Origin of the sequence: Alteromonas sp. P256, assembly GCF_036864455.1 — a bacterium.
In the GTDB taxonomy this organism is placed as follows: domain Bacteria; phylum Pseudomonadota; class Gammaproteobacteria; order Enterobacterales; family Alteromonadaceae; genus Alteromonas.
This window is the reverse complement of sequence record NZ_JAZETM010000001.1, coordinates 1-57,671: the sequence shown is the minus strand read 5'-3', so window position 1 is coordinate 57,671 and position 57,671 is coordinate 1. Positions and strand designations below refer to the sequence as shown.

Sequence of the window (57,671 nt, the reverse complement as noted above, 5' to 3'; positions counted from 1 at the left end):
AGTTGATCTATCGGCATAGGGCTCGCTACGCACAGACACAAATTTTTACCACAGTAGCGCTCATAGTGCATCGCCTTTAGGCGCTGCTTAAGTTCGCTCGCGGTATGTTTTGAAAACGTATCGCTATTGCCCACTGAAAACTTTGAGAATGGGTGTTTTGGATTGCAGGTTTCTTTGTGAATTTGATAGAGGCGTCTTAAATCATCCTTTTTTTTGAACTCAAACTCAGCATGAATGTTTTTTACTTCATTGCTGATGGATAACTCTTCAAATAATGGCTGGCGCAGTATGTCGGCAAAACCGGGAAGCGTTTGGGCAAGAGACCCTGCACGACAACTGTAATGGTAGTTCGCGTATTCAGTGCCTGTCCACGCATTGAGGGTGCCGCCGTGCTGCTCAATAAAGTCGTTAATGGCATTAGGTTTTGGAAAGTGTCGGCTGCCCATAAACAACATGTGTTCAAGCAAGTGCGCAAGTCCCTGACAATCATGTGGGTCGTAAAAATGTCCAGAGCGCACCGCAATTGATACGTGTGCCTCTTCAGCATCGGGAGTATGACATGCCATAACGCGCAGTCCATTTGGTAGCGTTATGTGATGAGCATTCTCAAACTTGATTGTGTTTTTCATGTCATCTCAGTGCGTTGTTTAACTCCCAACTTCTGGAGAAAGGATTTAAATATACATAGCAATACGAATAGATGATTAAAATAACCATTATTCAACGGTTAGCGCTAGTCGTATTATCATGTCTCTGATATCTTTAAGGTATCTTCACTAATACTATGCGCAATGTTATGTCAGGTCAAAGTAGCAACGATGACATTTATATCTTTATTATGCGTCATGGAGAGGCCGAATCACCTCGGTTAGATGATAAAAGTCGCCAACTCACGGAAGTAGGGCAACAACAGTCAAAGTCTGCAGCGCTTTGGTTAGCGCAGCACTACTGCATCGATGGTACTGTCGATGTTGCGTTAGTGAGCCCTTACCGGCGCGCTAGGCAAACTTATGAAAAAGTGTCTTCGACTATCAGTAGCGACAAGCTAGAAATTAGTGAGGATATCACCCCAGAAGGCTCACCAAAGCTGGTTAGCGACTATATCAGCGCTAGAATACACGCTTCGGTTAATGCTAAACGTCCCATCAAAAAGCTCTTGATTGTAAGTCACATGCCCCTTGTGAGTTATTTAGTGGATGAGGTTTGCAGCTCATACACTACTAGTCTCTTTGCCACAGCGTCTATCGCGGTGGTCAAATACTCACTGAGCAGCATGAAAGGCAGTCTGGTAACTCACTATCAAGGCTTTTAATTCGCACTAATTCCTTTTGCCCACATAGCCTTAGATCAATGCGCTATATTTTCTTTGACGATTAGTTAAGTTAATTGCGCTACCGCCGATAACTTTCTTGAGAGTGTCAGTGTGTATATTATCGAAGGGTTGGGAAATGGATAGTAAGTCTATTCCTGAGCTCCTCAAGCGTTCACTTCAGTCGCATATGGCTGAGGCTGATTTGCGTGAAGATGAGGAGACGCAGGATATTATTGCAAAGTTGTCTGTGTTGTCAGACAAAGTTGCAGCAGCGAAAACAAAAGCTCTTGAAAAAAGAGCTCAGCGATTAGTGCATGAAAAAAGCAGCCGATGAAAAGCTTTCCCGACCAGAATCAACTGAGGCGGGTGATTAAGCAGAGTTGTTGTTTTTATCAGCGCTATAAAATTCCGGCATCACTCGCACGGTTTTAATCATGTTTTCTGTAATGTCTACAATTTCCAATGGATAACCTGCAAGTCTGACGCTCACTTTGTTTTCCGGTATTTCTTCTAAGTATTCTAACAACAACCCGTTCAAGGTTTTAGGGCCTTCAATAGGCAGGTTCCAATTCATCTCTTTGTTCAATTCGCGAACGTTGGCACTGCCATCCACCAACACCGACCCATCCTGCTGTACATGAGCTTCCTTACTGTGATCGGGCACCATGCTAGTCGTGAAGTCGCCAATAATTTCTTCAAGAATGTCCTCAAGTGTAACTAAACCCATAATATCGCCGTATTCATCAACGACTAAGGCAATGCGCTCTTTTTCCGCTTGGAACTTATACATTAGGGTGTGCAGGGGCGTTGACTCTGGAGTGAAATAAATCTCACGTACAGCGCGCAGCAAACTTGATTTGGTGAATTGGTCTTTAGACAGTAATCGAAGGGCATCTCGCACGTGCACAAAGCCCACCGCATCATCCACACTATCGCGATATAGCAGTACGCGGGTATGCTGCGCATGCGTGAGTGCTTTTTGAATTTTTTTCCAATCATCATTGATGTCAATCGCAAATATTTCAGCTCTTGGCACCATAATATCTTCGGCGGTCACGCTTTCAAGATCGAGTATGCTCACCAACATATCTTGGTGTTTTTTCGGTATCATTGTACCTGCTTCAAATACCACTGTACGCAGTTCCTCTCGGCTTAGTGAGTCATCATTACCATTCGCTGGACTTATTCGAAGTACGGCTAGAATGCCATTTGTTATGCCATTGATGGCTGCAACAAAAGGGTACAAAACGGTAAGTAATGGCAAAAGAATTAACGAACTTGGGAAAGCTATTTTTTCAGGGTAGAGCGCCGCAAGGGTTTTTGGTGTGACTTCTGCAAATATGAGCAATATTAGGGTTAAACCAAACGTAGCCGCCAAAATACCCCAGTAGTCTCCAAACAGGCGAATGCATAAAACCGTGGCTAAAGAAGACGCCGCAATATTCACTAGGTTATTGCCGATAAGAATTAGGCCAATGAGCCTGTCTGGCCTGTCGAGTAGTTTTTGTACTCGCATTGCCGCTCGGTTGCCTTCGCTTTGAAGGTGCTTGAGACGATAGCGATTTATCGACATCATCCCAGTTTCAGAGCTAGAAAAATATGCAGATAATAATATGAGTACGCCGAGCGCAATAAACAGCGTACTCGTTGATATGTCGTCCAAAAAGGTGGCTTCCTATCTAATACTGGTCTTCAAATGTAATAAGTTGAAGGCTGGGTTTCAAGCTAAAAAAGGGCAATAAAGTATTATTGGCTTCAATCCGCTCGTAAAAATACCGCGCAATGGTATTCCCGATATTAGCTTACAGCAAGAACTCTCGCACTAGCTTGCTACCGAAGTACGCAAGAGTAAGCAATATCACGCCGGTAATTGTCATTAGAATGACTTGTCTTCCGCGCCATCCACGTAGCTTTTGTCCAATCACAAGTACCAAGAAAACAGCAAGGGCTGCGGCGGATAAAACGGTTTTGTGAGCATAAGTCTTGCTAAACATGTCCTCTAAAAAAACAAATCCGCTTAGCAGAGAGACGGTAAGAAGTGATGTCCCTGCGAGTAACAGCTTGAATAAAATATTTTCCACTAACATGAGGGGCGGTAGAGAAGAGTGCAATAATGCTGCACCCTTTTGTTTGAGTCGATAGGTGATGTACGACATTTGAAGCGCGTATAAAAACGCAATGACGAGGGTGCAGTAGGCGAATAAGGATAAACTTATGTGCACGACTAACCCCGGTTGTAGTTCAATATGCATGATGTAAGAAACAGGAACAAAAGCAGCAGACAGCACAGCAAGCGCAGCAAACCCAAATACTACGGGTAGCAAAATGAGGTTGGGAATGGAGCGAGCAAAAAGCAGCATTGAAACGGTGATGATCCAAGATACCAAAGACAGCACATTGGTTACGCTCATATTCTGACCGGGTGCAATGATGATTGCGCTGATAAGAAAAGCGATGTGAGCGATAGCACCTAAGCTGGCCAAAGAAAGTGCAAGGCGTTTATTAGGGCCTTCGTGGTGTACAAATTTGCCAATTAAAACGGCTGCGGCCAAGGTATAGAGTAGCGCAGCGGAAATGGCGAAAAGCGTATTCATTATACTTCCTGTGATACGTGGGTGAATCGTCACCGAATAAGTCGCTATTGATACTGCAACTTTAGGCTAAATTCAACCACCTCCTTGATTTTGTTTGCTTCAATACCACTTATTAGATAACAAAATAGCGGCGAGTGGCTAGGGCATGTTGACCTTTGATGTCAATTTTTGCAAAGGTCAGACGCTCAAATAATACAGCAAAAACAAGGCGTAAATTTTAACGCATTTGCGGGTACGTTCACTGTGCCTTTTACGGTACAATACGTACATTGCGTCTGAAATCAAAAGAAGTTTCATACTATGTTTGAGAATTTATCTGAACGCCTAGGCCAGACATTACGGAATGTAAGTGGTAAGGGGCGTCTTACAGAAGACAATATTAAAGAGACATTGCGCGAAGTGCGCATGGCGCTATTAGAAGCAGATGTGGCCCTGCCGGTAGTGAAATCTTTTGTTGCTCAAGTAAAAGAAAGAGCCGTCGGTACCGAGGTAAGTAAAAGCCTCAAGCCCGGTCAGGTGTTTATTAAGATTGTACAATCTGAACTTGAAGCTGTTATGGGGGAAGCGAATGAAAAACTGAACCTAGCCACCCAGCCTCCCGCCGTTATTTTAATGGCTGGTTTGCAAGGTGCTGGTAAAACCACCTCAGTGGGTAAATTAGCTAAGTACCTCACCGAGCGCGAAAAGAAAAAAGTGATGGTGGTGAGTGCCGACGTCTATCGCCCAGCGGCGATAAAGCAGCTCGAGATGCTAGCCAACGAAGTGAATGTAGGTTTCCACGACTCAAGCATTCTTCAAAAGCCAATTGATATTGTGGAAAGCGCAATTGATGAAGCCAAAAAAGGCTTTTACGATGTGCTTCTAGTAGATACTGCCGGTCGACTGCACGTTGACAACGACATGATGAGCGAAATACAAGAACTGCATAGCTCTGTAAAGCCCATCGAAACTCTGTTTGTTGTCGATGCAATGACCGGTCAGGATGCTGCTAACACGGCCAAAGCATTCAATGACGCCTTGCCGCTTACTGGCGTTATCTTAACTAAGGCCGATGGTGATGCCCGAGGCGGTGCTGCGCTGTCTGTTCGCCATATTACCGGCAAGCCAATCAAATTTATTGGTATGGGTGAAAAGGTGGATGCCCTTGAGCCGTTCCACCCTGAGCGTATAGCGTCTCGTATTTTAGGCATGGGTGACGTGCTTAGCTTAATCGAGGAAGTAGAACGCAAGGTTGATAAGAGTAAAGCTGAAAAGCTAGCGAAAAAAGTTCAGAAAGGGAAGGGCTTCGACCTGGCTGATTTTAAAGATCAGCTTGAACAGATGAAGAACATGGGCGGCATGATGGGAATGCTTGATAAGCTTCCTGGCATGGGTGGCATGTCAGAGAAGATTAAAGAGCAGGCTAATGATAAGCAGTTCAATCAAATGGAAGCCATCATTAACTCAATGACACCCGGGGAGCGCGCTCGTCCTGACATCATCAAAGGCTCTAGAAAGCGCAGAATAGCCCAGGGCTCGGGTACGCAAATTCAAGACGTAAATCGCCTGTTGAAGCAGTTCACGCAAATGCAAAAGATGATGAAAAAAATGTCAGGCGGTGGTATGAAAAAGATGATGCGTCAAATGAAAGGCATGACACCGCCAGGTGGTGGTTTTGGTGGTCCGGGAGGGCCAGGCGGTTTCGGCGGTGGTCCAGGCGGATTTCCACCAAGATAACGGCTAACGCGTTTGATGAAATACAAAACCTCAATAATGGCCAATTATTGAGGTTTTTTACTATAAAACTGAAACAGGAATTCTATGGCAGGCTTAAAACGAATTATTCTTATCGACACGCATCTTCCGGGTGTCGTTGAACTCAAGCTTGATGGACACACAAATATTTGTGGTACCAATGCGTCAGGTAAAACAACACTTCAACGACTTATTCCCGTTTTTTACGGTGAGTATCCAAGTCGCGTTGTCCCGGCGACTCGAGACAGCTTTGAGCGCTGGTACCTGCCTCGCCTTTCTAGTTTTATTATTTACGAATACGCCCGTGCAGACGGCGATTTATGCCAAGCAGTGTTAAGTTCAAATGGCACCGGAGTGAACTATCGTCTCGTCGGTAAGCCCTTTGAAATAAGTGATTACCTCATTGAACAAAAAAGTGGCAAGCACGCGAGTGTCAGCAGCGCTGAATTAGCACGAACGATGAAGCGTAACAACATTATGGTAACAAGTTTACTTAACACCAAAGACTTCCGCGCAATTATCCAAAACGACCATGGCGTGCTAAATCAAAGTAATACGGCACGAGAAGTACTCGGCTACGCCAAACTGTTTAGTTTGTGCGAGTCATCTAAGCATATGCGTCATATCGAAAAACTCGCCAAAGCGGTGCATTCTAAAGAAGGAAAAATGGAAACGATCAAAGCAATGATCGCAGCCATATTAGAAGAAGATGGCGTCACACCGCCCACATCCGGATTGAGCCGCAACCGCGTAGACGATTGGATCAAAGAATGCCACCTTATTAAGCAGTTCGATAAAATAAGGCCAGAATTTTCGAGGCTAGAACAAGCGGACATGGCCTTAAGCAACACCGAACTTCAGCTGGCAACGCTTAAGCATACCTTTGAGCTGGATAAAACGTATCTATCTGCTCGCGTAGAAACCACGAAAAACGAACTCGATGAAAATAACTTTCAACGCAAGCAAACCGACAGTGAATGGGGCGATAATCGCGACCACCTCAACCAAGTCATATCTTCTGCACGTGCTGACGTGGAAAAATATACGATTGAGCTTGAAAATGTCGAAGGTGAATTTGATAAGTGGCAAGAAGAGGACATCGAGCAACTTAAAAAAGACGTGGGCAATCTACCTCAGTGGTATAGCAAGAAAGAGTTGAGTGTAAGCCGCTATGCGCTGCTTACCGAAAAGCATCAGGACATAGAGTCGGCCTACAACAAGCGGTTAGCCGAACTCGGTGAAAACCTCTCCGCTACTCTAGATGAACTTTCTGTTGCCAGGCAAGAAGCCGCAGAGCACAAGTCTTTACAACAGCATAATGAGCGTGAGGCGCTGGCGAAAATTAGCAACGACTACAGCGAGCAGTTAAATACGCTAAAAAGTGACTTTTCAAGCAATGTTAACGAACTTAAAGTATATGAAGCAGAGTTAAAAGCGTCCCTGAGTAATGCTGGGTATAACGAGTTTGAACAATCTCAGCTGGATATTTTAGATGCAGCAATTAAAGAAGCGTCGATTAATGAAGATACTGCACGAGCAGAGCTTCGCCAATCCCAGCAAACACACTTGAAAGCCTGCGAATATCGTAAAACCTGCTCTCAAGCACTAGATAAAGCCCGAGCTTCGTTTCAGCAGGAAGAAAAGTCGGTTAATAAAATTAATGGCTTGCTGTATCCCGGCGAAGGGTCTTTGCTCGAATTTTTAAGAGCGAATGTGGACGACTGGGAAGTATCCTTAGGTAAAGTGATTCGCCCAGAATTGTTGGACCGCACTGATTTAGCGCCCCACATGGAACAACAAGCCGATACATTCATGGGAGTGAAGTTAGCGTTAAATGAGCTAGATACGCCGGATTATGCTTCTACAGAACAAGCATTAAAACAGCAGCTTAAAGATGCTGAAATTCGCCAAGCAGCTGCATTGGCAGCACAAAACGAATGTGAGCAGCGATTGGCCAAGGCCAATGAAGATGTGCGCAACACAGAGTTATCACTTACACAAAAAGACAATGTGGTTAAAAGTGCCGAAGCTAGCCGAAAGCGTGCTCAACAAGACAGAGATTCGGTGCTTAGTGAGTACCAGCAAACCTTGTCAGAGAGAAAGCAGAAGGCGAAAGCAAAGCTTGAGGCTAATCAACAAAGCCAAAAACAAGTAAAAGCGCAATTTGAACAAAGCCGAGACGAAATTAACGATCAGCAAAGAGAAGCTGAGACGGAACATAAGTTTCATTGGCAGCAGCTTATTTCAGATACAGACGCTCGATTATCTCAACTAGACAGCGACATGCGTAAAGCGAGAGAGAGCGCAGCTCAAGATCGCAAAGATATGCAGCACTGGTTAGAGAGTGAACTTAACAATCGCGGGGTTGATGTTGACGAAATTGGCCAGCTTAAAAAGCTGATTAATCAGTTAAAAGATGATATTGCGCGCACGGAAACTCACCGTCACAAAGTCGCAGACTACGAGCGCTGGTATACCAATGTATTCACTAAACAAAAAGTGGTCTGGCAAGAGGGACTGTCTAAGGCACGTAAAGTACTAGGAGAGTCTGAACGCAGTCTTGCGAGCAAGCAAAGTGCGTATAAAACGAAAAGAGAGCAGTTAAAAGAGCAGCACACGCAGCTAGAAAGCACACTTAAAACTACCACCGAGCATTTAGAGCAAGTTAAAAACTTGAGCAAGTCGTTGGCTAAGCTCACGCTGCAAGCTAGTGGCGATACCGCCGAGATAAAGCATGACGAAGTGAGTATTGGCCAACGCATATCAGAAGTGCAAAGTCAGCTGCAAGAGCGTGACAATTTACTCAGTGATATTCGCGCTTATGTGGAGCGGTTTGATCAGATTATCGCGGCGCAGGCCGGTACGGGGTTATCAGATACGTGGGAGCGGGCAAGAGAAGAGTGCGCCACGATTAACGCCCATGGCGTCAAAAGTTTTGACCATCGACGTATGGTGTCTCATTTATCGCAGCTGCTCAATGTTATCGTGCCTCAAAAGCTTCAAGGACTCAGAGAGCAGGGCAGAATATTTGGTGCCGATTTATCTCAGTACTACTTTGTATTGGCAGATATCGATAAGCGCATCGTATCTCAAAGCCGTCGAATTACCCAAGAGGTGGACGGTGAGCTGTTCCTCGATGGCGTGTCAGACTCCGCCGTTAAAATCCGTTCTCGTATCAGTGAGCTTGAGTTTTGGCCTGAGCTTGAGCAATTCAGAAAGCATTATGAATTCTGGATGGAAGAAGGGGCAAATGAACTGCCTGAAGAAGAGTATGGCCAAAGCATGCGCAGAGTCCTTGATATTTTAGGACGAGCAGCACTTACTGGCGGCATCAGCAAATTACTCGATATTGAGCTGCATCTGCGGGAAGGAAATAGCGACCTGGTTATTCGAACCGACCGCCAGCTTAATGAGTCGTCCAGTCACGGAATGGCTTACCTTATTTTATGTAAGTTCTTATTGGCATTTACTCGTTTATTGCGTCAAGACGCGGGTGCAACTGTTCATTGGCCTATTGATGAGCTCGGTACGCTGCACCAAAGCAACGTGAAAAAGATATTTGATGCGTGTCAGAACAACAATATCAGCGTAGTGGGCGCATTCCCTAATCCAGAGTCAGAAGTACTCACGTTGTTTGAGAACCGATACCTTATCGACAAAGTGACACGTCAGTTACAAGTGGTTCAACCAAAAGCGAGCAGCATAGCAGCGCGTATAAAAGCCAAAAAGCACAGTGATGCAGTAACACAGGAGCCGTCGTTATGATGACAGAACAAGGTCGCGTGTTAAGCGCATTGTTGCAAGGGGCTTTTATTTGCCAAGTTACTGATGAGGAAGCATGGCGCTTTCTTAAAAGTCGTGACAACGCGGCAAAGCTAGAGCCGCATTTAACGCTGCTCAATCGCACCCTCTCAACCACAGCAGAAGGCGAAGTGTTTTTTGCCAGCTATTCCACTATTGGTGAGCAAGAGCGCAAAGTGCTTACGCAGCAGTTCCAAGATACGGCGTCTAACCTAGTGCCTCTCATCGAGTGGCTGTTACTAGTTCAGCAGGCCAATGAATCTGATATGCCCATTACTATGGGCAGCGCTATTCGACTAAATGAATTGCAAGGTAGCATTGAAGATACGCCCGCCTACGGCGAGCAATTAGAGAAGATATCGCGTTACCGAATGTTTGGCTCTACCAGCGTTAACGTGGACGGTCAGCTAAAGCAGGTGTTTAAACGCCTTACCGAGCTAGGCTATTTAATTAAGCCAAACCCAGATAAGCAAATTTATTTGGGAACCGGCAAGATTGAACACCTTTATGAAACTTTACGCTTTATTGATGAAACCGAAGCATTGAGCCTGTCTGAGCAAGCGGAGGCTGCGGTATCTCAAGGTAACCTGATATGAGCCAGGTATTACTTCAAGCCGGAACTAAGCTGCTCAATGCATTAGGTCGCCACAGCGACCTAATCATGAAAGCGTATATCAACGGCTCTGTAAAAGAGCATGATCACAGCAGCAAAGTGCTTAAGCAACTTGTTCAACTCGGCGTGCTCTGGCGCCCAGAAGCGCAAAGTGAACTGCGTTTAAAAAGTGCTGTACGCACTCTTTTAGAGGGCAGTTTACAAGACGAGAGAAACCGTACAATAAATGCCAACGTTGGGGCATCACTGGCGAGTCTAAAAACGCTGACTGAACATTATAAAGAAGCACTGCATTACAATAAGTTTAACGAAGCCGCTGCGCACATGAGCGATCTGACAGAACATGTTTATCAGCTATCGGAAACGCTGAGTAATAGTGTGAGGGTGATGTTTAGTCGAATTAATAATGAGTTTGGCTACGTATCTTCTGTAGACGCAAAAATTCGAGAAAATGAGTTAGCACAGCAACAAGTTACCGACTTACTTGCGCAACTTGAATGCTTTCGATTTGATGAGTTGAGTGAGATTGCGGGTTCCAATCGTGAGCTCAGGCATCTGCTGGTGGTATCGCTACAGCAGCGCTTTTCGAAAGCCGCCCAAGAGCTTTCGGTAGTACAGGCACGACTTCTTGATTTACTGGGCCGATTTAGAGAATTTCAAGGCCGAACCCGGCTTCTTAACGGCTTTTTATTGCATATGGAGCAACAGCCCGATTTCGCGCCAGGCAATTACGCAAATCTTACCAATGTACCTGTGTTATTTAATAACAGCGCAGCCACTATTTCTCATGCGTCTGCAGACGTAAATAACGTGGAGCATGAGAGTGATTACCAAAATATGGTAGCAACGCTTACCCATATCCACAAAAAGCGCGGAACGCAAGATGACGGTAAGCCTGCGGACATTGATGTTACCGAACAAGCTACGCTATCTCTTGAAAAAGAGCCTTTGCAAAAAGCCGTTGAAGCTTATTTTTGTGATGTTATTGATTCCGGGCAAGCAAAGACAGCCTTAGATTATTATGAAGAAATGGACTTAGAGTTCGACCCTGAAGTATGGCTTTACCAAGTGATTGGTGGTTATCAGGCGTTGGATGATGAAGAGAAGCAGTTTTTTGCTTTAGAGCCTCACGGCATGAACGATAAGATTTACACCGGTAACTTCTATATCAGCGATATTACATTGGGTTTACGCTAGGCCCTGGTCTGTTAAAGACATTCGTTTGTCAGTAACGGCTTAGTACTAGTGCTTAAAGATCCGCTCTTGATAATATGGATAAGTGCCCATACCTTTTACATTGCGTTAACATCAACATCACATAGTGAACTATATATTTTAGGTGAGCGTAATGATGCTGTCATTGTGATGTTGTAGCCTTGCGCAACGTAATATCAGAGCCCACGTTAACAAGGTAATCTGACCTTAGAAGTTTCTAAATTATTTCTACAGGACGCGGGAACGTTGTGTTGCTATCACGCACGGTATTAAGAGGAAGATGTTATGCAATTATCAGAACAACAAAGTTTTAATCAAGCCCTTATCCAATTATCAGTTTTACTCTACCAAGTAGATGGTGTAGTAACACTTTCAGAGCAAGATTATTTGAACGACATCGTCGATACGCTCTCTTGGGAAAGCCCAATTAGCCCAGAAGCCTTCTTAAATGACACCATTTACCAAACACGCAAAGCCATAGATACGGGAGACGCAGTATCTTACTTACGCAGCTTGAAAAAACCACTTTCCTTTGATGCTGACAAAACTCTTGAAGTTGCAATGGCCATAACGGGAGTAGATGGAGAGAGAAGTGAAGCTGAAACCGAGCTTCTCTCGCTGCTTACGCATAAAGTGCTCGCCAAAGCGCTTGTTGCCAATTGCGAAGCAATGCAATAATTGCGAAGCGTTTTGGCTATAACAAAGCGCCTACATTAGCAAGGCGTTGACTTAGAATCGCGCTGTAAAAAAGGTAAAGAAGGTGATTTTTGCAGTCTTTAGCACTCAGTACTATGGGCTAACATATTGGTTAATGAGGTAGCCGATATTTGTTCAAGTAATATCAATAGACACAAAAAGGCCGTTCTTCAAGAACGGCCTTTCAATTACCTCAGCTTACCTCCAATTACACGTTTTTGGCATTTACGTATGAGGCTGAGCTTCCTCTAATTCTCTTTCAAGCTGGTCACTGGCATCGGCTCTCGGCTTGGTAAATCGAGCCAGGGCAAGGTACAGCACTGGGGTAAGGTATAGTGTGAACACAACCGCAATACCTAGGCCGCCAAATACTACCCAACCAATAGCATTTCTTGCTTCCGCACCAGCGCCAGTGGACAAAATTAACGGTAGTCCGCCCAGAATTGTAGACACCAATGTCATCATAATAGGTCTTAGGCGCACCGTGCCAGCTTCTACAATAGCATCATAGACAGAATATCCTTTATCACGGAGCTGATCGGCAAACTCAATAAGCAAGATGGCGTTTTTCGCCAGCAGGCCAATGAGCATGACTAAGCCAATCTGTGAATACACGTTAATTGAAGTACTAGTTAGGAACAGTGCATATACCGCTGCTGCAATACCAAAGGGGACGGTAAGCATAACCACTACTGCACTGTTAACACTCTCAAATTGCGCAGCCAATACCAGCAATACAATTATAAAAGCCAGAACGTAGGTAAGTGCAACTTGCTTAGAGGTTTCCTCAAAGGTTTGTGCTTCACCTAAAAAGATAAGGCCAATACCATCTGGCAATGTATCTTGAGAAATAGCACGTATTTCTTCAACCACATCACTAAGCGCCTTATCTTCAGGCAGCTCAACTTCAAGCTCAATGGCTCTACGTTGTGCCTGACGCTCCAATTCCGCTGCCACACCTTCTTCGCTAATGTAGGCCACACTCGATAGTGGAACTAGGTTGCCATCAGTACTTTTCACGTAGAGGTTAGTCAGATCTGAAGGAGCCATCGTATTTCTATTGCTGGTTTGAAGCATAATGGGGATAGACTGATCGCCTACGTTCAAATCGGCAATGTCATCGCCATTTACTGCGGCGCGTAGTGCACTAGAAATATCATTTAACGGCACGCCAAGCTCTTCAGCACGTCGTCTGTCGATATTCACACGTAGTTGTGGCTGAGTAGGGTCATAACTCACCCTTGGGCGGCCTAAATAGGGAAGTTTAGTTTCTATTTCAGTAGCAAAAGCCTGCGCTGCCTGAAAAATATTTTCATACGTATCACCGGTTAACGCCATTTCCAAACCGCCGCCTTGTCCGCGAAGATTTAGACTATTTCCGCCAAATGCGTTTCCAGGTGCGCCAGGAATAGCCTGTAGGCCTGGGCGAATTTCATTGACAACATCTTGCAATGACATATCGCGCTCGTCCCAATGCTTGAGAGGCGCGGTAATAAAGACGATATTCGGGTCCCATTGCCCAACCACGGTGTACATAGAATCGATTGTGCCTTTTTCCACATAAGGAAGCAGCATTTCTTCCATCTTCTCGGCTTGTCTATCCATAAAGTTAAGACCGGCACCGTCAGGCCCACGCGCAAAAATGCGGATCGTTCCACGATCTTCACTAGGCAGTAGTTCATTATCGATGTTACCTGACAATATATAGGCGCCGCCGCCAGCTGCTAGACTTAACACACCAACAACCCATCCATATTTCAGCGCTTTTAAGAGCGATGATTGATATAGCGAAAGACACGCGTTACCGAATCGGCCAAAGGTGGCGTTAAAAAAGCTTTTGCCGTTTTCATTAGGCTTTTTGACTGAAAGACGCGCAGTAAGCGCAGGGACCAGTGAAAGGGCAACGAACGACGAAATGATCACAGCGCCAGCTAATACACCGCCAAATTCTCTAAAGAGTTTACCTGCCGTAGATGGCAAAAATGCAATGGGGATAAATACAGATGCAAGTACTGCGGTTGTTGCCACTACCGCGAAAAACACTTCTCGCGTACCAATTACCGCAGCTGCCCTTGCGCCAAGGCCCATGCTGCGACGGCGCTGAATGTTCTCTGACACGACAATAGCGTCATCAACAATCATTCCGGTGGCAAGCACAAGCGCTAACAAGGTCAAAATATTAATGGAAAAGCCCATTGCCCAGATAATTGCAAGCGCACCTGCTAAAGACACTGGAATGGATAGGGCAGGAACCAGCGTTGCGCGCCACGAGCCAATAAAGACGAGTAACGTTACAATCACTAGCGCCACAGTGAGGCTAAGTGAAATAACCACTTCTTTAACCGAGTCTCGGATAAATTCAGCGTCGTCTGCGGTGACAACAATATCCATATCAGTGAAACGTTTGTCTAACTCACTCACCATTTCAAGCACTTCATCAGAGATTTCAATGGTGTTAGAGCTTGCTTGACGGATAATACCCAGGCCAATAACCGGCATGCCGTCTAATCGCACCATACTGGTTGAATCTGCTGGGCCAAAATATACGCTTGCTACATCGTTAACTCGTATGTCGCCCGATATAACGATATCGCCCACATCTTGGGCTGATACTGACGTAGCGTCAGCTCGAACAATAAGCGCTTGTTCTGATGACTGAATACTGCCGGCGGGTACGTCAAACGGAGCTAAAACAAGGGCGTCGGACACGTCTCTCATCGACAGTCCAAAGCTGGTTAATCGAAGTGGGTCGACTGACACCCTGAGCACGCGCTCCCTTTCACCGCGCATATTGACATCTGCAACCCCTGGTATACTTAAAAATAAGGGGGCGACATCAGTATTTACTCGTTCGGTAAGTGTTTCCATATCAAGAGTTTTACTTGATATTGCTAAGCTCACCACAGCTTGAGCGTCGTTGTCAGCGCGAATAATGGCAACTTGTTCAACATCTTCAGGAAGCTGTCGCTGTACGCGGCTTACGGACTCACGGGTCTCGTTCGCGGCGTCCTCTAGGTTAACACCGGGACGGAATTCAACACGAATACGGGCCGAGTTTTCTTCGCTTTGCGCTGAAATATTTTTTACACCACTTACCCGTGCTACCGCACCTTCAAGGCGGCTGGTTACTTCTGCGTCCACCGTCTCGGGAGATGCACCGGGGAATGTTGCTGTAACTGTTACGCGCGGCGTATCTACATCGGGAAGTTCACGAACCTCAAGACCGCTTAACGCTGCAAACCCAGCAATAGCAATAAGCAAGTTTAAAACAACAATAAGTACTGGACGTCTTATCGCTAGCGACGGAAGGTCGTTTGCTTGTGAAGAAAGTTGTTTATCACTCACCGGCTGGTCCCCCAGCTATTTCGGTAGTGATAGATTGGCCAGTTCTCAGGCGCTGTACACCCTCAGCAATGAGTGTGTCACCATTAGTAATATCGCCTGACACTAAAATGATGCCACGAAGTCGTTGGTGAACACTTACGTCTAATTTTTGTGCTTTGCCGTCTACCGCGAGCCAAATGTAAGCACCGGTGGCACCCCACAGAAGGGCTGATTCTGGTAAAGCGGCAAATCGCTCGCCTTCTATTGAAAGGTTAACTCGAAAACTCATGCCTGGTCTGAATTGGTCAGATGAATTGTCCAAAAGAGCACGTGCTCGTAGTGTTCTGTCAGTTTCATTGATACGCGAATCTACCTGCGCAATCTCTGCTTCCACGCTTTTTTCTTTATCACTCCACGGCTCCAAGGTAACCTGTGGGCCATCTAGCAATACTGCTAGTGCGGCTTCAGGGGCTTTAAAGTTAACAAACAGCTTGCTACGATTGTCCAGTGTGGTGATCACTGTTTGCTCATTAATACGGTCGCCCACTTCCACGTCGGTAAAGCCAACAACGCCGTCAAAGGGCGCAACAATACGACGGTCTTCTAAATCTGTTTTTGCATCTTCTAACGCGACTTCTGCTAAATCACGTTGTGTCTTGGCAAGGTCAAGTTCATTTACTGGGATTGCCCCTTTTTTGTAACTCGATGCGAGACGTTCGACGGTACGCTGGGCGTCAGCTAGGGTAAGTTCAGCGCGCTTTAGTGCCGTTTTTTGTCTGCGGTCGTCAAGGCGAACTAGTACTTTACCTTCCTCGACATTTTGACCGGGCACAAAGTTAATCTCAGTAACCTCGTCGGCTACAGCGGAGTAAAGAACAATAGACTGCACTGCTTCAGCGCTACCCACTGCCTCAACCTTGCGAGTCTCGTTCATGAACTCGATAGGTTTTGTCACAACCAACTTGGCCTGTCGGTCACCCATATATTGACCGTGTGCGAACGGCAAAAACAAAAATAAAGAAAAAAGACCAATCCATGTCTTCATTGTGCGAACCACTGACTTGTTCATTTTGTAACCCATTAGTTATAAGTTTTTTGTCTATTAATTAGACTTTTGGTTTAGGTGTGTTGACACTTTCAATTTGTACCGTATAGCACCATAGGCGGTTCAGCTAAGCAATTGCAGTTCAGCGTATTCCCTATACAGGGTATCGCTTTTCATCAATGAGGCATGATCCCCCGTGGCCACTATGCTTCCTTTATCCATTACAACAATGCGGTCGGCGTGTTGAACCGTCGCTAGTCGATGAGCAATCACAATGCTGGTTTTCCCTTCCATTAAGCGGTTAATCGCCTGTTGAACCATTCGCTCACTCATGGCATCGAGGGCACTGGTTGCCTCATCAAGCAGTAAAATAGGTCGGTCGGCTAAAATAGCCCTAGCGATGGCAATACGTTGCTTTTGCCCTCCCGATAATTTAATTCCGCGTTCACCAAGCTGGGTGTCATATCGGTTATCAAGGGCATCAATAAATTCATGGGCGAAAGCGAGCTTTGCCGCTTTAACCACATCCTCATCTGTGGCCTCTGGTTTTCCATAGCGGATGTTGTCCATCACAGAGCGCGCAAATACCACGGGCTCTTGGGTTACTACCGCTATTTGATCACGTAATTGTGCTAATGGCAGGTTATTGATATTGGTTTCGTTAAATACAACGCTGCCCGATGAAGGCTCATAAAAACGCATAAGAAGCTGAAATAATGTCGTTTTGCCTGCGCCGCTAGGGCCAACCAGCGCCAGTTTTTCTCCAGCGCGGATATTGAGGTTAAGGTTAGTAAACAGCGCTTTACTACTTGGGTAGCTAAAACTGACATTATTGATGCTTATAGCAGGGGATGCGTTTTCCGCTAATGTGATTACCGTTTTTTCATTGTCTTTATTACTTGAAGAGGGCTGAATATCTGATTCAACTTGGATAAGTTGGTAAAGACGCTCGCTGGCGCCCACGCCCCGCTGCACTTCTCCTATAACTTCGCTTATTGTGGCGACGCTGCCACCAGCCATTACCGCATAGAATAAAAAGGCGGACAGTTCACCGACGGACATTTGTCCTTCTAGCACCTGGCGTGCGCCAACCCATGCGATAAAAATAATCGCCGTCATGCTTAAACACATTATGCAGCCAATAAGCAGCGAGCGATAATGTATTCGGTGTTCAGCGGCACCCATTGCGGCCTCTACTCTTGAGGCAAAATGAGAGCGTTCTTTATTTTCTGCCGTATAAGCCTGCACTGTCATGATTTCATGAAGACTCTCATCTATGTGTGAGCCTAAATCTGCCACTTTGTCTTGACTAATTTTGGCAAACTTCCTGACTTGCGGAGCAAGTACTTTAATTGGCACTAATACCGCAGGTACAGCCACAATAACGCACAGCGTTAACAAGGGGCTCGATATACCCATCAGAATCAGAGCGCCAATGAATGTAATCACAGAACGCAGAGTCATTGACAGGCTCATACCAACAACAGTCTGGATAACCGTGGTATCACTGGTAAATCGTGAGATAACCTCACCGGTTCTCAATTCGGCAAAAAACGACGGGGGCAATGACAGCAAATGAGAATAAACCTGGTTTCTTATATCTGCGCTTACTCTCTCACCTAGCCACGTCATTAAATAGAAACGAGCATAGGTAGCAATACAGGCTACCAAGGTTATACCGAGTACAATAACGGTTGCTTGATTCAGCGTGTCAGAGGCGTTGTCCACAAACCCGTTGTCGATAGCATATTTGATCCCTTGGCCAAGCATTAGCCAAGCAATAGCGGCCGTGAGCAAGGCGACAATTGCACCTGCTACTCTTTTTTTGTAATGGCTTAAGTGAGAGCCAATCCAATGTAAAACCTGTTTAGTGGACACTTCATCAAGTGGAGTCGTCAAAATAGCCTCTTTTAATACTTCGGGGGTTGTTCACGTTGCTCTGCAATCACAACATGCGGCGCAGTAGCACTAAGTATACGTGTTAATGGCCTCAGTTGATTTGTACATGCGACTACATTTGCAGTAAATCAGTTGGATGGGAGCCGGCCCCTTGTAGATAAGACACTTTTCGATAAGCCATTTTTCGATAAGCAAATCTTTCGTTGCGCCGCTTTTAGATTCATCGGACTTGTTCGCTGCTATCAGCGTTGTCTCAGGTTTGCTTACATGTTGAATGTAACTCGCGCTAAAACAACCTTGGGTGTGCAAGGTGTTTAGTTTATGCTACAAAAACAACAAATAAGGTTGCAGACACTTCTGTGTTAAACCTTTCACTTATGGAGCACCCTGGTGAATTTTATTGAGCCACTATTTCAAAAAGTCCAGCGAATGTGGGTGGGGTTTGTAGAGCTACTTCCGCTACTTGCTATTGCACTCGTGGTTCTCATCATCACATGGCTGATGGCTCGAATTCTCACTGCTGTTCTAAAGCGGTCTTTAAAAAACTCGAAAATCCGCCGTTCATTGTGCGAATTATTCGCCAGTCTTATAAAGGTAACGGTATGGACGGTGGGCTTTCTCATTGCCATTACTATTATATTTCCTAGTCTCACCCCAGCGAAGTTACTTACCGTATTAGGGTTGGGCTCTGTAGCAGTAGGCCTTGCGTTTAAAGATATTTTTGAGAATTTTTTTGCGGGAATATTGATTATGCTGCGCAAACCCATGCGTATCGGAGATTTCGTTGAATGCGAGAGCATAAATGGGCGAGTAGAAAAAATAACGGTTCGAGAAACCTATCTTCGCAAAACGGATGATCAGCTCATCATTGTTCCCAACAGCTTTCTTTTTAAAAACCCGGTCTATGTGCTCACTGACCTGTCACTTCGTCGCTTTGACCTTGTTGTTGGCGTTGCCTATGGAGAAGATATCGACACTGCCCGTGAAGTTATTCGTAGCGCATTAGAAGGGATCGATGACATAAATCAACAGCGAGGTGTTGAAGTTTACGCCCGTGAATTCAATTCATCGTCTCTTGATTTCACCGTTCGCTGGTGGGCAAATTCACGACCCATCGATATGCACAAAAGTAGGGATATCGTTGTAACAGCAATTAAGAAAGCCTTAGACGAAGCCGGTATTGAAATTCCATTCCCTTATCGCACGCTTACGTTTAAAGAGCCGCTGCCGCTTAGCAACCACAATGATAATGAACCTGTATGATGGCAGCAGATGCTATTACTCACCCTATTTAATCGTTTATAAAAGAGGTGAGTTGACTGTTTCACCTAACCGTAAGGATGCCAAAAGATGACACCAAAAATGAATAGAAAAATAAAAAAGGTGGCTAGCCTAACAATCGCTACAAGTTTTTTGTGCGCAATTAGCTATACCAGTATTGCCGATACCGCAACTGAGAAAAAAATCACGCAGTACATTGACCAATCTCTTGAGCATTCAAAGACAACGTTAGAAAAGACGGTGAACATTAATAGCGGCACGATGAATTTTGACGGTGTTAAAAAAGTTGGCGCTATTTATCGGTCTGAATTTGACGCAATGGGCTTTGATACCCAGTGGGTTGATGGCGCCGAGTTTAATCGAGCAGGGCACTTGGTAGCCAGCTATGGTAATACAGGACCAAAAATACTGATGATTGGTCATTTAGACACGGTATTTGCAAAAGATGATGCATTTCAGACGTACCGCCCTGTAGACGAGACTCATATTGCTGGCCCTGGTATTACAGATATGAAGGGTGGGGATGTGATAATTATTGCCGCCCTGCAGGCGCTCAAAGCACTCGAACTGCTCGATAAAGTGAGCGTAAAAGTAGTGATGACTGGCGATGAAGAAAGTAGTGGGCGTCCACTTTCATTATCGAAAAAAGCGCTCATTGATGCAGCTGTTTGGGCAGACATCGCATTGGGTTTTGAAGATGCTGATGGCGATATCAAAACCGCAGTAGTTGCTCGCCGAGGTTCAATAGGGTGGCAGTTGGATGTAGCGGGAAAACCTGCTCACTCTTCTCAAATTTTTACCGACAGCATAGGTTATGGGGCTATTTTTGAAACTGCGCGTATCTTAAACACATTTCGAGAAGAATTAGCCGGTGTTGGCAACATCACATTTAACCCAGGGTTAATTGCGGGAGGAACTGAAGTTGAGGTTCAGGCCGAAAATTCTATTGTACAAGGCTTTGGAAAAACAAATGTGGTAGCTAAAGAAGTAACTGTAAAAGGTGGAATTCGCACACTGACCCACGCTGAACTCACTAAAGCAAAGCGTGTGATGCAAGACATGGTGTCTAACAATTTAGCGCATACGTCGGCAACGCTTACCTTCGCTGAAGGCTACCCACCAATGGCGCCAACCGAGCAAAATTACGCCCTTTTAAAAATGTATAGCGACGTGAGTGAGTCATTAGGCTACGGACCGATTGCGCCAGTAAATCCTCGCAATGCTGGAGCGGCTGATATTTCATTTGCCGCAGACCATGTCGACATGGCTATAGATGGCCTAGGATTGATGGGAGATGGCGGCCACACGAAAGATGAAGTTGCTGACATGTCTACATTTGCTCAAAATATTCACAAGGCAGCTGTGCTTATATATCGATTAAGCGAACACTTCACCCCAAAACAAGGCACCCCAAAACAAGGCACCCCAAAATAGGTCGTGCAACTTTTTCAAAAGTGAGTGTAGACCTTTAGTGCACCACATTACTTAACGTGTAAGTTTGACCCAAAATTCAAGCGGGCCGCAAGACCGGCATTACAGGCCCGCTAAATCCCATTTATCCCGCATTATTACTTGCATTCGAACACCACATCCGTATAATTCGCCAGCCTTCTATCAGGCGCTTACTTTTTGCGCGTGGTAAGAGGGTTTAAGTTAACGGTAACGCTACAACGAGTTCGAGGCATTTTATGGTTACTATTCGTTTACAGCGTGGTGGCGCGAAAAAGCGTCCATTTTATCAACTAGTGGTTGCTGATAGCAGCCGTGCAAGAAACGGTCGTTTCATTGAAAACATCGGTTTCTTCAACCCAACTGCACAGGGTCAAGCGGAACGTCTTCGCATCGATCTTGAACGTGTAGATTACTGGGTTGGCGTAGGCGCGGGCTTATCAGATCGCGTATCTAGCTTGGTAAAAGAAGCGAAAAAATCTGCAGCGTAAGCTGTTTTAACTGGTGAGTATAGATGAGTCTAGCGTCTGACAAAGTGATTGTTGGCAAAATTGGAGCGCCTTACGGCGTTAAAGGTTGGGTCAAAATCAACAGCTATACAGAAAAGCCAGAGGGCATTTTCGAGTACACGCCTTGGTTTCTTGGTGAAGAAAAAGAATGTTCGATTGATCAATGGCGAACGCACGGCAAAAGCCTAGTTGCAAAGATTGAGGGTGTAGAGAACCGAGATGATGCTGAACGCGTCAAAAACTTGGATATCTACATTAACGCTTCGCAACTTCCCGACTTGGGCGACGATGGCATTTACTGGCGAGAGCTCACCGGCATGAAAGTAGTAACTACGCAAGGTTACGACTTAGGTGTGGTGAAAGAGGTATTTAACACAGGTGCTAACGACGTTATTCACGTTAAAGCTAATGTAGGCGATGCCTTTGGTCAAAAAGAAAGACTTGTGCCTTTTGTATTCGACGAAGTCGTACACGAGGTAGATAAGGAAGCGAAGGTCATTAAAGTTGACTGGGACCCGGGGTTCTAAGTGACACCGGAAAAGTGGTTCGGAGTTATCAGCCTTTTTCCAGATATGTTTTCCCCATTTACCCAACAGGGTGTAATAGGTAGAGCAGTCAAATCTGGTAAAATATCGGTTGATACCTTCAACCCCCGTGACTTTACTCATGATCGCCATCGTACAGTAGACGATCGCCCCTACGGAGGCGGACCCGGCATGCTTATGATGGTAAAACCGCTAACTGACGCAATACACGCTGCCAAGAATATTGGTGGTGAAAACAGTAAGGTGATCTACTTATCACCCCAAGGAAAACCCCTTGATCAGGCTGGCGTTAAACGCTTGGCCAGTATCGAACGCACGATTTTAATTTGCGGTCGATACGAAGGAATCGACGAACGCGTAATCGAAAGCCACGTAGATGAAGAAGTCTCCATTGGTGATTATGTGTTAAGCGGTGGAGAACTTCCGGCGATGGTCTTAATGGACGCAGTTGCCCGATTGGTTCCTGGCGTGCTGGGGCATAAAGCCTCAGCAGTAGAAGATTCCTTCACAGACGGTCTTTTGGATTGCCCGCACTATACGCGGCCAGAAGTACTCGAAGGTCAAAAGGTGCCCGAGGTGTTATTAAGTGGTGATCACGAAAAAATTAGGCAGTGGCGACTGATGCAGTCTTTAGGTAGAACTATGCAACGTCGCCCTGATTTGTTAAATCACCTAGCTCTGACTGAGGAGCAGATGCGTTTGCTTGAATTATTCCAAGCGCAGCTGCGGCAAGATGACAGTTAACTAGGACGAGAGGATATGATGAGCAAAGTCAGTCAAGATATCATCAAAAAAATTGAGCAAGCACAGCTTAAAACTGATGTACCTGAATTTGGTCCAGGTGACACAGTAATTGTTAAAGTTCGCGTTACCGAAGGTGACAAAGAGCGTCTTCAGGCTTATGAAGGTGTTGTTATCGCTAAGCGTAACCGTGGTCTGCACTCGTCTTTTACCGTACGTAAGATTTCTAGCGGCGAAGGCGTTGAGCGTGTGTTCCAAACACACAGCCCGCAAATCGCTTCTGTTGAAGTTAAACGTCGCGGTGCGGTTCGTCGTGCTAAGCTTTATTATCTACGTGAGCGTTCAGGTAAATCTGCACGTATCAAAGAGAAGCTTAACTAAGATTATTAATTCTTGCGTTATTGTTAACTTCGAAAAAACCCGCCTTGTGCGGGTTTTTTTGTGGCTATTAAAAATTAAGATGTGAGTTTTAGGTTTGACAAGCAGGTAGTCGGGTTATAGCTTCAATACATGGTTAGTTAATTTTTGAAGCACTGAACCATTGTTTAATTTATCAATAGATAGTCTATATCACTGTTTCGCGAAACTTTGCGTGGTCACTCGGTTAGGTAAAAGAAGGCATAAAGCGTGTTTAGCCATGTTGTTGCTGTTCGCAAATACTTCCCTTTTTGGCGAAACCAACGACATATCCCCAAGCGTTGTCACTGTCTATACCTATCACCTAAAACCTCCTTATATCATCGACGAAAAGATGAAGTCAGGTTTGTATTTTGATTTACTCTCATTGATAAGTGACGATGAAATAGAATACAGACTCGCCTACATGCCAAGAAAAAGAATAAATAAACTGCTTGAGCGGGATAACCTAGAAGGCGTCGTTATAGGTGTGAGTCCCCATTGGTTTTCAGACAGTCAGCAAAGTAAATATCTATGGACGTCCGCGTTTATAGAAGACAGAGACGAAATTATCTCCCACATTGATACGCCGTTTGAATTTCGCATCGATACGCTAAGTGATAAAACCATGGCTGGTGTGAGAGGTCTATTTTATGTGGGGCTTAACAAAGAATTCGTTAGTGGACGGTTGGAGCGATTTGATACTGAGTCTGCAGAGCAAGTAATCGATATGGTATATCACCAAAGAGTCGATTTTGGTGTAGTCAGTAGAAGCACCTTAGAGTACCTACATGAAAAAACAAAATTCATAGATTCTCTTTATATCTCAACGATCCCTCATGAGAGCTATTTAAGACACGTACTAGTGCCAAAACACCTAAGCCCTGTTGAAGCGCATTTGAATAATAGATTTGGCACTCAACGGAAAACCGAGGCATGGCAAAAAATGATGAGTCAGTATTCGTTGAACAAAAGAGAGTCGTTGAGCATAAATCAATAAACGACAATGACTGAAGAATAACTTATCTTAAAGACCAACACCGTCCAAGCGAGGTGGAGAAAAGCTACAGCACTTTTTTCCACCCACTCTTAATTATTGCGTCATAAGTGATAGCGATTCGATGAGGGGGGTGTTTTCGGTGTCTATGGTATGAACGATATGTTTGTGCAACCGTTTTTTGTGTTCACCGAAAATACCACGCTTTTTATCAAATGTTTTTGCGTATTCAATTGCCCCAAGCATTAACGCCTCTTGGCTATCATAAGCTTTCTCTATGACATGGTCTTGCTCGAGTTCTAGACCAGACACTCGTCGGCCAGACAGTTTCATCTCATTAAAACGGTAATAAGGCATGGTCTTTTTAACAAACTCAATCATGCCGGGTAAAAAGGGGATAGATAAATCGACTTCAGGAAAACAAAAGAACCCTTTGTCTGAACGCATAAAACGAAAATCACATGCACAGGCAAGAATGGCTCCATTGCCAAAAGCATGACCGTTAATGGCGGCGATCACCGGTACAGGAAACAACAGTAAGGTTTTGAATACGTCATCCATACTGTGCATAAATGCTTTAATTTCATCAAACTGCTGCGCCTTCATTGCAGGCATTAACCAGTCGGTATCTATACCTAAACTAAAGCATTTTTCATCATTTGATGTGATGACTAGTGCTTTACACGAGGTGTTCTCGATAACACGCTGTAAGCTGTTTAACATGTCTTGAGCGTAGGCGGGATTGTGTCGGTTCTCACCATTTTGCATCAATAATATGGCCACATCACCATCATACGTTAACGCTATATTTTCCATTCGCAGTCTCTTTTACTTTATTGTTAACCGTATTCTTCTATAAATATGAGCAAATGAGAAATTTAACCTAATGATATTTATTGATACTTGTAAACCACTACAGCTTTTTTGTAAATTGACCACTACGGGACGCTAAGCAACCACCAGGTATAAGAGCGAACTTACGTTGCGGACTCATTTTACTCACTCACCTTTCTAGCACAAATTACTAGCAAGGCGGTTGCTGGTCTGCGGTTGGTGCCAATGAAATTGACGGGTCCCAAATACGCTGCCAAATAGACTGCATGTCGCTTAACTCGGGCCGTTTACTAAACTTTTCAAATGAACCCACCTCAACGCCTGAATCCGTTTGTTTGGCGACCTTAAAATTAAACGCATAAGCACATTCTACGCCCATTCTTAAGTCTGAAAGAATGATGTCATCATCTTGTAATCGCACAGAATATAGCCCCTTGGTAAACCATTGTAAGCGTCTTATGCCCCATTCAGATTGGACGGGAATAAGTAATTTAGGGGCGGTTGGATAGGCGTCAACACTGACATCCTCTACCGCATCAAAAACAGAGGTATAAATTTCATAGTATTCGTTTTCGACCACCACCACGCTGCGCCACAATAACGTTGTGAAAGGCGCAGGTGTACTCATGTAGTGCTGTGACTGAATGCCTTGTTTCGCTAACGCCGATTCAACATTGTTATCAATGATAAGTTTGCCAATAAGTGACCAGCCTAAATAGATACAGCTCACGAGTAAACCGAATGCATTGGCTCGCGCTCTTGTTATGTTTTGAATCTTGGGCAATAACACCATGATTAAGCCAACGAGCAATGGAATAGTGACAAATGGGTCGATGATAAAAATATTCGATATGGCAAAAGGATATTCGGTTATGGGCCACAACAACTGAGTGCCATAAACCGTAAAGCTATCTAAAACTGCATGGGTAGACAAACACAAAAATACCAACCAAAACCAACGGTATTTAAATGTCGATGTGCCTTTGTGAATGTGTGTGAGTAACCACACAATTATAGGGCTGATAATCAAGTGGACTAACAGCGAGTGGCTAAATCCGCGGTGGTAGGTAAATGCTTCAACAGCACCCTCGTAGGGTAAAAAAACGTCTAAGTCCGGAACGGTGCCAAGTATTGCGCCCCATAAAGCGGCCTTTCTACCCACTTTGTTTCCAAGTACCGCATAACCAACTGCGCCACCTAATGCCGCCTGTGTGAGAGAGTCCATATAGCCCACTTAATTTCTAATTTCATACTCATACGACATGGGTCCCTCATCAGGCCAATTTTCTTGTAAAGCAGTTCGGCGTTTTTAAGTAAGCATCACAGTTGTTCATTTTATGCTCGTCTTGGGTAATTAAACCCCAGTTAGACCCTTCATTCACATCCCATCTAACCCAGATCAAAGTATTATGCGTTATTGCTTGCTTCGTTAGTGGTTAATTGTTAAAAAGTCAACGACGTTAAAGAAATATAGAAAAAGCTGGTTGTACAATAAGGTTTACATGCAGGTTGCATACTCTTTTGGCGTTTAATAATTTTTTTCATTTTTTAGTTAAGAGAGCTTTCCATGATAAAGGACACTGTTAATAATGTTCACGTAAGTGCAGAAGATGTGCTTATTACTCCCGATGCGTTAAGTGCTGAACTGCCTGTTTCAGACGAAGCGTTAGCGGCTATCTCAGATTCACGCCAAATTATTTCAGATATTATCCATCGACGTGATCACCGTATGCTTGTGGTATGCGGTCCTTGCTCAATTCATGATGTTGAAGCGGCTAAAGAGTATGCGTTGAAGCTAAAAGAGCTTCACGAATCATGCAAAGACACGCTATTTATCGTGATGCGGGTTTATTTTGAAAAACCTCGTACTACGACAGGCTGGAAAGGTTTGATTAACGACCCACATATCGATGGCACGTTCGATATTGAAACTGGCCTACGCAAAGCCCGAGAGCTTCTTATCTGGCTAGCAGAATTAGAGCTTCCGGTTGCAACGGAAGCACTCGATCCTATCAGCCCTCAGTACCTCGCTGAACTATTTAGCTGGTCAGCCATTGGTGCACGTACCTCAGAGTCGCAAACTCACCGTGAAATGGCGAGTGGCTTATCCATGCCAGTGGGCTTTAAAAACGGTACAGACGGCGGTTTAGGCATTGCTATTAATGCACTTAAATCAGCTGCATCTGGGCATCGTTTCATGGGTATAAATAAGCAAGGCCAAGTAAGTATCATTGGCACTAGCGGAAACCCGGATGGTCATATTATTCTTCGCGGCGGTAAGCAGCCTAACTACGATTCTGTTTGCGTTTCTGAGTGTGAACTTGAGATGCAAGATGCGAATCTTACGGCGGGCTTAGTGGTTGATTGCAGCCACGCTAACTCTTCAAAAGATTACCGTCGTCAGCCTTTAGTAGCGCAAAATGTGGTCAATCAAATTTTGGAAGGTAATCAATCTATTATCGGCATTATGCTCGAGAGTCACTTAAAGCCTGGCAATCAAAAAGCAGAAGGTAAGAAGTACGAGGAGTTAGACTATGGTGTTTCAATCACTGACGGCTGTATTGATTGGGAAAGCACTGAAAACCTCATATCTCAAACCAGAGATAAACTGATAACTGTGCTACCCTTACGCCAAAATAAGCGCACAGTAGCATAACAAATTACTAGGGCGTGTTGATCTTTGCTGTACATTTTTGCAGCGGTCTGTGAGCTATTTAGACAAGGCGAATGGTTGAAGGTCTAGCGGGCTAAATCGAAACCATTCAACGCAGAGTAAATAGCTCACAGGCGCTGCCCGAAGGGGGCGTTATGGAAGCATTTCACTCTTTGTCCCCGCTTTTTTATTTGGGCCCTTTGACTTAGCCCACTAGGCCTACAGGACTGTTTCGCGATTAAAATGCTTCCATTTAGCCCAAAATTCGTACAACAAAGATCAACACGCCCTAGTGCCATTTGATTCAAGGATAAACCACAATGGCCGATTTTTCACAGCAATTGGCGTCACTGCGCGAGGGCATCGACGAGCTGGATACCCAGCTCGTTGAACTGCTAGCAAAGCGCAATGAGATCACCACCAAAGTAGGGCAAATTAAAGCGCAAGCGGGAATGCCTGTTTACGTGCCCGAACGGGAGAAAGCCCTTATTGCTTCTAGGCGACAACAAGCTAAAGAAATGGGGGTTTCTGCCGATTTAACCGAAGATCTTCTTCGCCGCGTCATGCGCGAGTCTTACCACACTCAAAATAATGAATACCGCTGCGTGAAACCAGATATCGACAATGTGGTTGTTATTGGTGGCGGCGGTGCGCTAGGGCGGGTGTTTGTTAGTTTGTTTCAACGCAGTAAATACAACGTTGGCGTTGTTGAAAAAGACGACTGGGAAAATGGCAACGCGCAGACGCTACTGTCAAACGCCTCGTTAGTTATTGTGGCAGTACCTATCAATTTAACCGAAGCGGTTATAAAGCGCCTAACCATGCTACCTGATAACTGTATTCTTGCAGACATTACCAGTATAAAAGCGATGCCGCTCAACGCCATGCTTGTTGTACACAAAGGACCTGTGGTGGGATTACATCCCATGTTTGGGCCTGATGCCCCGGGTATGATTAAGCAGGTGGTGGTGGTGTGTAACGGGCGCCAGAGTGATAAGTATGAGTGGCTAATAGAGCAAATGCGAATCTGGGGCGCTACGGTTCACAACTCCAGTGCAAAAGAGCACGATGAGGCTATGGCATATATACAGGTTATGCGCCACTTCAACACGTTTGTGTATGGCCAACACCTTAAAGGTGAAAACCCCAATTTAGACTCACTGACCATGTTCAGCTCGCCCATCTATCGCTTAGAATTGGCTATGGTTGGGCGACTGTTTGCCCAGTCTCCTCAGTTATACGCCGACATTATTTTTAATAACCCCGATAATTTTGCGCTATTGCGAAGATTTTACGAGCGCTTTGGGTTAGCGTTATCACTGCTAGAAAGTGGCGATAAGAAAGGGTTTGTTGAGCAGTTTATGAAAGTTGGCGGCTGGTTTGGTGATTATGCGAAAAAGTGTTTAGTCGATAGTAAGCAGCTATTGTTAAAAGCCGACGATGGGCAGCTATTGAGAGACAAATAGACCTTTAATAGTTAAGAAGAAAGAGAAGGCGAGGGCATTTAAGCGCAAATGCTACCTCGCCTTTTTGCTATGTGTTATCCAACCAACTATCGAAGGGCTGGCATTTTAATATTCTATTACTGAGCTAGTGCACTTGCTGCCGCCACCTTAGTAGGGCTTATTTCTTCGCTGGGGTAACAGCCAAGTACTTTTATATAGCGAGTGATACTTTGCAGCGAGGCAAACGCGGTTTGCACCGGCCCATCCTCAACGTTGCCCTCCACATCAATATAGAACATCTCTTCCCACGGGTTGCCAGGAATGGGGCGAGACTCCAACTTGGTCATGTTGATTTTGTTTTCTCTTAATACCAGCAATGCCTCTACGAGTGCGCCTGGCTTTTGTATCGTTGACATGACCAGCGTGGTCTTTGCAGGTACTTGAAGCGGAACCGTCACCGCGTTTCTTGCCACCACAATAAAGCGGCTGTGGTTTTCTTTCTGATTGGCTAAATTACTTTTTATCGCCGTAAGACCATAAAGATTTCCACCGGCCTCACTACCAATGGCGGCAACATCATCCCGTGCTAAATCGCTTACCGTGAGCATTGCAGAAGAGGTGCTGTCCATGGTTTTTACTTCCACGTTGCCAAGCTCTGCTAAAAAGTGGCTGCATTGTGTGAAAACTTGAGGGTGAGCGTACAGCGTCTTAATTTTTTCAATCGATGTGTCTGCACCAACTAATAGAGTATGGCGGATAGGGTGGGTTAGCTCGCCAATAATACTTAACTGTGTGTGTTGGAGTTGGTCATAAACCTCGTTAATACTGCCGGATGTCGTGTTTTCGATGGGCAACACGGCGTAATCAGCCTCCGTATTTTCCACTTTATGAATAATTTCGCCAAAACTCTGACAACCAATCTCTAATAGCTCACCTGGGCGACGTGAGAAATACTTTTGGGTAGCAAGGTAGGAATAAGACCCCTTGTCACCTAAAAACGCAACGCGGTTAAGGGGTAATGTGCTTCCCGGATTAGCGCGCTCTGCAAGCATAGCCTGCTGATTGAGAACCGAGTCCTCAATGATCACATGAAAGATTTGCGTCACGTAGTGAGGGTCTAAATTTACACTCTGCCCCTCTTTAATCAAACGAACGAGCAGTTGCTCTTCGCGCTTTTGATCTCGTACGGGGATATGATGCTTAATTTTTGTTTCTGCAACTTCGTTGGTGAGTTTTCTTCTTTCAGCCAGTAAGTTTAGTAATTCGCTGTCTAGAGCGGTAATGCGCTTCCTGACAGTATCTAGTGCGTTGTCTGACATAATTTTCCCGTATAAAAATCTAAATCTATGACTTCAAAAGTTGTGTTGAATAGGTGGTAAAAAAAAACCTCCCTGAAGGGAGGTTCTTTTGCATGTAGCAGCGCCCTCCTAGTATAAGGATGTAAACGCGAAAAATAGAATTGCTACGTGCTGTATGTTCGTTTTCATACAATGAATGTAAGTCTAATGCCCAATGCTGTCAATTCTTTTTTACAAGCTGGTTTAATTATTTGAGCAAAAAAGTTGAAATAAATTTTTGCTATTGACTTAACAGGGCTGAAAGCATTTGTCTTACTTCATTAGGCTCGAAGGGCTTGTCGCAAAGCGCATTTACACCGGTTTGCTGTATGTTTGCCATGTGCATACTGTCAGCAGATTCGGATGTAACCATAATAATGGGAATGTGCGTAGTTTCAGGATTGAACCTGATGAATTCTGAAAGCTCTCTGCCGTCCATCTCTGGCATGTTGTAATCCGTTACCACTAAGTCAAAAGCTTCATCTTTAATAAATGTAAGAGCCATAGCCCCGTTCACTGCTTCTTTGATTTTCTGTAGTCCCATACCTTCGAGTACTCTGCGAATATGGTTACGGGCTAGCTTACTGTCATCGACTAACAATACTCTTACGTCGTGAACATCAAAAAGCTCTAAATCAAGTTCATCGTGATTAATGAGGTCAAGACTAGCATTCAGCGCTCTAGAGAGATGCAGCGGTTCAAACGGTTTTGGAAGAATGGCTGCCACACCTGCCTGTTTAAACTCTTCTAGCTTGCTTATTCGATTTTCACTTGAAACCAACATAAATGGGATAGATTTAAACTCGTCGCTTTCTTTTATGAATTTAAGCAGTTCAAGCGCCGTGCCGTCTTCAAAATACATAGCGCTAACGACAAGGTCTGCGCCATGTGCGCGAATGGCAGATTTTGCTTCACCGAATGTACTAACAGGATCAATTTCCTTAACACTTTCTTTAAGCAACAAGGTAGTGATGATTTTTCTCTGGGTATCAGAGGGCTCTACCAAAATAATATGTAAATCAGAAATTGACAGCTTTTCCATTTCGGACTCTTTTTGTTATGTGTTTATGAAAAAGTAGGAGGGGGCAGACGCTATCCTCCTGCAAGTTTTACCTTATAATTTTTTTCTTCCAGCAACAGGCGAAGTTTTTCTCTGTCGTCGGTTTGAACTTCAATCACGCCGTCTTTAACCGCACCGCCGCAACCGCATTTCTTTTTAAGTTCAGAGCCTAATTTCTTTAGGTCTGCGGGAAGCATGTCTAACCCTTTAATAAGAGACACACCTTTACCCTTTCTTCCCTTAGTTTCCCGGTGAATACGAACGATGCCATCGTCCGACACTGAGCGAGCTTGGGGTTTTTCGTTTCGTTTGACTTTACCGCTTTGGGTACTGTAGACCAAAAGTGCATCTTGCCAATCTTGCATATCTGCCTCTAACCTTAAGCTAACCTTTCATTTTTCAGAAAAACTGTCATTCTGACAATTAAATTGTCTGAGAATTTATTGCAAACTTGAACTAAAATTAAGGATAGCAAAATTGACGACAGATGATGAAACTTTTCTCAACCAAATACATTGGAGGTTTAATGACAATTACATCGCAGTATCGCCAAGATGGCGAAGTTTTAGTTATCAAAGTGGGGGAAAAGTTCGACTTTAGTAAAGTTGAAGAATTTAGAAACGCGTACAGCGATCTGACTGATAATACGAACGAAATCGCTGTGGATTTATCTATTACGGTGTACATGGATAGCTCTGCGTTAGGTATGTTGTTAAACATGCAGAAGTCGCTCAAGGGGGGCAACTACACGTATAGCATAGAAAATGCACGTCCACAGGTGAGTAAAATACTGGAAATTTCTCGCTTTGATAAAAAGTTTCAACTTCGCTAGGAAGGCGAGAAGCGTCTTAACGCTTTGAAGTAATGTACCTCCCGATAACTAGATGAAATACGGTGAGGCGGGATAGAGTGAGATAAGACGAAATAAAAAGTCTCATCCTATGTTCGGGTACTGTTCGATGCTTCTGTTATTAAGGATAGGTACTATGAAAATTCTTATTGTCGACGATGAGCCTATCAATCGCATTTTACTTTTGAATATGCTCAGCGCAGAAGGGTATGACGACTGCATTGAGGCTGAGAACGGCACACAGGCAATTGAAAAGTTTAAATCAGGGGCGCCAGACCTGATTTTACTCGATGTGGTAATGCCAGATATGAGTGGCTTTGATGTTGTACCACAATTGCGTAAGCATGCCTCAGAAGAATACCTTCCCATTCTTTTTATTACTGCACTGGAAGACAAGGCCAGCTTGGTTAAGTGTTTAGAGGTTGGCGGCAATGATTTTGCTACCAAACCCTTCGACAAACACATACTCATTGCCAAGATTCGAGCGCATTTGAAAATCAGAGCGTTGAGCGTTCGTATTGAGCAGCAAAACAAAGCCTTGTTGCTGTTCAACCAGCGAGTAGCTCGCGAACACGCTATCGTCGAGCATATCTTTAGCAATGCAATTGTCAACGACCCGCAAGTACTGTCTTATTTTGACTATTACATTAAACCTGCAGAAAGTTTTAATGGTGATGTCTTTTTATGTGAGAAAAACCCAAATGGTGGCGTTTACTTTGCGGTTGGAGACTTCACTGGTCACGGTTTAGCATCGGCGGTAGGCGCATTGCCAGTCACCAGAGCTTTTCAGGAAATGTCTCAGCAGGGCGTAACTGTGTCTGAAATTGCCAGGGAGCTCAATAATATCTTGCTCAAGTTTCTCCCTCACGACATGTTCATGGCAGCAGTCATTGGGGAGATTGATTCAACAGGCTCTCATATTACTTTATGGCAAGGCGGTATGCCGGCTGTACTTACCGCGGGTAAAATGGCCTCAGAGTTACGTCAGTGTCCTTCACGGCATATGGCTCTTGGGATCTTCGATGACGAAGAATTCGACACTGCCTGCGACACCGTTCACTTATCTCACGGTGAGCAGCTTATTATTGTTAGCGACGGTTTAATTGAAGTGTTCAACGGTAATAACGATATGCTCATGGAAGATGGTATTAGTGATATTATCAAGACTATGCTACTAAACAGTGAAACCATTACCGCACAATCGCTGTACGAGAAGGCCTTGCAGTTCAATGTTAGCGATTCTTTTGACGACGATGTTACAGCTATCATTTTTTCCGCAAAGCCACTTCAACTTTTACCATCAGTAAAAAATCAATTCAGTTTGCCTTCTTCACACGAAGTCGTTCTTACTGCTGAGCTATTAAAACAGCCAGACATTTTGCAACGAGTTTTGCAGATAGCAGGTCAGTGTGAGGGCGTTCAGAGCATCCGCTCTGTCTTGTACACGGTGCTTTCAGAATTATTTAATAATGCACTCGAACACGGTGTGTTAAAACTCGATTCAGAAATGAAAAGCTCTACTGATGGTTTTCATTCCTACTATGACTTAAGAGAAACATCGCTAAAAGAGCTCAGCGACGCAAGTATTACCATTAGAATTGAGTCTTTGCCTAACGAACAAAAAATACAAGTGTCAGTGCTCGATAGTGGCGACGGTTTTAGTTGGGATAGTTTACAAAATGTGACTAACGATGAATCTTTTGGGCGAGGGCTAGCAATGGTGCATGCGTTGTGTGAGCAGGTACGATTTGAAGAGGGAGGTCGAAAGGTAATAGGTACGCTTAGCACTAATCCTCATTAGCGCTAATTTTAGGCCACTAAACGATAACTTCTTTCGTTATCATCTGCTTAAGGCTACAAAGTAAATAACGCACAAGGCGCTAACGCTAAAGGAGCTAAAATGTTAAAACAATTTTTAACCTTGTTTGAAGATGCTAAAAAACAGCAAAAGCCGACTTATTCTTATGAGCTTGCCACGGCCGCGTTACTCAGTGAAATAGTGAATGCCGATAACGAAGTGACCGAAGATGAGCGTAAAGCATATCAACATCAACTGAAAAAACATGTGAATATTGATGACGAAGCCCTGGCCCTTCTACTAGAAGAAGGGAATGAGACGTCTGAAAATGCCATTGATGTCGTTCAGTTCACAAAAGTCGTTAATGCGCACTGCGGTAGTGAAGAGAAAGCAAGCATTATTCGCAGCCTTTGGGCGATTGCCTATGCAGACAGCACGCTAGCACCGCTTGAGGAAAGTACCATAAGGCAAATTGCAGATTTACTTTATGTACCTCACAGTCAATTTATCAAGACAAAATTGGATGTGAAAGACGGACAGACTGACGTCTAGCTTCAGCCTTTTCATTGATGTTTGTAGTAAAGCGGCGTTAAAAGAGTTGTTATTTACTCTCCTTCACATGTTATTTTACGCATTTAGCGGGTAAACTCGCTTGCTGTCTTTCACATTACTATTTCGTCGAACAAGGTTGTGTTGGTGTTTAAATCGATAAAAATTACCATGGGTATTGTGATAGCGATATCGATGTGTGCCCTTGCTATAGCGGTGTTTGTGATCAATAAAGTTGAGCACAACGCGTTAATGAAGCAAGTGGTAGAAAGCAACACCAGTGCAATCAGTAATAGTTTAGCGTCGCAATTGAGTGTGCTCGCAGACACGGGTTCAGATAATGTAGACAGGTACGAGTTAATATTTAAATCGGTGCGAGAACACAATTATTTCATATCGGCAACGCTTTACGATACCAATTATAAAGCGATTACGTCTGTAGCATTGAGAAAAGAGTCTGATTATGGCTCAGCGATTCCCTCTTCACCCCGCGATATTCCCTACGGCGTAACCCTGCATTCCAACGATGTTATTACTACTCATAATCTTGTAGGAACGAGTACTTACCCCCTTGGACACGTTGTTATTCATGCTGACGCTAAAGCTGCCATACCTGAGCAAAGTGCAAGAACGCTGGTGCGTCAATTCTTCCTTATTCTGGTCATAGGATTGCTCTGCGTGGGTATTTGTCTGTTGGTGACCCACCGTCTTATTACGCCATTATTTGAATTAAAGCGGTTCACTCAGGACCTTTTTGAAACAAAAGATTATGCACTGCGAAGCTCAATTTCCTCACAAAACGAATTTGGACAGTTAGGCTCAAATATAAATAGTCTGCTCGATACAATTGAAGTAGAACTTTTGATAAATTTTGAACAGAAACAAACCCTGTTTGACCAACAAGAAACTATGGCCCGACTAGCCAATTACGATAGTTTAACAGGGCTACCTAATAGACAATACGTGCTTGATAACCTCAGGCTTGAACTAGCGCGAGCCAAGCGAAACGACGAAGACATGATGCTGTTGTTTTTCGACTTAGATGGATTTAAAGGAATAAATGATTCATTAGGTCATGAGACCGGCGACCTTATCTTAATTGAGGTTGCCGATAGAGTGCAGCGTCTTTTGCGAAATGATGATTTATTTGCTCGCTTAGGTGGTGACGAGTTTATCGTTCTTCCTGATAGAGAGGTAAGCGACTACGCCGCTGAGCAGTTAGCGATACGTTTATTGTCTGCATTTGATGAGCCATTTGAGATGCAAGGCCTCTCTCTGACAGTAGGAATAAGCGTTGGTGTTGCAAAAGCAAGCGATGCGAATTTTGAGCTTAGCGACCTGATGAGTAACGCCGATCTAGCAATGTACAGATCGAAGGCGAGGGGGCGTGGAAGCTATACACTATTTACACCAGATATGGTTGAGTCACACAAGCGCAAGCTTCAGATTGCAAATGGCATTGAGCAAGGACTGCGCGAGGACGAATTCATTGTGTATTATCAGGTGAAAGTTGATAACAACGGTCATGTTATTGGCGCTGAAGCCCTTATACGTTGGCAGCATCCGGAATTTGGGCTTGTAATGCCCAATGAATTTATCCCCATTGCTGAGCAAGGCGGCAAGATTACCGCTATTACCCAGTGGATAATCAAACGTGTGTGTATAGACCTTCCTGACATTAAACATTGGGCTCCACAAAACTTCAAAGTGTCGGTGAATTTATCGGGACACGATCTCAGGAACGCACAGCTTTTTGACTACATATACAACACATTAAACGTTTACGATGTTAATCCTGAAAACATGGAGTTTGAGGTAACAGAGAGTGCTTATCTCGAAAACTTCCAACTGTCTAATAAGTTCTTCAGACGAATGAGTAATATGGGTTGTTCCATTGCCTTAGATGATTTTGGTACGGGCTATTCATCACTGAGTTACCTTACCCAGATAACTATCGACACGTTAAAAGTGGATAAACAGTTTGTGATGGAGCTTCAAACCTCTGAACGCAGCAGGTTAGTAACCGGCGCTATTATTGATTTAGCAAAACGTCTATCGCTGACAGTATGCGCTGAAGGAATAGAGACCTACGAGCAGTGGGACTATTTACGCCAGCACGGCTGCGATAACGTTCAGGGCTTTATGTTCAGTAAACCTGTTCCTTTAAAAACGCTACTCAGTCTGGCGCCATTTTATGACGAAAAGCAATTTAAGTCGTAAGGGTTACATATAAAAAAGTGTTTCTAATCAGCAACACATAACCGTGCGGCTAATTCTTTGCATGAATCCAAGATCCTGATATTAAAGTACATTTTAATTTTTCTATAATGTGGCGCGAATCTGGCTAAGTCTGACTAAGTACTGGTTAGCTATCTATTGCGAGGGATTCAGAATGAAGATTTCAGGTAGAAAAATTTTTACGCTGTCAGCAGTTGTGATGTTGCAGGTTTCTTTTGTGGCGTCGGTAAGCGCAAGCCCGGCCAACACGCTGATGCAAAAGCTTGATAAAGATAAGGACGGTTTTATTTCGCTTAAAGAAGCTGTCCAACACATCGAACTATTGCGAAATTTTGGCTTAATTGACGATAACGAAGATGGCAAGCTCACGAAAAAAGAGTTAGCAAAAAGTAAGCTTACACCTAAGGCAAATGAAGCGAATAATAGTGTTACCGCGGCGCTTAAGCAGTAGTAAAAGCAATAGCAAGAACAGTAGTAAAATCACCAAGAAGTAGTAATGTCAGTGAATACTAATTTGCGCTGATATCAACATTCGCTGTAACAAAGCAGCAGAAAAATGAAGAGGGTAGGACTCTGGTTAAAAAGTTTTCCTTAAGCGAACGTATAGTTCAGCTAGGTTCTCTGAGGCAGTTAACACTAGGTAGTTTTGTGTTAGCCCTAATTCCTCTTATTGCGCTGCTGTGGCAAAGCCAGAGCGATTTAGCCAAAGTTGGCCAAATGACAACGTTGGAAACTCGCTTTGTAGTTGAAATTGTAGGTGATGTTCAGCAACTTGATAACGCCGTGGTGGATGTTGAACGAAGTATTCGACAATATTCTGTACTAAAAAGTGAAAGAGTGGCCGCCATCTCAGACAATGCATTAGAGCAATTTGCTCTGGCGGCAGATAACCTGTGCCAAGGTCTTGGCACTAGCGAGGTGTGTAGCTTTTTGACCACACAAATCGACCAACTGGCAGACTATCGAAACATTGAAGATCAATTATTGCTAAATGCTTATCTCGCAACTATCAAAGACAGCGTTAGGCAGCTTCGAGCAGATGTTGAACGGGTTATCACCGAGCGAGTGGCACTGCAGCAGAGCGACCTGAACGCGATGCAGGCAAAGCAAGCATGGTCTACTGCTATGCTGGTTAGTGTTTCTTTAATGCTGATATTGTTAGGCAGTCAGCTTATTGTTAACCCCGTAAATAACCTCAAAAAAATAATTCGTGTACTGGCCCACAGCAAAGGCGAATTGCCACCCCTAACTCGCCACGCGCCCAAAGAATTACTTGATGTAGAGAAAGATTTGCATTGGCTATACGGCCGCCTTCAGCAACTTGAGCATATTCGAACGGCTTTGTTGCGCCATGCGGCCCACGAATTAAAGACCCCTCTAGCCAGCATCAAGGAAGGTTGCAGCCTGTTATCTGAAAATGTGGTGGGCGATCTAAACGATAATCAGCGAGAAGTACTGTCTTTGCTAAGTGGCAGCACTCAACGGCTCAACACTTTGGTTGAAAAACTATTAGACTACAATTTGTTACTGCAGCAGGCTCAGCCCAAACTGGTGCTTTATAAGCCGCAGACGCTGATAGATGAGTGCATTGAGGACTATGCACTCGCTATTCAAAACAGAGAAGTTGTTGTTGATGTGCAGGTTGATGAGGCTCTTCTTGATGAAGAGCTCTTCCGTCGTGTTTTGGATAATTTAGTGTCAAATGCGGTAGCGCATGGTGCTGTCGGCAGACCTATTTTCGTCAAGGTTTACATGAGCAAAAGCACAGGAGAGAGCACTGAAGAAGATATGCTTATACTTGATGTAGCCAACCACGGCAAGCCAATTTCTCCAGAATCAGTTACAACCCTGTTTGAACCTTTCATTCGAGGCAGTGACCCTCGCAATGATAACGTCATCGGAACGGGCTTAGGGTTATCGATTGTTGCAGATTGCGCGCGACTTATGCATGGCGATGTTCAAGTGGTAGAGGTAGACTATGCGGATGTCTGCTTTCGGGTTTCCCTCTCGCAAAATTGAAAGTGCAGCATTTAAGGTACAGCACAGAATAGACTGGTTTAAAAAAGCTGTACTTGAAACGCAGCACTTGAAACGCTGAACTTAAAGCCCAAAGCACATAAAATAAAAAGCACGCACCTTTCAAAGCATGCAGCATAAGCATTGCGCAACAGGAAAAGTAAAATGAGATTAAGTTGTTTTTTTATTGCCGTATTCTTTTTAGTAGGTTGCGAAAGCCTGACTGATGTTAAAGAAAAAGCGTCTGACGAGTCACCGACGCACACCGAGACGGCCCTTGGTAGTACTTTTTGTTTTTATAAAAATCCACCGGAAGATTTTTTACATAACTGTAATGCAAAGCATTGGATAGAGCTTTGGGTCAATGCGTCTGATCAGCCATTCTCGCAGCGTCAGCAAACCTTAGCCACGTTAACAAACAGTGACTACGACCGCTTACACGCTTATATCCTCACGCTTATGAACGATACCCCCTACCAGAATAAACTGCGAGCGCAGCTAGCGTTCAATGAAATATCCCCGCGCTTTACACCACAGAGCCGGAAAGTTATTGACGTAATTGCAGGCGCTCAAAATAATCAATTAATGCAATTTGAGTCTGCGCTGGTAGTGTTGGAAAAAGAAAATACCTCTCGCGGCGAAAAGCTCATAACACTGCAAAACGAGATAGATAGCTTACGTAAGAAACTTGAAGAATTATTACAAATAGAAGCGACATTGATGGATAAAAATAGGAGTGCGCAACAATGAGTGAAAAGGCAAATAACAATCCTGACTTATTGTTGGTTGATGACGATAAAAGTCTACTTCGATTGCTAACAATTCGCCTTGAAGGTGAAGGGTATAACGTCACTGCAGTTGAAGATGGACAAAGCGCACTTAAAAAACTAAAGGGCAATAGTTTCGACGTTGTGCTGAGCGATCTAAGAATGCCTGGTTTAGACGGCTTAAGCTTATTTGAAGAGATTATGGGAATTAGGCAGGATATTCCCGTTATTTTAATGACCGCTCATGGCACCATTGCCGATGCCATTGAGGCTACACAGCGCGGCATATTTGGTTTTCTACCTAAGCCTGTAGAACATGAAGAGCTTCGCGCTCTGTTGCAAAAGGCGCTTAACCAATCACAGGCCGTTAAGCCAGGAGATTGGGCAAAAGAAATAATCACTCGCTCGCCGGAAATGCTGAATGTGCTTGATCAAGCGTTTCGCATTGCTCAGCGTGAAGTGTCGGTATTAATTAGCGGGGCCAGCGGAACGGGTAAAGAGCTTCTCGCTAATGCTATTCATAAAGCGAGCAACCGCAATGACAAGCCATTTGTTGCTATAAACTGTGGCGCGTTGCCTGAAAACCTTCTTGAGTCGGAGCTGTTTGGTCATGCTAAAGGCGCTTTCACTGGCGCGGTTACCGCTCATGCAGGTCTTTTCAAAGAGGCCGATGGCGGTACGCTGTTTTTAGATGAGATTGGTGATATGCCAATGACGCTTCAAGTTAAATTGCTGCGTGCATTGCAAGAGCGTCAGATTCGCCCCGTGGGCAGCAGTAAGCAAGTCGATATTGATGTTCGAATAATATCAGCGACTCATAAAGATTTGCATAAAGAAATGGAAGCGGGAACATTTAGAGAAGATCTTTATTATCGCCTGAATGTGGTTAACCTAAAACTTCCGTCTTTAAAATCTCGTAGCGAAGATATTCCATTGCTTGCGCGCTCTTTATTGCAACAAAGCGCTCAGCGTCATGGTGTTGACGTAAGCCAGTTCTCAGATGATGCTATGCAGCAGTTGGTGACGTCTTCTTGGCCGGGTAATGTGCGACAGTTAGTGAATGTGGTTGAGCAGTGTGTGGCGTTAACGCAAACTCCTATAGTGCCTTTACATCTTGTTGAACAAGCTTTATCTGCCACAAAGCAGAGCTGGCCTACGCTGACCGAAGCGCGAGACGCTTTCGAACAACAGTATTTGTTTAAGCTGCTTAAAATGACCGACGGAAACGTTACTCGAGCTGCAGATTTAGCGGGAAGGAATCGCACCGATATGCATAAGTTGATGAAAAAGCACGAATTGGACGCTTCTGACTTTCGTTAAAGAAGGGGGAAGTGAGAGCCCCATGGCTTGGAATAAAATCGCCTAGGGCAAAATCGGCTGGAGTAAAATCGCGTGGGGCAAAATAGCCCCAGCTTGAAGACCAAAGTGACGCAGCATGGTAATATCAAGGTCTTTGAACTGCCTAGGAGAGTCATGAATAACGCACAGAGTGCCTAGTTCATAACCATCTGTAGAGCGCAGGATAGTACCCGCGTACGCGCGGATAAATGGCTTTCCTTTTACCAATGGATTGTTCGCAAATCTGTCATCCTCATTTGCATCAGGTACAATAAGGTATTCCTCTTCCGCAATGGCATAGGTACAGAACGAGACATTTCGCGGTGTTTCACTGACGTCTAAGCATTGGCGAGATTTAAACCACTGCCTATCATCTGCGATTAAGCTCACTAAGTAAATTTTGCATTTGAAAAAATCCTGAGCATTCTTAGTGATTGCGTCCAGTCTTTCATCTGGTGGTGTATCCAGAATATCCAATTTATAAAGCGCTTTAAGCCTGCATGTAAAATGACTACTCGCCTAAAACAAATCATCCTGAAGAGGGTTCTTTGCCATGGATAATGTCGGTAGAGAATAATCCGGATAGGCCTCGTTATACAAACTGATAAACAAAGATGCTAACCAAGGTGCATCTTTATTGTCTGGGCGATGGCAGAAAAAGTAGGGCGACTTGCCTTCAATACGCCATTGATGAATTTTACTTACCCAAGGACGAAGGCACGCTGTATTGTCCGCCTCGTTATCGTTGCCCACAAAGCGCACTACGGGCTTTTGGCCGGTAGCAATTACATTTACTGGTACTTTGGGCTTCTTACCTCTTACTTCTCTCACTATCTCGCTGGTGATTGGTCCTGTGAATAGGGCTCTGGTATCCATAATGATGCGGTTTGCCTTGTGTTTAATCAGCAGTTGATTAAATGCTTTTTCAGCATCTGACTTAGCAAAAAACTGCCTATGTCGCACTTCTACAGCCACTTCCATAGAGGCTGGAATGTGATTTAAAAATGCATCTAGCACAGCCAATTTGTCAGGACCAAAGCTAGCAGGTAGTTGAACCATCATCACGCCGAGCTTGTGCTTGAGAGGCGCGAGCAGTGACAACTGTTGCCGTATTTCATCTTCACAATGCTGTAGTTGATTTACATGCGTGATTTGCTGGTTGAATTTGAAAGTAAATGAGAAGTGTGGGGGTACCGAATCTGCCCAGCGCGCTACTGCATCTGCATCGGGAAGGGAATAGAAAGTGGTATTACCCTCAACGGTATTACATTCATGGGCGTAATGGATAAGCTGGCTTTGTGCCTTGGGAAATGAGGCAAACCATGAATTTGGCCAGTGGCTGTGCTGCCACATGGGCAACCCAATGAATACAGGCGGTAAGTTTTGCTGGGCGTTAGCCATATTGGTTGCGGTATTGTTCATATTTGTCATTGGGCTTTACGACGCATTTGTTTATACTATGCGACCTTAAATCTAATACATTAAACGTGATGGCTTCTGTGGAGCTTCTTTACTAACAAAAGTGCTTATAACTCCCTCGTGCTGCTATTTCGTATAGAGTTTTACGAATTCGCAAAAGAGGCGTCAGTGTAGAGCATTAGTTCAGGGCCATAAAGTACGCAAATCATCACGTTAAGCAAGAAAATTATCAGGGGTCAACGACCATGCGCACAGATTACTGTGGGAACATCGATTCAACTTACATTGGGCAAGAAGTCACGCTTTGTGGCTGGGTTAACAAACGTCGTGACTTAGGTGGCGTAATCTTTATCGACCTTCGCGACAGAGAAGGGATTGTACAGGTTGTTTTCGACCCTGATTTACCTGATGTACTTTCCGTTGCTAACACCCTTCGCGGTGAGTTTTGTGTAAAGCTAACTGGTAAAGTTCGCGCTCGTCCAGAAGGACAGATTAATAAAGAAATGCGCACAGGTGGAATTGAGATCTTAGGCACAGGTCTTGAAGTTATCAACAAATCAGACGTGCTTCCTCTCGACTGGAATCAAGAAAACTCTGAAGAGCAGCGCTTACGCTACCGTTACCTCGACTTACGTCGCCCGGTAATGAGCCAGCGTTTACAGTTCAGAGCAAAAGTCACTGGCGCGGTTCGCCGCTTCTTGGAAGAAGAGGGCTTTTTAGACATCGAAACGCCTATTCTTACAAAGGCGACACCAGAAGGCGCGCGAGACTATTTGGTGCCAAGTCGTACGCACAAAGGTGAGTTTTTCGCACTACCTCAGTCGCCTCAGCTATTTAAACAATTGCTAATGATGTCGGGCATGGACCGCTACTACCAAATAGTAAAGTGTTTCAGAGACGAAGATTTACGTGCCGACCGTCAGCCAGAATTTACCCAAATCGATATCGAAACGACGTTCCTCGATGCGCAAAGCGTGATGGGTATTACCGAGCGTATGATCCGCGACTTGTTCAACAAGATGCTCGATGTGGACCTTGGCGATTTCCCTCAAATGACTTACGCAGAAGCGATGAAGCGCTTTGGAAGTGATAAGCCTGATTTACGTAACCCTCTTGAGCTTACTGACGTTGCCGATTTGCTTGAAAAAGTGGAGTTTAAAGTATTCAGTGGGCCTGCTAACGACCCGAAAGGCCGTGTAAGCGCCATTCGTGTGCCTGGTGGTGCAAAGCTTTCCCGTAAGCAAATAGACGAGTACACTAAGTTTGTTGGTATTTACGGTGCAAAAGGTCTGGCGTGGATTAAAGTGAACGAGCTCTCTCCTAATCAAGAAGGCCTGCAGTCGCCAGTGCTTAAGTTCTTAAGCGAAGATGTGACCGATGCTATTATCCAGCGTACAGGTGCACAAGCGGGTGATATTCTTTTATTCGGTGCGGATGATTACACCGTAGTGACAGAAGCCATGGGCGCACTTCGTCTAAAACTAGGTGAAGACTTTGAATTGCTAGAGGGCGAATGGAAGCCACTGTGGGTTGTTGATTTCCCTATGTTTGAGGAATTCGATGGTCAGCTTCACGCTATTCACCATCCATTCACGGCACCACGTGGGCTTACACCAGAAGAGTTGAAAGCCAATCCGGTTGGCGCGTTGTCTGATGCCTACGACATGGTGCTTAATGGCGTTGAGTTAGGCGGTGGCTCGGTTCGTATTCACGATGAGAATATGCAGTCTACCGTGTTCAATATTTTAGGAATAGACGACGAAGAAGCAAAGAACAAATTTGGTTTCTTACTCGATGCCCTTCGTTTTGGTGCTCCGCCTCACGCAGGTTTAGCATTTGGTTTAGATCGCCTTGTCATGTTGATGACAGGGGCTACTTCTATTCGCGATGTCATGGCGTTCCCTAAAACCACCACAGCTGCTTGCCCACTCACATCGGCACCAAGCCCAGCTAACCCGCAGCAGCTTGAAGATTTGGCCATTGCGACGGTGAAGAAGCAATCTTAATTTATGGTCTATAAAAAGCCAGAATCAGCGCTGGTGGTGTTGTTCGATGAACACCATCGAGTGCTGTTATTGCAAAGAATGGATGATGCGTCTTTTTGGCAATCTGTCACTGGCGCATTAGAAGACGGCGAAATGCCGATTGAAACAGCCTATCGAGAGGTGGCTGAAGAAACCGGTATTGATGCCAAAGCCTTAGGTTTGTCCATCACTAATCACAACAAGCAAAACCAATACGTTATTCGCGAGCGATGGCGTCATCGTTATCCTCCGGGTACCCTTCACAATACTGAGCATGTATTTTCCCTTCAAGTGAGTAGTAAAACACCGATAACGCTTACCGAGCATCTTCAATACGAATGGGTGTCAAAAGACGAGGCGCTAGCACGCTTGTGGTCTCCTTCAAACAAAGAAGCGGTATCTTTGTTTGTACCGAGTAAGGCTTAATGGTTATACTGGGTATAGATCCAGGTTCTAGGATCACAGGCTACGGTTTAATAGCGCGAAAGCAGGGTAAGCTGGTATATGTGGCGAGCGGTTGCATTCGAGTAGGCACTACCGATTTACCTTCTCGTTTGGCAAATATATTTACCGGCGTGGGCGACATCATTCGCCAATATAACCCATCAGAGTTTGCTATCGAGCAAGTGTTTATGGCTAAAAACCCAGACTCTGCGTTAAAGCTTGGTCAGGCAAGGGGAGCTGCAATAGTGGCGGCAACCCAATCTCAGCTTCCTGTTGCCGAGTACAGTGCAAGACAAATTAAACAGGCAGTTGTGGGTAAAGGTAATGCCGATAAAACACAAGTTCAGCATATGGTGAGGCACCTGCTGAATTTAAGTGGGACACCTCAGGCCGATGCGGCAGATGCGCTTGCTGTGGCACTTTGCCATGCCAATACCGAACAAAGCCTTATCAATATGGCGGGCCAAGCACGGAAAACCGTTCGCGGTCGTTTGCGTTAATTTCCTAGAACCAATCCTTTTTAAGCATTCAAGCGCGCACAAAGAGAATATAAATGATTGGACGAATTCGCGGTACGTTGGCTGAAAAGCAGCCACCAGAAATTCTTGTAGATGTGGCCGGTGTAGGTTACGAAATACACATGCCGATGACGAGCTTTTACCAACTGCCTGCAGTAGGCGGTGAAGTTGTGGTGTACACGCACTTTGTGGTTCGCGAAGATGCTCAATTGCTGTTTGGTTTTGCCGATAAGTTAGAGCGCGGATTATTTCGAGAGCTGATAAAAGCAAATGGTGTGGGACCAAAGCTCGGTTTGGCTATTTTATCGGGAATGTCGGCGCCACAGTTTCTGTCAAGCGTGCAAAGTGAAGACGTTTCCGCGTTAGTCAGCTTACCGGGTATTGGCAAAAAAACCGCAGAGCGTTTAGTGGTAGAACTTAAAGACCGACTGGCCAAGTTTGGAAAAATGCAAAGTGTGGCTGTTCCCGCACCAAGCAGTGACCTGCTTTCTGGTAGTACCTTTGTTGCTGTAAACAGTGCAAGAGAAGAAGCGCAAAGCGCACTTATTGCACTGGGTTATAAACCAGCGCAAGCCAGTAAGTTGGTGGATAGCGTTTACCAAGACGGTATGGAAAGTGAGTCCCTGATACGTGAAGCGCTAAAAGCGGCCCTGTAATAACGGTGCGGTATAAAAAATACTGCAGCCATTTTATTAAAAGTAGATGAACCATGATAGAAGCCGACAGACTGATAACGCCAGACGCCAGCACTGAAGATGAAGTAATAGATCGCGCTATTCGTCCAAAGATGTTGGATGACTATACGGGACAACCTCACGTTTGTGAGCAGATGGAAATTTTCATCCAGGCCGCACGCAATCGAGAAGACGCCCTTGATCACCTTCTTATATTTGGTCCCCCAGGACTGGGAAAAACAACTCTTGCGAACATTGTTGCGAATGAAATGGGCGTTAACATTAAAACCACGTCCGGGCCGGTATTAGAAAAAGCGGGTGATTTAGCCGCACTTTTGACCAACCTTGAAAAAAACGACGTTCTGTTTATTGATGAAATACATCGCTTGAGCCCCGTAGTGGAAGAAATTCTCTACCCTGCAATGGAAGATTATCAGCTCGATATTATGATAGGCGAGGGACCGGCAGCTCGTTCGATAAAGCTCGACCTACCTCCGTTTACGCTGGTAGGTGCAACAACCCGTGCTGGCTCACTGACGTCTCCCCTGCGAGATCGTTTTGGTATCGTACAGCGCCTTGAATTTTATTCGGTGAAAGACCTCACCTCTATTGTGTCTAGAAGCGCAAGCTACCTAAACTTATCGATGACCGAAGAGGGGTCGAGAGAAATTGCCTGTCGAGCTAGAGGCACGCCTCGTATTGCCAATCGTCTATTACGACGAGTGCGAGACTATGCAGAAATAAAGTCTGATGGCACCGTTGGCGCTGACACAGCGGCAAAAGCCCTTGATATGCTCGATGTGGACAAGGAGGGCTTTGACTATATGGACAGAAAATTGCTCTCGGCCATTATAGAAAAATTCGATGGCGGTCCTGTGGGCTTAGATAATCTCGCCGCAGCTATCGGAGAAGAGAAAGAAACCATCGAAGATGTCATTGAACCCTTCCTTATTCAACAGGGCTTTTTGCAGCGAACGCCGAGAGGTCGTATAGCGTCTCAGCGTGCCTACCTCCATTTTGGGTTTACCCCTGCGCGTTAGTATTTCTACTTACACTGAGAGCCTTGATAAATCTAAGGCAAAAAAAAGCCCGCTCATAGAGCGGGCTAAAACAACAAGTGTTGAAGGAAATAAATCCAGGGAACTCATGTCTAACAGGAGATTAACTCGTGCATGACCGTGCTAAGCACCATCACGCTCTGTGCGACTGATGCGATGCATTATAGAGACCTTCTAAAAATGCACAATTGAGTAAAATTATATTTTTGAGTTAGAAAATCTAATGCGTTAACTGAATGTTGCACATTGGTTGTGAAAACATTAAGGCTCAGGTTTAATGCTGTCTTAAGGCTTTTTTTAAAATGTCGTTTATCGCAATTTAACTACTATTAATCTGCCTTATAGATGAATTTATTTATTGTTTAGGGAATAGTTATGCATCAACATCAAATAAGAGTGTATTACGAGGACACGGATGCTGGCGGGATCGTATATTACGCTAACTATCTTAAGTTTATGGAGAGGGCGCGTACCGAGTGGCTTAGAGGCCTAGGGTTTGAGCAAGATACTTTAATGGAACAATCTATCGCTTTTGTCGTCAAACGCGTTGAGATGCATAACTATGCGCCAGCGAGGTTCAATGAACTGTTGAGTATTGAGACTCGCGTTGTAGAATTAAAAGGCGCTAGTATGACGTTTCAACAAATCATAAATAATAACAACGGCATAAAATTAGTATCTGCGGATATTCAAGTTGCCTGTGTCGATTTAGCGGCTATGAAGCCAAAACGACTACCACGTACTTTGTTAGGGGAAATTTCGCGTGTCATCTGATCTCACATTTATCGGCTTGTTCTTACAAGCAAGTTTCATTGTTCAACTCGTAATGCTGTTGTTGCTAAGCGTCTCGGTAGCATCATGGACCTTTATCTTCCAGCGCAGTAAAGCCCTTAATGCGGCGCGTACTGAAATGCGCCAATTTGAAGATAAGTTCTGGTCTGGTGCCGATCTTAACAAGCTCTATCAAGAGTTATCATCAAGGGCTAGCCTTACCGGCATGAGCAGTATTTTTTGTTCAGGTTTTAAAGAGTTCGTGAGATTACGTAAATCCAACACCCCAACTAACGGTATTGTTGATGGCACTTACCGCGCCATGCGAGTGTCAATGTCTCGCCAGGTAGAAGAGCTTGAGAGTCGCCTACCGTTTTTAGCAACGGCAGGCTCTATCAGCCCATACATTGGCTTATTTGGTACCGTTTGGGGAATTATGAACGCATTTATTGCATTAGGCGAAGTACAGCAAGCAACCCTTGCGATGGTTGCGCCTGGAATAGCAGAGGCGCTTATCGCTACTGCTATTGGTTTATTTGCTGCAATTCCTGCGGTTATTGCTTACAACCGTTTCAGCCATCAAGTTGAAAAGTTGGAAAATAGCTACGGTAACTTCATGGAAGAATTCTCAGCAATTCTTCAACGCCAGGCTGCAGCCCAAGCACATCAGGTTTAAGCGTTACCGCGGAGGTTATTGCTATGTATGTGAGAAAACGCCGTAGGCCGGTATCAGAAATAAATGTAGTGCCTTACATCGACGTTATGTTGGTGCTGCTTATTATCTTTATGGTAACTGCTCCCCTCATTTCTCAGGGGGTAAAAGTGGATTTGCCCAAGGCCAGTGCAAACCCTATAGAGCAGGAGGATAATCCGCCTATTATCGCGTCGGTTGATGTGAAGGGGAGGTACTTCCTCAATGTGGGTGACGACCAAGAGTCGCCAATTAGCGAAGAAGAGCTTGGTGCTATAGTCAGTGCCCAATTGCAAAAATCGCCGAACACGCCTGTGGTAGTGAAAGGTGACGGACAGGTGGCCTATAACGAGGTTATTCAGCTAATGGTGCTGCTGCAGCAAGCCGGCGTCCCGTCGGTGGGTTTAATGACCGACCCTGTTGAGTAGGCACAGCATGTCTAACCCTACTAAACCGAGTAGTCCCTCAAATAGCAGGCAAGCTAGCGCTAACAATCCGTCTCAAAGCATTTCGCAGGGCGGTACTCAGGGCAGTGCTGACAGCTTCACGAATAGCCGCAGCGCGATAGCACCTTCAAAACCTAATGAAAAGCAGGGGCTTTATAAGTCCCTAGCGCTTCACGCCGTGGTTGCCATGGTGTTGCTAATAAGCGTCAGTTTCTCTCCCGACCCTCTGCCTAGCCTACCGAGTAATGCACCCACAATAGAAGCAACATTTATTGATGCGCAGGCTATTGCGGATAAAAAACGTGTAGAAGCTCAGGCTCAGGCACAAGCTCGCGCTGAAGAAGCTGAAAAGCAGCGTCAAGCCGCAGCCGCAGCTGAGCAAAAACGACAGCAAGCCCTTGCAAATAAAAGAGCGAGGGAAAAGCGAGAAGCCGAAGCTGCAGAGGTTAAAAGACAAAAAGAACTAGAGCGATTAGCGGCCCAAAAGGAAAAAGAACGTAAAGCGCGAGAGGCGAAAGCGAAAGAAGATGCAATAAAAAAACGAAAAGAAGCTGCTGAACAAGCAGAAATGGAAAGAATTATGCAAGAGCAACTTGCTCAAGAGCGCGCTGCACAGCAACAAAGGCGTCAAAAACAAGTTCTTACGGAAGTAGAGCGATATACGGCATTGATACAGCAAACCATAAAACGGAATTTGTACTCAGATGATAGTTTTGACGGAAAAGTGTGTAGACTGAATATCCGGCTAGCGACAACGGGTTTTGTGACCAGTATTCGGGTTTTAGATGGCAATGATGCATTGTGTCGGGCGGCAGAAAGTGCAGTTCGACGTGCCGACAAGCTTCCGGTATCTGATGCGCCCGACGTTTACGAGCAGTTAAAAGATATAACTTTAAAAGTGGAATTATAGCGGTATGAAAAAACTAGGTTTATGGATAGCAATGATTTCCCTAGCGGTGAGTGCAAATGCATTTGCCTCTCTGGAGATTGTCATTACCGAAGGGGTGGATAGTGCAAGACCTATCGGTATAGTCCCTTTTAAGTGGAAAGGCGAAGGTGCACCTCCTGGAAATATTTCACAAGTGGTTCGCGCTGATCTAATGCGTAGCGGTAAATTTAATCCTATCTCAGTAGATAGCATGCCCCAGTATCCAGAGACGGCAGAAGAGGTGAGTTACACTGCGTGGGCAACACTTGGGGTTGATACCGTATTAGTAGGCAGCATTGAGCAGCAAAGCGCTGATAAGTACATTGTGTCGTATCAACTGATCGATATTTTGAAAGGTCAGCTTGATGGCGGAAAAGCAAAAGTCTTAAAAGAGGGGACCTTGGTAACGAGCAATGAGCACGTTATTTTGGCGCGCCAAGCGTCGATAAGTGCGCGAGACTTTCGCCAATACGCCCACCGAGTCAGTGATATTGTGTATGAAAAGCTTACCGGTGTTCGAGGTGCATTCTTAACGAAAATAGCCTATGTGATCGTTCGCGATAGGGAAACCGTTAAAAAACCGTATCAATTAGTGATTGCTGATTATGATGGTGAGAACGAAACCAGGCTTCTTTCATCTCCAGAGCCATTGATGTCGCCAGTATGGTCGCCAGATGGTGAGCGCTTAGCGTATGTGAGCTTTGAGAACAGAAGACCACAAATATTTATTCAAGATATATACACCAGTGAACGTACGCGTATTACTGATTTTCCTGGAATTAATAGCAGTCCGGCGTTTTCGCCAGACGGCAAACAACTTGCCATGGTGCTGTCAAAAGACGGGAATCCTGAAATTTACATTATGGATCTCGCGACGAAAAACTTACGTCGTATTACGCGCAACAGAGCGATTGACACAGAGCCGGCTTGGCTTCCGGACGGCAGTGGCTTAATTTTTAGCTCGGAACGGGGTGGTAAACCTCAGATATATAGCGTAAATTTAAATTCAAGGAAAGTAAGGCGAGTCACCTTTGTCGGTGAACAAAACCTTGGCGGAACTTTAACGCCTGACGGTAAACAAATGGTAGTAGTTAACCAAACAAATGGTAACTACCATATTGCCAAGCAAGCGCTAGACGAAGACTCTTTGCAAGTTCTTACAAGAACGTATTTAGATGAGTCGCCAAGTGTAGCGCCGAATGGAAGCATGATTATTTACAGTACCCTTCACGAGGGCAAGCAAGTGCTATCACTTGTCTCTTTAGACGGGCGCTTTAAAGCTAGGTTACCAGCAGCCAATGGGCAAGTGAAATCGCCAAGTTGGTCACCATTTTTGTTCTAACAATTTAACGACTAAACAATAAAATTAAGGATTAGTAGGATGCAAATGAATAAAGTGATGAAAAGCTTCATTATCGCCTTGCCAGTAGTGACAATGATGGCATGTTCGTCGGGACCTAGCGAAGAAGAGTTAGCGGCAGAACGCAACCGTATGGCACAAGAACAAGCTCAAGCAGAAGCTGAAGCCCGTGAAGCGGAAGCTCAGCGTGTAGAAGCAGAAGCCGCTCAGCGTATGAAGCGCCAAGAAGAAATGGTTCAGCAAGAAATGGAAGCGCTGAAAAATGAGCAAACGGTATACTTCGATTTCGACCGCGCTAGCATCAAGCCAGAATTTCAACGTGTTTTAGACAAGCACGCAATGTTCTTAGTTAAAAACCCTAACATGAACGTTACTGTTGAAGGTCATACCGACAGTCGTGGCACGCCTGAATACAACATTGCACTTGGCGAGCGTCGCGCTCAGTCGGTAGAAACCTACCTACTAAACGCGGGTGTAAGCAGCAGCCAGGTAACGGTTGTTTCTTACGGCGAGGAAAAGCCTGCAGTAATGGGTTCAACTGAATATGCATTCGCGCAAAACCGTCGCGGAGTGGTTGTATACCGCTAATGGCAGCTTCAGTAAGAGACACCATTAAGTGGGGCGCTACGCTATGTGCCGCCCTCACAGCCTCTACTGGCTTCGCACAGGCACCTGTCGTTAATGCGAATGGCGGCAGCGAGCTTGAACAACGTATTGTTGTGCTCGAGCGTATTGTAAAAAGTCGAACTGAGATGCAGCATAGAATGCAAACTCAGCTAGATAATATGCAAAACGAGGTGGACCAGCTTCGCGGTGCGGTTGAGGTGAATACCAATGAACTTCAAAAAGTACTGGAACGCCAGCGCGAGCTTTATCTAGAAATAGATAAACGGGTAGAGGCCTTAAAGCAAAGTGGCGCGTTAACAAGCACAAGCTCCTCTGGTGCGGTAAGCACAGTGCCGGAATCGGTACCAGCATCGCCTGTGCAGGTCGGAGAAAGCGAGGCTTATGAGAGTGCTGTTAATCTCATATTGAAGTCGCGAGAGTACGACAAAGCGATACCTGCTTTCCAGTCTTTCATCGAGCGTTTTCCAAACAGTGAATATGCGCCAAATGCGCATTACTGGCTTGGGCAGCTGTTGTTTAACAAGCAACAATGGAGCGATGCAAGCGAGCAATTCAATATTGTGGTTAATCGGTTCTCAAGTTCAACGAAGCGACCTGATGCGCTATTGAAACTTGGCGTTATCGCCCAGAGAAATGGTGACAACGCATCGGCACGTCAACTATTTTTGCAAGTAGTGAACGAACACCCCGAGTCATCTGCTAAACGTTTAGCAGAATCAAGGTTAAACAACTTGTAATTATTAAAGCCCCGTTAAAGGGGCTTTTTTACTCTACCATCTAATTAGTAAAACAAGTTTCTCACGGTTTAATAACAACTTTTTTTATCGCGTTGAAAATCGTAAATGTGATATTTTTCAATTAAACATCCAGTGGCGCGGTACAAATACTCAGCTATTTGTTTTCATTTTGACCGCTTAGTCCTGTTTTAATGAAAATATCAAAATAAAAGGGCATTATGGGTTGCGTCAGATAAAAATCTGAGTATTATATGCCGCCGTTGCCTAGACACAGGCAACAACCGAAAAGATGGGTCGTTAGCTCAGTTGGTAGAGCAGTTGACTTTTAATCAATTGGTCGCTGGTTCGAATCCAGCACGACCCACCACTTCTTTTCAAGCTTCAAATGATGGGTCGTTAGCTCAGTTGGTAGAGCAGTTGACTTTTAATCAATTGGTCGCTGGTTCGAATCCAGCACGACCCACCATCATTTAAGATGCTATACTATATTTTTCGTGAAATAAATCTTGTGTCATTGGATGGGTCGTTAGCTCAGTTGGTAGAGCAGTTGACTTTTAATCAATTGGTCGCTGGTTCGAATCCAGCACGACCCACCATCCTTTTTCTAGACCAATTAAAAACTCCCACTTAAGAATTTAAATCTCAGATATCTTTATCCAAGAGAATCATTTTTTCAAGCACATTGCCACACATCCCTAGCTAAGTTATGGCGCACTAATACAATATCAACTGCTGTCCCAATCGCTTCTGGCGTGGGCGTTTCAAACATTCTTTATCATTGACTCTTTGATCTCACAATTTCCGATCCTAGTATCGATTATTACGAGCAGTCTTATAAGCAGTTTTGCAGGTACTGTAGTAGCCATTTTGAAACAATCGCTACTCCCGCGATGAGTATCAGACGTTAATAACCGACAGCTTACAACGTTAAGACCTTTTATTGCGCTATTATTGATCATGTAGTGTGTAATTTTTATGACACTTGGGTATAATCGCGACCCTTGTCGCAATTGAGATGTAGGTAAATGTCAGTAGCATTTCGTGTGGAACAGGTGGATTACCCGTTCCCAGCAAAACCACAGCCATTATCAGAAGCACGTAAAGCCGAGTTAAAGGCAGAAATAAAAGCCTTACTTAAGGCACGTAACGCCGTGCTTGTAGCCCATTACTACACAGACCACGAAATTCAGGCATTAGCTGAAGAAACTGGGGGTTGTGTTGCCGACTCGTTAGAAATGGCGAGATTTGGGCGTGACGCAGAAGAACAAACTCTGATTGTAGCTGGCGTTCGCTTTATGGGCGAAACGGCTAAAATACTTAGCCCTGAAAAAACAGTGCGCATGCCAACCCTAGAGGCAACGTGTTCATTGGATATTGGTTGTCCAGTAAAAGAATTCAGTGAGTTTTGCGACCAGCATCCTGATCACACAGTTGTTGTGTATGCCAACACCTCTGCTGCAGTGAAAGCGCGTGCCGACTGGGTAGTGACATCGAGTATTGCTTTGGAAATCGTAGAGCATCTCGACAGTCAGGGCAAAAAGATTATTTGGGGCCCAGACAGACATCTAGGTGCATACATTGCCAAGCAAACCGGTGCCGACATGCTAATGTGGCAGGGTGAATGTATTGTTCACGATGAGTTTTCTTCACAAAAACTTGGCGACATGAAAGCCCTTTATCCCAACGCAGCAGTGTTAGTACACCCAGAGTCGCCAGCCAGTGTCGTAGACATGGCGGATGCAGTTGGTTCCACAAGTCAGCTGATCAAAGCATCGCAAGAAATGGACAATGACACCTTTATTGTTGCTACCGACAAAGGTATTTTCTACAAGATGCAGCAATTAGAGCCAAATAAGACGTTTATAGAGGCTCCAACGGGCGGTAACGGCGCTACGTGCAAAAGTTGTGCTCACTGCCCCTGGATGGCAATGAACGGGTTAGAGGCGATTAAGGCGTCGTTAACCGAGGGAAGTGATGGACACGAAATTTTTGTCGATGATTCACTTCGCACTGACGCGCTTATTCCACTTGATCGCATGCTACAATTTTCAGCTGAATTGAAAGCAAAGGGCGGTCTGTAGTAAATAGTCTGTTTTATAAGCACTTGCATACTTATTTTAAGCAAGTTCTTGATAATGGCCGCGGGTTTACCTACTATACGCGCGCTCAAGGAATTTCACTCGTGAAACGTTCTTGATAAAAAATTTGGAGAGGTGGCTGAGTGGCTGAAGGCGCACGCCTGGAAAGTGTGTTTAGGGTTAAACCTAACGAGGGTTCGAATCCCTCTCTCTCCGCCAAATAGCATCGAGGCCTTGCATGACGCAGGGCCTTGTTGTTTCTAGGGTTTAGAGAATCGACCTTGCGGACCAACTGGTACAAAAGGTTGGTACAAATGAGTATAATGAGTTCTCCGTTTAAGCATCCAAGTTCAGGCACTTATTACCTCAGAAAAGGTGTGCCCAAACATCTCACCTCAGTGATAGGTAAGACTGAATTTAAGCAGTCACTGCGAACAAAAGACCTCCGTGAAGCTAAAAAACGAATCATCCCGTTACTCGCTGAAATAGACCAGCAACTGGATTTTGCAGAGTTAACGCTTAGGGGAGAAAACAATCACGAATTAAGCTTGCGCGATTGCCAGATAATAGCAAATCGCTGGTATGTATCTGCTCGTGAAAAAGTCCAAAAAACAGATTCATACGATGATTTCCTTGTGTATCATAATCAAGAAAACGAAGGCTTAGTATGGGACTCATCACAAAATGATTATAGAAATCTTGAGGTGCATACTCATTGGTTTGGGCTTTCTGATACGCTGTCGTTACAAGGCTCAGAAGTATTGCGTGCATCTAATTCAGAATTGCAAGGTTTCGCTCAGGAGCTCGCCCACCTAATTGACCCACAGCTTAAATTAAATGGGTTGTCTATACCTCGTTCAAGCATTTCATATATCAATTTAGCAAAGGCTTTTTATAGTCATTTAGTGGACTTGGAAAAGCTTTGCTTAAGTCGTTTTAGGGGGAAATGGAATGATGAACCCAGAGACATGTCATTGTCCAATGAATCGCTCTCTACGGGCTCTGGAAGTATTACATCATCAAAAACTTCAGTAGGTCCTAAAGACTCTATATCTAACGTTTATGAGCGTTGGAGAGCTTCTGACGAGCTTCAGCACAAGAATAATCAATCAAGACTCAAGACGTTAGATGAAACCAAGTCAAAGGTAGAGCGATTTGTGTCAATTTTGGGTGATATGCATATCGCCACTATCAAGAAAAGCCACATAGCTGAGTTTAGGGATACGTTGCTACAACTCCCCAAGAGCAGAACTCGTGAGATAAAGCGCATGACTATTTCTGAGCAGATAGATCACGCCTCAAGCAATTCGCTAAACCTGTTATCTTCCAATACAGTGACCAATGCGATAAAGCAGATATCTCCAGTATTTACTTATGCTGTCGAGTTGGGCCTCATTTCGTTTAATCCTACTTTTGGGGTCTCTGTTAAAAATACTCAGAAGAGGACCGAGGTAGACGACAAAGGCAGAGGGTACACACCTAAAGACTTCACAAAACTGTTTTCTGATGAAGTATTTACAGACCCAAGTTTCAGTCACAAATACGGTTTAGCCTGCTACTGGGTTCCTCTGCTTTGCAGGTATACAGGCGCTCGTTTGGCGGAAATAGCCCAGTTAGATCACTCTGATGTAAGTTGTAGTGAGCAGGGCATACACTATCTAAATATCCGTAGAGGTGAAGGACAGAGTGTGAAGACTGATTCTTCTCTGAGACATATTCCAATAGCAGAGCATATTTTAGAATTAGGCTTTTTAGATTATGTTGATAGACATAGAGGGCGACTTTTCCCAGATATCCCCGTAGGCACTTATGGTAAAAACTCAGTCGCATTTAGTAAGTGGTGGAGTTCAAAGGTTAGATCAAAAGGAGTGTCAATAAGCCAACCTGCTCATGCTTTCAGGCATGCTTTCAAGACAGATATGCGTACCCTAAATGTATCAGATAGTGTAAGTGATGCTATAACAGGTCATTCAGCAAAATCTGAGGGGGCTCGCTACGGTACAGTCCCGCTAAAGACAAAAAAGGAAGCCATCGACAGGCTCCCTAGACTAAGTCTTGCTAGACTTTATTGACGTTACTCTGCGTTGATACTTAGGGGGGAGGGGTTGGAGTAGACCTCTTTAGTAGCTATTGCGTCGTTCAGTACCTCTACAAATAGACGTTGTTTACATTTTGCTCATTTTTAAGCACTCGTCAATAAGGCGTTTCAGAACTGTTAAAAGTTTTTGCCATAGATATTAGCAGTATATTACGGGCTAAAGTCACTCTGTAGGGACAGTCAAATAACGTTCAAACATGTTCTCGCGTACTTCACGAATCTTTTTAGTTGACATTTCTGTATCAAAATCTTCTATAAGTTTGTCGATCATAGAGAAAAAATATGGTTTACAATTATAGTCATCAAAAGCCAACCTCAATACCCTCTCAGATAATGCAATGCCACTATTCACCTCTACTTCATTCACGAGTTCCATTATATATTGAGAAACATCCTCTTCAACCAGCTTCATGTATTTGTTGACTCTCAGAGGATCAATATTGACCTTCTCTTTACTAGCTAATGCACTGAACTGCGTTGCAAAACTGTTCGCGATTTCAGTTTTGTTTACTATTGAATGCATTTGAGCCAACGTACTGCATTTGGCGACTGATATAAACTCGTAATCGTCAGCAAAGTCTGTCTGTGCAACCGCATTATTTGCAATTAGTGCGGTGATTAATAAAAGAGTCTTCTTCATAGGTCCTTCTATATAGTTGATGTAGCTTTTCTTTATAATTGATTATTACTTCGCACTTAATAGTTTTACATATTAACAAGTTATGCTGCAAGTGGTAACTAATGTATTAAATCTCCATGTAA

At 44.5% G+C, this 57,671-nt stretch carries 52 protein-coding genes and 4 tRNA genes (1 of these 56 running past the window's edge); 42 read left to right on the top strand and 14 right to left on the bottom strand.

The window, feature by feature from the left end; translation table 11 throughout:
- On the bottom strand, positions 1 to 629 hold the beginning of the coding sequence (locus V7R39_RS00280) for an insulinase family protein (protein WP_334027058.1). 2,119 nt of this gene lie to the left of the window's left edge; only the first 629 of its 2,748 coding nucleotides appear in the window; the start codon lies at positions 627 to 629; the stop codon falls past the left edge of the window.
- 155 nt (positions 630 to 784) lie between these two features.
- Between V7R39_RS00280 and sixA the strand changes: the two genes are divergently transcribed.
- Both sixA and V7R39_RS00270 read left to right on the top strand, forming a co-directional pair.
- On the top strand, positions 785 to 1,312 hold the full coding sequence (gene sixA, locus V7R39_RS00275; protein WP_334027056.1) for a phosphohistidine phosphatase SixA: 528 nt from the start codon (positions 785 to 787) through the stop codon (positions 1,310 to 1,312).
- A gap of 136 nt (positions 1,313 to 1,448) precedes the next feature.
- Positions 1,449 to 1,646, top strand: a complete 198-nt coding sequence (locus tag V7R39_RS00270; RefSeq protein WP_334027054.1) for a hypothetical protein — start codon at positions 1,449 to 1,451, stop codon at positions 1,644 to 1,646.
- 36 nt (positions 1,647 to 1,682) lie between these two features.
- Here the strand turns inward: V7R39_RS00270 and V7R39_RS00265 are convergent, their stop codons facing one another.
- Together V7R39_RS00265 and V7R39_RS00260 are read right to left on the bottom strand one after the other, a co-directional pair.
- Complete coding sequence (locus V7R39_RS00265; protein ID WP_334027052.1) at positions 1,683 to 2,975, bottom strand: HlyC/CorC family transporter; 1,293 nt, start codon at positions 2,973 to 2,975, stop codon at positions 1,683 to 1,685.
- Between the two features lie 139 nt (positions 2,976 to 3,114).
- Positions 3,115 to 3,906 carry a cytochrome C assembly family protein gene (locus V7R39_RS00260; RefSeq protein WP_334027049.1) on the bottom strand — a complete coding sequence of 264 codons (792 nt, stop codon included), beginning with the start codon at positions 3,904 to 3,906 and terminating at the stop codon, positions 3,115 to 3,117.
- A gap of 300 nt (positions 3,907 to 4,206) precedes the next feature.
- On the opposite strand from V7R39_RS00260, the gene ffh reads away from it, so the two are divergent.
- The 5 genes from ffh to V7R39_RS00235 all read left to right on the top strand — a co-directional run bounded on the left by ffh (position 4,207) and on the right by V7R39_RS00235 (position 11,947).
- A complete protein-coding gene (gene ffh, locus V7R39_RS00255; RefSeq protein WP_334027047.1) occupies positions 4,207 to 5,622 on the top strand; it encodes a signal recognition particle protein in 1,416 nt (471 codons plus the stop codon).
- 84 nt (positions 5,623 to 5,706) lie between these two features.
- Positions 5,707 to 9,405: an ATP-binding protein gene (locus V7R39_RS00250; protein ID WP_334027045.1), complete on the top strand. Its 3,699-nt coding sequence runs from the start codon at positions 5,707 to 5,709 to the stop codon at positions 9,403 to 9,405.
- On the top strand, positions 9,402 to 10,037 hold the full coding sequence (locus V7R39_RS00245; RefSeq protein WP_163105399.1) for a hypothetical protein: 636 nt from the start codon (positions 9,402 to 9,404) through the stop codon (positions 10,035 to 10,037). Before V7R39_RS00250 ends, V7R39_RS00245 begins: the two co-directional genes overlap by 4 nt.
- Positions 10,034 to 11,251, top strand: a complete 1,218-nt coding sequence (locus tag V7R39_RS00240; protein WP_334027042.1) for a phosphoenolpyruvate carboxylase — start codon at positions 10,034 to 10,036, stop codon at positions 11,249 to 11,251. The genes V7R39_RS00245 and V7R39_RS00240 overlap by 4 nt, the downstream gene beginning before the upstream one ends.
- Before the next feature lie 303 nt (positions 11,252 to 11,554).
- Positions 11,555 to 11,947: a tellurite resistance TerB family protein gene (locus V7R39_RS00235; RefSeq protein ID WP_334027040.1), complete on the top strand. Its 393-nt coding sequence runs from the start codon at positions 11,555 to 11,557 to the stop codon at positions 11,945 to 11,947.
- A 243-nt stretch (positions 11,948 to 12,190) separates the two neighbouring features.
- Here V7R39_RS00235 and V7R39_RS00230 read toward each other — a convergent pair whose 3' ends face one another.
- The 3 genes from V7R39_RS00230 to V7R39_RS00220 all read right to left on the bottom strand — a co-directional run bounded on the left by V7R39_RS00230 (position 12,191) and on the right by V7R39_RS00220 (position 18,233).
- Positions 12,191 to 15,310 (bottom strand): efflux RND transporter permease subunit, encoded by a 3,120-nt coding sequence (locus tag V7R39_RS00230; RefSeq protein ID WP_334027038.1) that lies wholly within the window; start codon positions 15,308 to 15,310, stop codon positions 12,191 to 12,193.
- On the bottom strand, positions 15,303 to 16,358 hold the full coding sequence (locus tag V7R39_RS00225) for an efflux RND transporter periplasmic adaptor subunit (protein ID WP_334027036.1): 1,056 nt from the start codon (positions 16,356 to 16,358) through the stop codon (positions 15,303 to 15,305). Before V7R39_RS00225 ends, V7R39_RS00230 begins: the two co-directional genes overlap by 8 nt.
- Before the next feature lie 99 nt (positions 16,359 to 16,457).
- Complete coding sequence (locus tag V7R39_RS00220; protein ID WP_334027034.1) at positions 16,458 to 18,233, bottom strand: ABC transporter transmembrane domain-containing protein; 1,776 nt, start codon at positions 18,231 to 18,233, stop codon at positions 16,458 to 16,460.
- Between the two features lie 390 nt (positions 18,234 to 18,623).
- Here V7R39_RS00220 and V7R39_RS00215 point away from each other — a divergent pair, with 390 nt between their 5' ends.
- The 7 genes from V7R39_RS00215 to V7R39_RS00185 all read left to right on the top strand — a co-directional run bounded on the left by V7R39_RS00215 (position 18,624) and on the right by V7R39_RS00185 (position 24,154).
- On the top strand, positions 18,624 to 19,496 hold the full coding sequence (locus V7R39_RS00215; RefSeq protein WP_334027032.1) for a mechanosensitive ion channel family protein: 873 nt from the start codon (positions 18,624 to 18,626) through the stop codon (positions 19,494 to 19,496).
- 87 nt (positions 19,497 to 19,583) lie between these two features.
- Positions 19,584 to 20,948 (top strand): M20/M25/M40 family metallo-hydrolase, encoded by a 1,365-nt coding sequence (locus tag V7R39_RS00210; RefSeq protein WP_334027030.1) that lies wholly within the window; start codon positions 19,584 to 19,586, stop codon positions 20,946 to 20,948.
- Positions 20,949 to 21,202: 254 nt separating this feature from the next.
- Positions 21,203 to 21,454, top strand: coding sequence for a 30S ribosomal protein S16 (rpsP, locus tag V7R39_RS00205; RefSeq protein WP_032094545.1), 252 nt, complete (start codon positions 21,203 to 21,205; stop codon positions 21,452 to 21,454).
- A gap of 23 nt (positions 21,455 to 21,477) precedes the next feature.
- Positions 21,478 to 21,999, top strand: a complete 522-nt coding sequence (rimM, locus tag V7R39_RS00200; RefSeq protein WP_032094546.1) for a ribosome maturation factor RimM — start codon at positions 21,478 to 21,480, stop codon at positions 21,997 to 21,999.
- The gene (gene trmD / locus V7R39_RS00195; RefSeq protein WP_334027026.1) at positions 22,000 to 22,761 is read left to right on the top strand and encodes a tRNA (guanosine(37)-N1)-methyltransferase TrmD; all 762 of its coding nucleotides are present in this window, start codon (positions 22,000 to 22,002) and stop codon (positions 22,759 to 22,761) included.
- A gap of 18 nt (positions 22,762 to 22,779) precedes the next feature.
- A complete protein-coding gene (rplS, locus tag V7R39_RS00190) occupies positions 22,780 to 23,139 on the top strand; it encodes a 50S ribosomal protein L19 (RefSeq protein ID WP_032094606.1) in 360 nt (119 codons plus the stop codon).
- A gap of 256 nt (positions 23,140 to 23,395) precedes the next feature.
- Positions 23,396 to 24,154 (top strand): hypothetical protein, encoded by a 759-nt coding sequence (locus V7R39_RS00185; RefSeq protein WP_334027024.1) that lies wholly within the window; start codon positions 23,396 to 23,398, stop codon positions 24,152 to 24,154.
- 93 nt (positions 24,155 to 24,247) lie between these two features.
- Here the strand turns inward: V7R39_RS00185 and V7R39_RS00180 are convergent, their stop codons facing one another.
- Together V7R39_RS00180 and V7R39_RS00175 are read right to left on the bottom strand one after the other, a co-directional pair.
- Positions 24,248 to 24,967 (bottom strand): enoyl-CoA hydratase/isomerase family protein, encoded by a 720-nt coding sequence (locus tag V7R39_RS00180; RefSeq protein ID WP_334027022.1) that lies wholly within the window; start codon positions 24,965 to 24,967, stop codon positions 24,248 to 24,250.
- Positions 24,968 to 25,175: 208 nt separating this feature from the next.
- On the bottom strand, positions 25,176 to 26,210 hold the full coding sequence (locus V7R39_RS00175; protein WP_334027020.1) for a metal-dependent hydrolase: 1,035 nt from the start codon (positions 26,208 to 26,210) through the stop codon (positions 25,176 to 25,178).
- Between the two features lie 342 nt (positions 26,211 to 26,552).
- Between V7R39_RS00175 and V7R39_RS00170 the strand changes: the two genes are divergently transcribed.
- Positions 26,553 to 27,641 carry a 3-deoxy-7-phosphoheptulonate synthase gene (locus V7R39_RS00170; protein ID WP_163105409.1) on the top strand — a complete coding sequence of 363 codons (1,089 nt, stop codon included), beginning with the start codon at positions 26,553 to 26,555 and terminating at the stop codon, positions 27,639 to 27,641.
- Between the two features lie 317 nt (positions 27,642 to 27,958).
- Positions 27,959 to 29,104, top strand: a complete 1,146-nt coding sequence (tyrA, locus tag V7R39_RS00165) for a bifunctional chorismate mutase/prephenate dehydrogenase (protein WP_334027015.1) — start codon at positions 27,959 to 27,961, stop codon at positions 29,102 to 29,104.
- Positions 29,105 to 29,220: 116 nt separating this feature from the next.
- Here the strand turns inward: tyrA and pheA are convergent, their stop codons facing one another.
- The 3 genes from pheA to yciH form a co-directional block, all read right to left on the bottom strand.
- Positions 29,221 to 30,402, bottom strand: a complete 1,182-nt coding sequence (pheA, locus tag V7R39_RS00160; RefSeq protein WP_334027013.1) for a prephenate dehydratase — start codon at positions 30,400 to 30,402, stop codon at positions 29,221 to 29,223.
- A gap of 259 nt (positions 30,403 to 30,661) precedes the next feature.
- Positions 30,662 to 31,462 carry a response regulator gene (locus V7R39_RS00155; protein ID WP_334027011.1) on the bottom strand — a complete coding sequence of 267 codons (801 nt, stop codon included), beginning with the start codon at positions 31,460 to 31,462 and terminating at the stop codon, positions 30,662 to 30,664.
- Positions 31,463 to 31,512: 50 nt separating this feature from the next.
- Positions 31,513 to 31,845: a stress response translation initiation inhibitor YciH gene (gene yciH / locus V7R39_RS00150; RefSeq protein ID WP_334027009.1), complete on the bottom strand. Its 333-nt coding sequence runs from the start codon at positions 31,843 to 31,845 to the stop codon at positions 31,513 to 31,515.
- Positions 31,846 to 32,006: 161 nt separating this feature from the next.
- Between yciH and V7R39_RS00145 the strand changes: the two genes are divergently transcribed.
- From V7R39_RS00145 to V7R39_RS00110, 8 genes are all read left to right on the top strand, one after another.
- On the top strand, positions 32,007 to 32,312 hold the full coding sequence (locus V7R39_RS00145; protein WP_334027007.1) for an STAS domain-containing protein: 306 nt from the start codon (positions 32,007 to 32,009) through the stop codon (positions 32,310 to 32,312).
- Positions 32,313 to 32,466: 154 nt separating this feature from the next.
- Positions 32,467 to 34,131, top strand: a complete 1,665-nt coding sequence (locus V7R39_RS00140; RefSeq protein WP_334027005.1) for an ATP-binding SpoIIE family protein phosphatase — start codon at positions 32,467 to 32,469, stop codon at positions 34,129 to 34,131.
- A gap of 99 nt (positions 34,132 to 34,230) precedes the next feature.
- Positions 34,231 to 34,680 (top strand): tellurite resistance TerB family protein, encoded by a 450-nt coding sequence (locus V7R39_RS00135; protein WP_334027002.1) that lies wholly within the window; start codon positions 34,231 to 34,233, stop codon positions 34,678 to 34,680.
- Between the two features lie 144 nt (positions 34,681 to 34,824).
- The gene (locus V7R39_RS00130) at positions 34,825 to 36,897 is read left to right on the top strand and encodes a putative bifunctional diguanylate cyclase/phosphodiesterase (RefSeq protein ID WP_334027000.1); all 2,073 of its coding nucleotides are present in this window, start codon (positions 34,825 to 34,827) and stop codon (positions 36,895 to 36,897) included.
- A 172-nt stretch (positions 36,898 to 37,069) separates the two neighbouring features.
- Positions 37,070 to 37,366, top strand: a complete 297-nt coding sequence (locus V7R39_RS00125) for a calcium-binding protein (protein ID WP_334026999.1) — start codon at positions 37,070 to 37,072, stop codon at positions 37,364 to 37,366.
- A gap of 152 nt (positions 37,367 to 37,518) precedes the next feature.
- Positions 37,519 to 38,934 (top strand): sensor histidine kinase, encoded by a 1,416-nt coding sequence (locus V7R39_RS00120; RefSeq protein ID WP_334028094.1) that lies wholly within the window; start codon positions 37,519 to 37,521, stop codon positions 38,932 to 38,934.
- A gap of 162 nt (positions 38,935 to 39,096) precedes the next feature.
- Complete coding sequence (locus V7R39_RS00115) at positions 39,097 to 39,681, top strand: hypothetical protein (protein WP_334026997.1); 585 nt, start codon at positions 39,097 to 39,099, stop codon at positions 39,679 to 39,681.
- Positions 39,678 to 41,018 (top strand): sigma 54-interacting transcriptional regulator, encoded by a 1,341-nt coding sequence (locus tag V7R39_RS00110; protein WP_334026995.1) that lies wholly within the window; start codon positions 39,678 to 39,680, stop codon positions 41,016 to 41,018. The genes V7R39_RS00115 and V7R39_RS00110 overlap by 4 nt, the downstream gene beginning before the upstream one ends.
- Before the next feature lie 42 nt (positions 41,019 to 41,060).
- Here V7R39_RS00110 and V7R39_RS00105 read toward each other — a convergent pair whose 3' ends face one another.
- Both V7R39_RS00105 and V7R39_RS00100 read right to left on the bottom strand, forming a co-directional pair.
- Complete coding sequence (locus V7R39_RS00105; RefSeq protein WP_334026993.1) at positions 41,061 to 41,513, bottom strand: GAF domain-containing protein; 453 nt, start codon at positions 41,511 to 41,513, stop codon at positions 41,061 to 41,063.
- A gap of 42 nt (positions 41,514 to 41,555) precedes the next feature.
- On the bottom strand, positions 41,556 to 42,467 hold the full coding sequence (locus V7R39_RS00100; protein ID WP_334026991.1) for a DUF72 domain-containing protein: 912 nt from the start codon (positions 42,465 to 42,467) through the stop codon (positions 41,556 to 41,558).
- 233 nt (positions 42,468 to 42,700) lie between these two features.
- Here V7R39_RS00100 and aspS point away from each other — a divergent pair, with 233 nt between their 5' ends.
- The 18 genes from aspS (at position 42,701) to V7R39_RS00010 (ending at position 56,883) form a co-directional block, all read left to right on the top strand.
- Positions 42,701 to 44,461 carry an aspartate--tRNA ligase gene (aspS, locus tag V7R39_RS00095; RefSeq protein ID WP_334026989.1) on the top strand — a complete coding sequence of 587 codons (1,761 nt, stop codon included), beginning with the start codon at positions 42,701 to 42,703 and terminating at the stop codon, positions 44,459 to 44,461.
- A 3-nt stretch (positions 44,462 to 44,464) separates the two neighbouring features.
- Entirely contained in the window at positions 44,465 to 44,905 is a 441-nt protein-coding gene (gene nudB, locus V7R39_RS00090) for a dihydroneopterin triphosphate diphosphatase (protein WP_334026987.1), read from the top strand.
- On the top strand, positions 44,905 to 45,423 hold the full coding sequence (ruvC, locus tag V7R39_RS00085; protein WP_334026985.1) for a crossover junction endodeoxyribonuclease RuvC: 519 nt from the start codon (positions 44,905 to 44,907) through the stop codon (positions 45,421 to 45,423). Before nudB ends, ruvC begins: the two co-directional genes overlap by 1 nt.
- A gap of 53 nt (positions 45,424 to 45,476) precedes the next feature.
- Positions 45,477 to 46,097, top strand: coding sequence for a Holliday junction branch migration protein RuvA (gene ruvA, locus V7R39_RS00080; RefSeq protein WP_334026983.1), 621 nt, complete (start codon positions 45,477 to 45,479; stop codon positions 46,095 to 46,097).
- Positions 46,098 to 46,150: 53 nt separating this feature from the next.
- Positions 46,151 to 47,155, top strand: a complete 1,005-nt coding sequence (gene ruvB, locus V7R39_RS00075) for a Holliday junction branch migration DNA helicase RuvB (protein ID WP_334026981.1) — start codon at positions 46,151 to 46,153, stop codon at positions 47,153 to 47,155.
- A gap of 393 nt (positions 47,156 to 47,548) precedes the next feature.
- Positions 47,549 to 47,947 (top strand): tol-pal system-associated acyl-CoA thioesterase, encoded by a 399-nt coding sequence (gene ybgC / locus V7R39_RS00070; protein WP_032096023.1) that lies wholly within the window; start codon positions 47,549 to 47,551, stop codon positions 47,945 to 47,947.
- Positions 47,937 to 48,620, top strand: a complete 684-nt coding sequence (gene tolQ, locus V7R39_RS00065; protein ID WP_334026978.1) for a protein TolQ — start codon at positions 47,937 to 47,939, stop codon at positions 48,618 to 48,620. The genes ybgC and tolQ overlap by 11 nt, the downstream gene beginning before the upstream one ends.
- 23 nt (positions 48,621 to 48,643) lie before the next feature.
- Positions 48,644 to 49,063, top strand: coding sequence for a protein TolR (gene tolR, locus V7R39_RS00060; RefSeq protein ID WP_163105423.1), 420 nt, complete (start codon positions 48,644 to 48,646; stop codon positions 49,061 to 49,063).
- A gap of 7 nt (positions 49,064 to 49,070) precedes the next feature.
- Positions 49,071 to 49,991 (top strand): cell envelope integrity protein TolA, encoded by a 921-nt coding sequence (gene tolA, locus V7R39_RS00055; protein WP_438823491.1) that lies wholly within the window; start codon positions 49,071 to 49,073, stop codon positions 49,989 to 49,991.
- Positions 49,992 to 49,995: 4 nt separating this feature from the next.
- Positions 49,996 to 51,351 (top strand): Tol-Pal system beta propeller repeat protein TolB, encoded by a 1,356-nt coding sequence (gene tolB / locus V7R39_RS00050; protein ID WP_334026974.1) that lies wholly within the window; start codon positions 49,996 to 49,998, stop codon positions 51,349 to 51,351.
- 39 nt (positions 51,352 to 51,390) lie between these two features.
- The gene (gene pal, locus V7R39_RS00045; RefSeq protein ID WP_334026972.1) at positions 51,391 to 51,957 is read left to right on the top strand and encodes a peptidoglycan-associated lipoprotein Pal; all 567 of its coding nucleotides are present in this window, start codon (positions 51,391 to 51,393) and stop codon (positions 51,955 to 51,957) included.
- Complete coding sequence (gene ybgF / locus V7R39_RS00040) at positions 51,957 to 52,733, top strand: tol-pal system protein YbgF (protein WP_334026970.1); 777 nt, start codon at positions 51,957 to 51,959, stop codon at positions 52,731 to 52,733. The genes pal and ybgF overlap by 1 nt, the downstream gene beginning before the upstream one ends.
- Before the next feature lie 291 nt (positions 52,734 to 53,024).
- Positions 53,025 to 53,100: transfer RNA gene (locus V7R39_RS00035), tRNA-Lys, on the top strand.
- A gap of 23 nt (positions 53,101 to 53,123) precedes the next feature.
- Positions 53,124 to 53,199, top strand: a tRNA-Lys gene (locus V7R39_RS00030).
- A gap of 54 nt (positions 53,200 to 53,253) precedes the next feature.
- Positions 53,254 to 53,329 (top strand) — tRNA-Lys (locus tag V7R39_RS00025).
- Positions 53,330 to 53,758: 429 nt separating this feature from the next.
- Positions 53,759 to 54,814: a quinolinate synthase NadA gene (gene nadA / locus V7R39_RS00020; protein WP_334026968.1), complete on the top strand. Its 1,056-nt coding sequence runs from the start codon at positions 53,759 to 53,761 to the stop codon at positions 54,812 to 54,814.
- 126 nt (positions 54,815 to 54,940) lie between these two features.
- Positions 54,941 to 55,030: transfer RNA gene (locus V7R39_RS00015), tRNA-Ser, on the top strand.
- A gap of 95 nt (positions 55,031 to 55,125) precedes the next feature.
- Positions 55,126 to 56,883, top strand: a complete 1,758-nt coding sequence (locus V7R39_RS00010) for a site-specific integrase (protein WP_334026966.1) — start codon at positions 55,126 to 55,128, stop codon at positions 56,881 to 56,883.
- Positions 56,884 to 57,072: 189 nt separating this feature from the next.
- On the opposite strand, the gene V7R39_RS00005 is transcribed toward V7R39_RS00010, so the two are convergent.
- Complete coding sequence (locus tag V7R39_RS00005) at positions 57,073 to 57,549, bottom strand: hypothetical protein (RefSeq protein ID WP_334026964.1); 477 nt, start codon at positions 57,547 to 57,549, stop codon at positions 57,073 to 57,075.
- Between the last annotated feature and the right edge of the window lie 122 nt (positions 57,550 to 57,671).

Excerpts from the sequence above, each read along its gene's own strand:
- sixA (WP_334027056.1), top strand. The coding sequence starts at position 785 with ATGCGCAATGTTATGTCAGGTCAAAGTAGCAACGATGACATTTATATC.
- V7R39_RS00270 (WP_334027054.1), top strand. The coding sequence starts at position 1,449 with ATGGATAGTAAGTCTATTCCTGAGCTCCTCAAGCGTTCACTTCAGTCG.
- V7R39_RS00260 (WP_334027049.1), bottom strand. The coding sequence starts at position 3,906 with ATGAATACGCTTTTCGCCATTTCCGCTGCGCTACTCTATACCTTGGCC.
- ffh (WP_334027047.1), top strand. The coding sequence starts at position 4,207 with ATGTTTGAGAATTTATCTGAACGCCTAGGCCAGACATTACGGAATGTA.
- V7R39_RS00250 (WP_334027045.1), top strand. The coding sequence starts at position 5,707 with ATGGCAGGCTTAAAACGAATTATTCTTATCGACACGCATCTTCCGGGT.
- V7R39_RS00245 (WP_163105399.1), top strand. The coding sequence starts at position 9,402 with ATGATGACAGAACAAGGTCGCGTGTTAAGCGCATTGTTGCAAGGGGCT.
- V7R39_RS00240 (WP_334027042.1), top strand. The coding sequence starts at position 10,034 with ATGAGCCAGGTATTACTTCAAGCCGGAACTAAGCTGCTCAATGCATTA.
- V7R39_RS00235 (WP_334027040.1), top strand. The coding sequence starts at position 11,555 with ATGCAATTATCAGAACAACAAAGTTTTAATCAAGCCCTTATCCAATTA.
- V7R39_RS00225 (WP_334027036.1), bottom strand. The coding sequence starts at position 16,358 with ATGAACAAGTCAGTGGTTCGCACAATGAAGACATGGATTGGTCTTTTT.
- V7R39_RS00210 (WP_334027030.1), top strand. The coding sequence starts at position 19,584 with ATGACACCAAAAATGAATAGAAAAATAAAAAAGGTGGCTAGCCTAACA.
- rpsP (WP_032094545.1), top strand. The coding sequence starts at position 21,203 with ATGGTTACTATTCGTTTACAGCGTGGTGGCGCGAAAAAGCGTCCATTT.
- rimM (WP_032094546.1), top strand. The coding sequence starts at position 21,478 with ATGAGTCTAGCGTCTGACAAAGTGATTGTTGGCAAAATTGGAGCGCCT.
- rplS (WP_032094606.1), top strand. The coding sequence starts at position 22,780 with ATGAGCAAAGTCAGTCAAGATATCATCAAAAAAATTGAGCAAGCACAG.
- V7R39_RS00185 (WP_334027024.1), top strand. The coding sequence starts at position 23,396 with ATGTTGTTGCTGTTCGCAAATACTTCCCTTTTTGGCGAAACCAACGAC.
- V7R39_RS00180 (WP_334027022.1), bottom strand. The coding sequence starts at position 24,967 with ATGGAAAATATAGCGTTAACGTATGATGGTGATGTGGCCATATTATTG.
- V7R39_RS00175 (WP_334027020.1), bottom strand. The coding sequence starts at position 26,210 with ATGGACTCTCTCACACAGGCGGCATTAGGTGGCGCAGTTGGTTATGCG.
- V7R39_RS00170 (WP_163105409.1), top strand. The coding sequence starts at position 26,553 with ATGATAAAGGACACTGTTAATAATGTTCACGTAAGTGCAGAAGATGTG.
- tyrA (WP_334027015.1), top strand. The coding sequence starts at position 27,959 with ATGGCCGATTTTTCACAGCAATTGGCGTCACTGCGCGAGGGCATCGAC.
- pheA (WP_334027013.1), bottom strand. The coding sequence starts at position 30,402 with ATGTCAGACAACGCACTAGATACTGTCAGGAAGCGCATTACCGCTCTA.
- V7R39_RS00155 (WP_334027011.1), bottom strand. The coding sequence starts at position 31,462 with ATGGAAAAGCTGTCAATTTCTGATTTACATATTATTTTGGTAGAGCCC.
- yciH (WP_334027009.1), bottom strand. The coding sequence starts at position 31,845 with ATGCAAGATTGGCAAGATGCACTTTTGGTCTACAGTACCCAAAGCGGT.
- V7R39_RS00145 (WP_334027007.1), top strand. The coding sequence starts at position 32,007 with ATGACAATTACATCGCAGTATCGCCAAGATGGCGAAGTTTTAGTTATC.
- V7R39_RS00140 (WP_334027005.1), top strand. The coding sequence starts at position 32,467 with ATGAAAATTCTTATTGTCGACGATGAGCCTATCAATCGCATTTTACTT.
- V7R39_RS00135 (WP_334027002.1), top strand. The coding sequence starts at position 34,231 with ATGTTAAAACAATTTTTAACCTTGTTTGAAGATGCTAAAAAACAGCAA.
- V7R39_RS00125 (WP_334026999.1), top strand. The coding sequence starts at position 37,070 with ATGAAGATTTCAGGTAGAAAAATTTTTACGCTGTCAGCAGTTGTGATG.
- V7R39_RS00115 (WP_334026997.1), top strand. The coding sequence starts at position 39,097 with ATGAGATTAAGTTGTTTTTTTATTGCCGTATTCTTTTTAGTAGGTTGC.
- V7R39_RS00110 (WP_334026995.1), top strand. The coding sequence starts at position 39,678 with ATGAGTGAAAAGGCAAATAACAATCCTGACTTATTGTTGGTTGATGAC.
- V7R39_RS00100 (WP_334026991.1), bottom strand. The coding sequence starts at position 42,467 with ATGACAAATATGAACAATACCGCAACCAATATGGCTAACGCCCAGCAA.
- aspS (WP_334026989.1), top strand. The coding sequence starts at position 42,701 with ATGCGCACAGATTACTGTGGGAACATCGATTCAACTTACATTGGGCAA.
- nudB (WP_334026987.1), top strand. The coding sequence starts at position 44,465 with ATGGTCTATAAAAAGCCAGAATCAGCGCTGGTGGTGTTGTTCGATGAA.
- ruvC (WP_334026985.1), top strand. The coding sequence starts at position 44,905 with ATGGTTATACTGGGTATAGATCCAGGTTCTAGGATCACAGGCTACGGT.
- ruvA (WP_334026983.1), top strand. The coding sequence starts at position 45,477 with ATGATTGGACGAATTCGCGGTACGTTGGCTGAAAAGCAGCCACCAGAA.
- ruvB (WP_334026981.1), top strand. The coding sequence starts at position 46,151 with ATGATAGAAGCCGACAGACTGATAACGCCAGACGCCAGCACTGAAGAT.
- ybgC (WP_032096023.1), top strand. The coding sequence starts at position 47,549 with ATGCATCAACATCAAATAAGAGTGTATTACGAGGACACGGATGCTGGC.
- tolR (WP_163105423.1), top strand. The coding sequence starts at position 48,644 with ATGTATGTGAGAAAACGCCGTAGGCCGGTATCAGAAATAAATGTAGTG.
- tolA (WP_438823491.1), top strand. The coding sequence starts at position 49,071 with ATGTCTAACCCTACTAAACCGAGTAGTCCCTCAAATAGCAGGCAAGCT.
- tolB (WP_334026974.1), top strand. The coding sequence starts at position 49,996 with ATGAAAAAACTAGGTTTATGGATAGCAATGATTTCCCTAGCGGTGAGT.
- pal (WP_334026972.1), top strand. The coding sequence starts at position 51,391 with ATGCAAATGAATAAAGTGATGAAAAGCTTCATTATCGCCTTGCCAGTA.
- ybgF (WP_334026970.1), top strand. The coding sequence starts at position 51,957 with ATGGCAGCTTCAGTAAGAGACACCATTAAGTGGGGCGCTACGCTATGT.
- nadA (WP_334026968.1), top strand. The coding sequence starts at position 53,759 with ATGTCAGTAGCATTTCGTGTGGAACAGGTGGATTACCCGTTCCCAGCA.
- V7R39_RS00010 (WP_334026966.1), top strand. The coding sequence starts at position 55,126 with ATGAGTATAATGAGTTCTCCGTTTAAGCATCCAAGTTCAGGCACTTAT.
- V7R39_RS00005 (WP_334026964.1), bottom strand. The coding sequence starts at position 57,549 with ATGAAGAAGACTCTTTTATTAATCACCGCACTAATTGCAAATAATGCG.